The sequence below is a fragment of the Aliiglaciecola aliphaticivorans genome (assembly GCF_054782055.1).
In genome coordinates this window covers 57,672-115,342 of record NZ_BAAGTF010000001.1, presented here as the reverse complement: position 1 = coordinate 115,342, position 57,671 = coordinate 57,672, and the positions used below count along the sequence as shown (strand labels likewise).

The 57,671-nt window shown below is 42.2% G+C and carries 45 protein-coding genes and 1 pseudogene (2 of these 46 cut by a window edge); 12 read left to right on the top strand and 34 right to left on the bottom strand.

Going from position 1 to position 57,671, the window contains the following annotated elements; all coding sequences use genetic code 11:
• From ACYVIL_RS00435 to ACYVIL_RS00390, 10 genes and pseudogenes are all read right to left on the bottom strand, one after another.
• A protein-coding gene (locus ACYVIL_RS00435) for a hydantoinase B/oxoprolinase family protein (RefSeq protein WP_303470773.1) crosses the window boundary here: on the bottom strand, window positions 1–1,186 show its 5' portion. It extends 665 nt beyond the left edge of the window; the window shows 1,186 of its 1,851 coding nt (coding positions 1–1,186); it begins with the start codon at window positions 1,184–1,186; its stop codon lies off the left edge, out of view.
• Between the two features lie 12 nt (window positions 1,187–1,198).
• Window positions 1,199–3,271, bottom strand: coding sequence for a hydantoinase/oxoprolinase family protein (locus ACYVIL_RS00430; RefSeq protein WP_460311186.1), 2,073 nt, complete (start codon window positions 3,269–3,271; stop codon window positions 1,199–1,201).
• Window positions 3,272–3,337: 66 nt separating this feature from the next.
• Window positions 3,338–4,237: a hydroxymethylglutaryl-CoA lyase gene (locus ACYVIL_RS00425; RefSeq protein WP_460311185.1), complete on the bottom strand. Its 900-nt coding sequence runs from the start codon at window positions 4,235–4,237 to the stop codon at window positions 3,338–3,340.
• Entirely contained in the window at window positions 4,230–5,444 is a 1,215-nt protein-coding gene (locus tag ACYVIL_RS00420) for a CaiB/BaiF CoA transferase family protein (RefSeq protein ID WP_303470780.1), read from the bottom strand. The genes ACYVIL_RS00425 and ACYVIL_RS00420 overlap by 8 nt, the downstream gene beginning before the upstream one ends.
• Window positions 5,445–5,529: 85 nt before the next feature.
• Window positions 5,530–7,155, bottom strand: a complete 1,626-nt coding sequence (locus ACYVIL_RS00415; protein WP_460311184.1) for a TonB-dependent receptor — start codon at window positions 7,153–7,155, stop codon at window positions 5,530–5,532.
• A gap of 91 nt (window positions 7,156–7,246) precedes the next feature.
• A pseudogene (locus ACYVIL_RS00410) lies at window positions 7,247–7,456 on the bottom strand (IS3 family transposase); the annotation flags it as partial.
• Window positions 7,429–7,989 carry a TonB-dependent receptor plug domain-containing protein gene (locus ACYVIL_RS00405; RefSeq protein ID WP_460311183.1) on the bottom strand — a complete coding sequence of 187 codons (561 nt, stop codon included), beginning with the start codon at window positions 7,987–7,989 and terminating at the stop codon, window positions 7,429–7,431. The pseudogene ACYVIL_RS00410 and the gene ACYVIL_RS00405, both read right to left, overlap by 28 nt.
• Window positions 7,982–9,856, bottom strand: coding sequence for a sigma 54-interacting transcriptional regulator (locus ACYVIL_RS00400; protein WP_460311182.1), 1,875 nt, complete (start codon window positions 9,854–9,856; stop codon window positions 7,982–7,984). The genes ACYVIL_RS00405 and ACYVIL_RS00400 overlap by 8 nt, the downstream gene beginning before the upstream one ends.
• A 174-nt stretch (window positions 9,857–10,030) precedes the next feature.
• Window positions 10,031–10,432 (bottom strand): VOC family protein, encoded by a 402-nt coding sequence (locus ACYVIL_RS00395; RefSeq protein ID WP_303470785.1) that lies wholly within the window; start codon window positions 10,430–10,432, stop codon window positions 10,031–10,033.
• Between the two features lie 107 nt (window positions 10,433–10,539).
• Window positions 10,540–11,433 (bottom strand): LytTR family DNA-binding domain-containing protein, encoded by an 894-nt coding sequence (locus ACYVIL_RS00390; protein ID WP_303470787.1) that lies wholly within the window; start codon window positions 11,431–11,433, stop codon window positions 10,540–10,542.
• Between the two features lie 788 nt (window positions 11,434–12,221).
• On the opposite strand from ACYVIL_RS00390, the gene ACYVIL_RS00385 reads away from it, so the two are divergent.
• Window positions 12,222–14,723: a TonB-dependent receptor gene (locus ACYVIL_RS00385; protein WP_303470789.1), complete on the top strand. Its 2,502-nt coding sequence runs from the start codon at window positions 12,222–12,224 to the stop codon at window positions 14,721–14,723.
• 56 nt (window positions 14,724–14,779) lie between these two features.
• On the top strand, window positions 14,780–16,171 hold the full coding sequence (locus ACYVIL_RS00380) for a M24 family metallopeptidase (RefSeq protein WP_460311181.1): 1,392 nt from the start codon (window positions 14,780–14,782) through the stop codon (window positions 16,169–16,171).
• A 72-nt stretch (window positions 16,172–16,243) separates the two neighbouring features.
• Here ACYVIL_RS00380 and ACYVIL_RS00375 read toward each other — a convergent pair whose 3' ends face one another.
• The gene (locus ACYVIL_RS00375) at window positions 16,244–17,032 is read right to left on the bottom strand and encodes a hypothetical protein (RefSeq protein ID WP_460311180.1); all 789 of its coding nucleotides are present in this window, start codon (window positions 17,030–17,032) and stop codon (window positions 16,244–16,246) included.
• A 163-nt stretch (window positions 17,033–17,195) separates the two neighbouring features.
• On the opposite strand from ACYVIL_RS00375, the gene ACYVIL_RS00370 reads away from it, so the two are divergent.
• Window positions 17,196–17,654, top strand: a complete 459-nt coding sequence (locus ACYVIL_RS00370; RefSeq protein WP_460311179.1) for a phage tail protein — start codon at window positions 17,196–17,198, stop codon at window positions 17,652–17,654.
• Between the two features lie 133 nt (window positions 17,655–17,787).
• Window positions 17,788–18,894: a c-type cytochrome gene (locus tag ACYVIL_RS00365; RefSeq protein ID WP_460311191.1), complete on the top strand. Its 1,107-nt coding sequence runs from the start codon at window positions 17,788–17,790 to the stop codon at window positions 18,892–18,894.
• A gap of 79 nt (window positions 18,895–18,973) precedes the next feature.
• On the opposite strand, the gene ACYVIL_RS00360 is transcribed toward ACYVIL_RS00365, so the two are convergent.
• Together ACYVIL_RS00360 and ACYVIL_RS00355 are read right to left on the bottom strand one after the other, a co-directional pair.
• On the bottom strand, window positions 18,974–19,420 hold the full coding sequence (locus ACYVIL_RS00360; RefSeq protein WP_303470798.1) for a DUF2721 domain-containing protein: 447 nt from the start codon (window positions 19,418–19,420) through the stop codon (window positions 18,974–18,976).
• 122 nt (window positions 19,421–19,542) lie between these two features.
• Window positions 19,543–20,391, bottom strand: a complete 849-nt coding sequence (locus ACYVIL_RS00355) for a substrate-binding periplasmic protein (RefSeq protein WP_460311178.1) — start codon at window positions 20,389–20,391, stop codon at window positions 19,543–19,545.
• A 192-nt stretch (window positions 20,392–20,583) separates the two neighbouring features.
• On the opposite strand from ACYVIL_RS00355, the gene ACYVIL_RS00350 reads away from it, so the two are divergent.
• Entirely contained in the window at window positions 20,584–21,999 is a 1,416-nt protein-coding gene (locus ACYVIL_RS00350; RefSeq protein WP_303470800.1) for a TonB-dependent receptor, read from the top strand.
• A gap of 185 nt (window positions 22,000–22,184) precedes the next feature.
• On the top strand, window positions 22,185–23,552 hold the full coding sequence (hemN, locus tag ACYVIL_RS00345) for an oxygen-independent coproporphyrinogen III oxidase (RefSeq protein ID WP_460311177.1): 1,368 nt from the start codon (window positions 22,185–22,187) through the stop codon (window positions 23,550–23,552).
• Between the two features lie 24 nt (window positions 23,553–23,576).
• Here the strand turns inward: hemN and ACYVIL_RS00340 are convergent, their stop codons facing one another.
• The 8 genes from ACYVIL_RS00340 to ACYVIL_RS00305 all read right to left on the bottom strand — a co-directional run bounded on the left by ACYVIL_RS00340 (window position 23,577) and on the right by ACYVIL_RS00305 (window position 32,195).
• A complete protein-coding gene (locus ACYVIL_RS00340) occupies window positions 23,577–24,914 on the bottom strand; it encodes a DUF58 domain-containing protein (RefSeq protein WP_303470805.1) in 1,338 nt (445 codons plus the stop codon).
• Window positions 24,911–25,957, bottom strand: a complete 1,047-nt coding sequence (locus ACYVIL_RS00335; protein ID WP_460311176.1) for an AAA family ATPase — start codon at window positions 25,955–25,957, stop codon at window positions 24,911–24,913. The genes ACYVIL_RS00340 and ACYVIL_RS00335 overlap by 4 nt, the downstream gene beginning before the upstream one ends.
• Window positions 25,954–27,129, bottom strand: a complete 1,176-nt coding sequence (locus ACYVIL_RS00330) for a DUF4350 domain-containing protein (RefSeq protein ID WP_303470809.1) — start codon at window positions 27,127–27,129, stop codon at window positions 25,954–25,956. The genes ACYVIL_RS00335 and ACYVIL_RS00330 overlap by 4 nt, the downstream gene beginning before the upstream one ends.
• Window positions 27,126–28,685 (bottom strand): hypothetical protein, encoded by a 1,560-nt coding sequence (locus ACYVIL_RS00325; RefSeq protein WP_460311175.1) that lies wholly within the window; start codon window positions 28,683–28,685, stop codon window positions 27,126–27,128. Before ACYVIL_RS00325 ends, ACYVIL_RS00330 begins: the two co-directional genes overlap by 4 nt.
• Window positions 28,682–29,668 (bottom strand): stage II sporulation protein M, encoded by a 987-nt coding sequence (locus tag ACYVIL_RS00320; protein WP_460311174.1) that lies wholly within the window; start codon window positions 29,666–29,668, stop codon window positions 28,682–28,684. The genes ACYVIL_RS00325 and ACYVIL_RS00320 overlap by 4 nt, the downstream gene beginning before the upstream one ends.
• Window positions 29,665–30,348, bottom strand: a complete 684-nt coding sequence (locus tag ACYVIL_RS00315; RefSeq protein WP_303470814.1) for an RDD family protein — start codon at window positions 30,346–30,348, stop codon at window positions 29,665–29,667. Before ACYVIL_RS00315 ends, ACYVIL_RS00320 begins: the two co-directional genes overlap by 4 nt.
• Window positions 30,349–30,360: 12 nt before the next feature.
• Window positions 30,361–30,969, bottom strand: coding sequence for a hypothetical protein (locus ACYVIL_RS00310; RefSeq protein ID WP_460311173.1), 609 nt, complete (start codon window positions 30,967–30,969; stop codon window positions 30,361–30,363).
• A gap of 107 nt (window positions 30,970–31,076) precedes the next feature.
• The gene (locus tag ACYVIL_RS00305; protein WP_460311172.1) at window positions 31,077–32,195 is read right to left on the bottom strand and encodes a M14 family metallopeptidase; all 1,119 of its coding nucleotides are present in this window, start codon (window positions 32,193–32,195) and stop codon (window positions 31,077–31,079) included.
• A 151-nt stretch (window positions 32,196–32,346) separates the two neighbouring features.
• Here ACYVIL_RS00305 and ACYVIL_RS00300 point away from each other — a divergent pair, with 151 nt between their 5' ends.
• Window positions 32,347–33,777, top strand: coding sequence for a cryptochrome/photolyase family protein (locus tag ACYVIL_RS00300; protein WP_460311171.1), 1,431 nt, complete (start codon window positions 32,347–32,349; stop codon window positions 33,775–33,777).
• A 22-nt stretch (window positions 33,778–33,799) separates the two neighbouring features.
• On the top strand, window positions 33,800–35,341 hold the full coding sequence (locus tag ACYVIL_RS00295; RefSeq protein ID WP_460311170.1) for a cryptochrome/photolyase family protein: 1,542 nt from the start codon (window positions 33,800–33,802) through the stop codon (window positions 35,339–35,341).
• 346 nt (window positions 35,342–35,687) lie between these two features.
• Here the strand turns inward: ACYVIL_RS00295 and ACYVIL_RS00290 are convergent, their stop codons facing one another.
• A complete protein-coding gene (locus ACYVIL_RS00290) occupies window positions 35,688–37,937 on the bottom strand; it encodes a YgiQ family radical SAM protein (RefSeq protein WP_460311169.1) in 2,250 nt (749 codons plus the stop codon).
• A gap of 220 nt (window positions 37,938–38,157) precedes the next feature.
• Window positions 38,158–38,349 (bottom strand): CPXCG motif-containing cysteine-rich protein, encoded by a 192-nt coding sequence (locus tag ACYVIL_RS00285; protein WP_460311168.1) that lies wholly within the window; start codon window positions 38,347–38,349, stop codon window positions 38,158–38,160.
• A 143-nt stretch (window positions 38,350–38,492) separates the two neighbouring features.
• On the opposite strand from ACYVIL_RS00285, the gene ACYVIL_RS00280 reads away from it, so the two are divergent.
• Both ACYVIL_RS00280 and ACYVIL_RS00275 read left to right on the top strand, forming a co-directional pair.
• The gene (locus ACYVIL_RS00280; RefSeq protein ID WP_460311167.1) at window positions 38,493–40,649 is read left to right on the top strand and encodes an exonuclease domain-containing protein; all 2,157 of its coding nucleotides are present in this window, start codon (window positions 38,493–38,495) and stop codon (window positions 40,647–40,649) included.
• 160 nt (window positions 40,650–40,809) lie between these two features.
• Entirely contained in the window at window positions 40,810–41,535 is a 726-nt protein-coding gene (locus ACYVIL_RS00275; RefSeq protein ID WP_460311166.1) for a hypothetical protein, read from the top strand.
• 519 nt (window positions 41,536–42,054) lie between these two features.
• Here the strand turns inward: ACYVIL_RS00275 and yjjX are convergent.
• The 9 genes from yjjX to ACYVIL_RS00230 all read right to left on the bottom strand — a co-directional run bounded on the left by yjjX (window position 42,055) and on the right by ACYVIL_RS00230 (window position 51,994).
• On the bottom strand, window positions 42,055–42,600 hold the full coding sequence (yjjX, locus tag ACYVIL_RS00270; protein ID WP_460311165.1) for an inosine/xanthosine triphosphatase: 546 nt from the start codon (window positions 42,598–42,600) through the stop codon (window positions 42,055–42,057).
• 16 nt (window positions 42,601–42,616) lie between these two features.
• A complete protein-coding gene (locus ACYVIL_RS00265) occupies window positions 42,617–43,855 on the bottom strand; it encodes an ABC transporter permease (protein WP_460311164.1) in 1,239 nt (412 codons plus the stop codon).
• A complete protein-coding gene (locus tag ACYVIL_RS00260; protein WP_460311163.1) occupies window positions 43,852–45,042 on the bottom strand; it encodes an efflux RND transporter periplasmic adaptor subunit in 1,191 nt (396 codons plus the stop codon). Before ACYVIL_RS00260 ends, ACYVIL_RS00265 begins: the two co-directional genes overlap by 4 nt.
• On the bottom strand, window positions 45,039–46,043 hold the full coding sequence (locus ACYVIL_RS00255; RefSeq protein ID WP_460311162.1) for an HlyD family secretion protein: 1,005 nt from the start codon (window positions 46,041–46,043) through the stop codon (window positions 45,039–45,041). The genes ACYVIL_RS00260 and ACYVIL_RS00255 overlap by 4 nt, the downstream gene beginning before the upstream one ends.
• Window position 46,044: 1 nt before the next feature.
• Window positions 46,045–47,055 (bottom strand): HlyD family secretion protein, encoded by a 1,011-nt coding sequence (locus tag ACYVIL_RS00250; RefSeq protein ID WP_303476540.1) that lies wholly within the window; start codon window positions 47,053–47,055, stop codon window positions 46,045–46,047.
• Window positions 47,045–47,713 (bottom strand): ABC transporter ATP-binding protein, encoded by a 669-nt coding sequence (locus ACYVIL_RS00245; protein WP_303476542.1) that lies wholly within the window; start codon window positions 47,711–47,713, stop codon window positions 47,045–47,047. Before ACYVIL_RS00245 ends, ACYVIL_RS00250 begins: the two co-directional genes overlap by 11 nt.
• A gap of 122 nt (window positions 47,714–47,835) precedes the next feature.
• A complete protein-coding gene (locus ACYVIL_RS00240) occupies window positions 47,836–49,590 on the bottom strand; it encodes an ABC transporter transmembrane domain-containing protein (RefSeq protein WP_460311161.1) in 1,755 nt (584 codons plus the stop codon).
• A gap of 102 nt (window positions 49,591–49,692) precedes the next feature.
• On the bottom strand, window positions 49,693–50,505 hold the full coding sequence (locus ACYVIL_RS00235; RefSeq protein WP_303476548.1) for a substrate-binding periplasmic protein: 813 nt from the start codon (window positions 50,503–50,505) through the stop codon (window positions 49,693–49,695).
• Window positions 50,506–50,815: 310 nt separating this feature from the next.
• A complete protein-coding gene (locus tag ACYVIL_RS00230; protein WP_460311160.1) occupies window positions 50,816–51,994 on the bottom strand; it encodes a thiolase family protein in 1,179 nt (392 codons plus the stop codon).
• 264 nt (window positions 51,995–52,258) lie between these two features.
• Here ACYVIL_RS00230 and ACYVIL_RS00225 point away from each other — a divergent pair, with 264 nt between their 5' ends.
• Together ACYVIL_RS00225 and ACYVIL_RS00220 are read left to right on the top strand one after the other, a co-directional pair.
• Entirely contained in the window at window positions 52,259–52,933 is a 675-nt protein-coding gene (locus ACYVIL_RS00225; RefSeq protein ID WP_460311159.1) for a nitroreductase family protein, read from the top strand.
• Window positions 52,934–52,990: 57 nt separating this feature from the next.
• Window positions 52,991–53,458 (top strand): CreA family protein, encoded by a 468-nt coding sequence (locus ACYVIL_RS00220; protein WP_460311158.1) that lies wholly within the window; start codon window positions 52,991–52,993, stop codon window positions 53,456–53,458.
• A gap of 112 nt (window positions 53,459–53,570) precedes the next feature.
• On the opposite strand, the gene ACYVIL_RS00215 is transcribed toward ACYVIL_RS00220, so the two are convergent.
• Window positions 53,571–55,874, bottom strand: a complete 2,304-nt coding sequence (locus tag ACYVIL_RS00215; RefSeq protein WP_460311157.1) for a protein kinase domain-containing protein — start codon at window positions 55,872–55,874, stop codon at window positions 53,571–53,573.
• Window positions 55,875–56,229: 355 nt separating this feature from the next.
• Window positions 56,230–57,671, bottom strand: the 3' portion of a protein-coding gene (locus ACYVIL_RS00210) for a protein kinase domain-containing protein (protein WP_460311156.1). The gene runs 1,000 nt beyond the window's last position; the window shows 1,442 of its 2,442 coding nt (coding positions 1,001–2,442); its start codon lies beyond the right edge, outside the window; it ends in the stop codon at window positions 56,230–56,232.

Sequence of the window (57,671 nt, the reverse complement as noted above, 5' to 3'; positions counted from 1 at the left end):
CAATTTGGAATAACTGGAACCACTCGCCATTGTCATCGTAACCTGAATAGAACAAGTGTGGAGAATCAGAAAACCCTGCGGCATTCATTGCCTCTGGAGCACCTTGTCCTAATAGACCGCCCATCACATCGAAGATTCTGCCCAACGCATGGGTTCTGCCCGATAACGCGGCAGGATAATTCGGTTTCAATAAGCTTCCTTGAGGAATACGGACGTCAACCAAATCATAAAAACCGTCGTTGAACAGTATTTGTGGATCCACTAAGTTAATAGTGAAAGACCCAAAAAACATTTTGAACATATCTTCATTAAGATAGAAGTTAATGGAGCTTTTTGCTTGGGGATCGGTCCCCTCAAAATCAAAAATGGCTTTTTCACCTTCTCGCCACATTTTACAACGAATTTTGTACGGGCCTTTGCCTACACCATCATCACATAGGTAATCTTCAAACACGCGAGGCTCTTCAGGTACTAGCATATTGATAATTGCCGACATGGCCGTATGATTGCGCTCTAACATGACTTCCATGGTGGAATAAAACACATCATCGCCAAACCGATCCGCAATTTCAATGACGCGTTTGGATGCAGTATTACATGCTGCCACTAACGCATTGAGATCGAATCGGTTCCACTGAGGTGTGCGAACATTATGCAATATCAGTTCGAGTAACTCGGTTTGTAATACGCCTTTTTTATACAATTTAGTTGGCGGAATACGTATCCCTTCTTGGAATATAGACTCGGCTTTGATGGGAATTGAACCTGGTACCATGCCACCATTATCAGACATATGTCCGAACATTGCAGACCAAGCGATGTGACGACCTTCGCGGAAAATCGGCACCAAAACTAACCAGTCAGGCAAGTGAGATACGGCAGCATTACACATGTAAGGGTCGTTGGTGAGTAAAACATCGCCCTCTTCCATTTCTCCGGTAAATGCTTCCATAAACCCGTGGATAAACGAGCCAAACTGACCAACCACCATTTTACCGTCGCGATTGGCGATCATTGGGAAACAATCCCCTTGTTCACGAATACCTGGACTCATGGCGGTTCTGAATAACACGGCATCCATTTCTTCGCGGGCATTTTTCAATGCATTTTCAATAATATCGACGGTGACAGTATCTGCATCAACACGTTTAAGAGGAGTGCTATTAGTTTCAATAATTTTATTCATTCTATTCTCCTACTACTTATTGCTAGCGTTAACAGGATTGATTAATAAGTTGCCCACAGAATCTACTGTCGCTACGTAACCCGGTAAAATCACAGTTGTTGAATCCATTTCACCGACAATACATGGTCCTGGTACTTCCAAGCCAACCCCCATTTTGCCTCGCTCATAAATCGCAGCTTCATGGTATTTACCGTCGAAGTAAATTTTTGAATCGGCAATTTTACACTCCCCTAAACTAGATTTTTGGGCGATTTGTTTATTTTGAGGCAACGCTGTTGATGTAGCAGAAACAATTGCCCGTACCATTACAATTTCATGGCCTTCATCTAGGGCAAAGGTGAACAACTGGGTATGCTCTTCATCAAATCGGTCGATCAATAGATCCAAACCTTTGGCTTCAAAGTCTGCTTTTGAACATTCAATAGAAAGTTGGAAAGCTTGTCCGGTATAACGCACATCCGCTTGCAAGGTAACATCTAAGTCTTCTTTGCTAATGCCATCAGCAATTAATGTTGAAGCCGCTTTGTCGGTAAGCTCTGCAAACAATTCAGCAAGTGAATCTTTATCCGTGTCTTTAATCAGGGTTACGAAGGTTTTTGATGCTTCATCTTTTACCACTGTTGTGGCATCACCATAGGCACACAATACACCTGGTCCTGGTGGAATAATGGTTGGCCAAGCGTCCGTTAGAATACCCAGGGCGTTGGCGTGTAATGGGCCAGCGCCACCAAATCCGACTAAAGCAAAATCTCGTGGATCAAAACCTTGTTCAACCGAAACTAACCGTAGGGCTCCAAACATGGCTTCATTTGCAATACGGATAATCCCCTCTGCGGCTTCTTCAACGGAAATTTCCATGGCATCAGCGACTTTCTTGACGGCCGCTACCGCAGCAGCTTTATCGATAGCCATTTTACCGCCAAGTTGCACATCAGAAGGCAAATAACCCAGTACTACATTGGCATCACATACCGTTGGCTCAACACCGCCTTTCATATAAGCAGCAGGGCCTGGCTTAGCACCGGCAGACTCAGGGCCCACACGTAAGGCTTTAGTTAATTCAGGAACAAAAGCTAACGAACCGCCTCCTGCCCCCACAGTACGTACATCAACCGATGGGGCTCTTACCACTACGTCACCCACTCGGGTTTCTCGTCTGATCCGTGCTTTGGAATTTTGAATTAGGGCTACATCGGTGGAAGTTCCGCCCATATCGAAGGTAAGGATATTGTCGTAACCGGCTGCTGAGGAAAAGTGTATAGCACCAGAAACACCACCAGCAGGCCCACTCATTAATAGGTTAACCGGGTTATCGGCTGCCGCATTGGCTGACGCTAAACCACCGTCTGAACGCAATATTGATAAATGTAAGTCATCGCCCATAGTTTTATGCAATGAAGCTTGCAAGTTATCAACATATCGTGCCACTTCAGGTCTAACGTAAGAGTTCACTACTGTGGTTTCTGTGCGCTCATACTCTTGCATTTCAGGCACGATATCACTGGAGATACTGATGGGAATATCAGTAAATACCGATGCCGCTAATTCCTTCGCGCGTTTTTCATGCTCACCATTTACATAGGCATTGATGAAACAAATCGTTAACGCTTCCACTTCATCCGTTGCTTTTAATTTTTTTAAATCTTGCAGTAGTGCTTGTTCATCTAGCTCAGTGGCAATGCTGCCATCAGCATCCATACGTTCAGTGGCTTCAATGGTCAGTTCCAGTGGTGCCAACAACGGCTTTTTAACAAAACTAACCCAACCACCTAGTCCACCAGGACAAAATGAACGAGCCACTTGCAACACATGTTTGTAACCGCGGGTGGTCACCAACCCAACTTTTGCCCCTTTGCCGGTGAGTACGGCATTAGTGGCAACGGTAGTACCATGCATAACACGGTTAATTTGTTTGGGATCGATACCAGACTCATCGCAAATACGGGCAATACCATTTAACACTCCTATTGAAGAGTCTTCGGGCGTAGAGGGCACCTTTGCAGTGTGAGTTTCACCATTGCTTTCGTTAATCAATAGCAGGTCCGTAAAGGTACCTCCTACATCAACACCTAATCGATAACTCATAGCATTTTCCTTTTTTATATTCTTGTTGTAATTCGTTTTTATTTTTGGTCTTCGTATTTATTTCGGTTATGCAGGGTACGTTTTACGTAACCAGGTTTTCGCATTTCCGCCTTTTGCGGTCTTGGTTAATTCAATGGCAAGGTCTGAGGCCGCCAATAGGGTTGGCATATCAATACCGGTTTCATATCCCATTTGATGACACATCATTACCACGTCTTCAGTGGCCACATTACCACTGGCCCCAGGGGCAAAAGGACACCCCCCTAAACCGGCAATGGACGCATCAAATCGGCGCACACCCGCGGTTAGTGCGGCATAAACATTAGCTAGCCCCATGGCACGGGTATCGTGGAAATGACAGGCTATTTTGTCTGCACCGAATTTTTCAATCAAAGTCGTCATTAGGGCTTGAACGCTTTGTGGATTCGCCGCGCCAATGGTGTCAGCAATGACCAGGCGAGACGCGCCCATATTGATGAGCTTTTCAGCAAGATCCACAACTTGTTGAGCTGGAATAACGCCTTCGAAAGGACATTCCCAGGCAGTTGCTAAATACACCTGTAATTCAACATCTGTGCCCTTGCCTGCATCGATTACCTGCTCAATGACACTCAAGGTTTGTTGGTTATCCATACGAATGTTTTTTTCGTTCATGGTGTTAGATGCAGCCATCACTAAAGATGCCAATTTAACCTGATTTTTCTGAGCTAATTCAAAGCCTTTCATATTTGGGATCAGGGCTGAAAAATGGCAATCAGCTTTGGGCAGCTGTTGACATATTTCATCTGTTCCAGCCATTGCAGGAACCGCTTTAGGCGATACAAATGCGCCCACTTCAATACCATCTAACCTTGCATCGGTTAGCATCTGAATAAGTTGCAGGCGTTGTTGCGGGGTTAATATTTCTGCTTGGTTCTGCAAGCCATCACGGGGGCCTACATCATTAATGTATACATGATTACTCATTGCCAGTTCCTTTAATTGCGCCGTTTGCAACAAGGGAGTCGATGCGCTCTTGAGACATGTGTAACAACTCTGACAATACAGTTTGCGTATCTTGACCTAACACTGGTGCTGGAGAAAAAGATTCTTCATCGGTACGTGAGAATTTAATCGGATTACCAGGTCCTTTTGTGGTTTTTCCATCAGGATGTTTTAGATCAACAACCATATTCCGATACAAAACTTGCTCATCGCTCAGTGCTTGGGACAAGTTATTCACTGGCGCACAGGGAATGCGTTTAGCTTCCAGCTGTTCAATCCAGTAAGCAGAGGTATTTTGGCTCAAAATTTCATTTAATTTAGCGTTTATGAAATCTTTGTCGGCCCAGCGCCCAGGTTGACCATCATATTTGCTATCTGCAAACTCTGGACACTTAACCACTTCATTTAGATTTTTCCAGAAGTTGTCTGTGATCACCGCTATGACCACAAAACCATCTGAGGTTTGAAATGTATTGTAAGGAACATGCACAAAATGGGAATTACCTATTGGATAGGGATTTTCACCAGATAAAAAGTGCATTGTTGCCATGTAGTTCAGCATTGAAATTTGGCAATCGAGCATGGAAATATCCACATCTTGACCTTTACCACTGGTCGCTCGCTCAATAATAGCTGACTGAATGCCCATGACTGCAAACATACCGCCGCCCAGATCACCGATGGGAATACCGGCCCTTACTGGGTTTTCTTGATCGAGACCCGTAATTGACATACCGCCGCCCATAGCTTGGGCAACCTGATCAAATGCAGGGCGTTTAAATTTAGGTCCACTACTGCCAAAACCAGTAATACTGCAAGTGATAATACGCGGGTTAATTTTGCTCAAGGTGTTGTAGTCAATGCCGAGACGATCAGGCACACCGGCACCAAAATTATTTACCACCACATCTGATTCTTTCACTAAATCATAAAAAACTTGTTTACCTTCTTCACTTTTTAAATCGATACAAATACTTTGTTTATTGCGATTCAAGGTAATGTAATAAGCGCCCATTCCATCCAAGGAGTTCTTCGGATCACTGGCGAGCAACTTACGTGTTCCTTCGCCCTGCAAAGGTTCAACCTTAATTGTTTCTGCTCCTAAATCTGCGAGCAACATTGCGCAATACGGACCTGATAACATATGTGTTAGATCAATTACACGTATACCAGAAAGCGGCTTATTCATTCTTTATCTCCAATTATATTTTTGTGTCCTGAAAGTAAACGGGTTATGGCATTAGGTGTGCCATAACCTGTCACTAGAAGTGTGCTTAAAAGTTATAAGCGAATTCAACGCCGTACTCTGCAAGGGCTGAGGGGTGTATAAAAGACCCACCAAATTCAGGCGCAGGAATGACTTCTTGTAAATATTCTTCGTCTGTGATGTTTTTGCCATAAATGGCCAATGTCCAGTTTTCAGCTTCAAGGGCAATACGCGCATTAATAGTGAAAAAGGAATCACGTTTAGCATTATCAAAATTTTGCGAATGCGGGCCCGGTGGAACACCGCCTCCTAAGGTTCCAAAGTAATCCCAAATGGTTGGGGTTTCCTCACCTTGCAAGGTATGGAAGTAGGTCTCTCCGGTATATTGATAATCCAATCGTGTGGTCACCCAAAAGTCCTCATTCACTGGCTGCTCGTAACTAAAGCCTAAGGTATAAGTAGTATCAGGAGACTGCGGTGCTTTATTGCCAACGGTAATAGGACGACTGCGATTTTCTTTAATTTCTGAATCAAGAAGACCCAAGCCCGCAAAGACTTTAAAGCTCTCGGTAACATCGGCTGTGACATCAAGTTCGAAGCCTTGGATTTCGAGTTCATCAATGGTGCTTACCGCACGTAATAAACCGAAAGGCCCGGCAAAGAATTCGAAAAATTGGTTATCCTCGACTTTGGTTTTGAATACCGCTGCATTCAACTTAACCTTGTTGTCTAAGAATTTAGATTTGATCCCTAACTCAATATTCGTCGTCACTTCTTTATCGTATTCATCGCTTACCAACAGTTGAGCATCTACTGCATCACCAGGATTGCCCGTACCCGAACTGTTAAACCAATAATCTAAGGTTGCTTGCGTACCCAAAGAGTTAAAACCACCACTTCTAAAACCGACGCCATAGCTGGCATAGGAATTAACATTGTCGGATAACTCGTAACTTAAGGTGACTTTGGGTTGAAATTGAGCAAACGAGCGGCTGCGATCTGGAATACCGTCTGGATTGTCTACCAGACCTGGGTTAATAGGACCCACTTCGCCATCCACAATGGTATTAATATTTAGGCCTGAAGCACTGACATTAGGTACGTTGTTGGAAACGGTTCTATCTTCATAGTCGTAACGAAGGGCAACGGATAATTCCAGTTTTTCTGAAACATCGTATTCAATTTGACCAAATGCGGATAACACTGAGGTGTCGTAAGTATCATCAAACAACAGATCCGTGGGATTAGGTCCTGTAGGCGGCACATAAGCTTGTTGCAAAAAGCCTTGTCCTTGATCAGCACCATAGGCCACCACGACATCACGCTCGATTTCAGCGAAGTACACACCGGCGATCCAACGTAGATCAGCCGTATCGTCATCTGAGGTAATTCTTAGTTCACCACTAAAATCAGATTGGCTGCGTTCTTGATATTGATATCCATCACAAGAAGTCGGTGTGTAAGGACCGTATACACCAGTGAATTCCACTCCCGGCGGAAAAATACCGAAAGGCGCAAAAAACTCGCCAAATAAATCCGTTCGGTCTGCGCCTCCTAATGCTGTGGGTGTATTATTCAAGGTTTCACGGTCAGTTTGACACTGTGGCGTTAACTCATAACCATAGAAGGATGCACTGGTACCGTCAGATAACAATGTTTCTTCCAAATCGTTGTAAGACAACACGCCAGTCACATCATAACCTTCTAAATCCCAATCTGCTTTTACTGAGAGTTCAGTGCTGTCTTGTTTATTTTCACTGATTCTACCCCAAAAAAATGGACAGTTAATTAATACTTAGGACATGCTGTTCGTAGTCAACAGGACTTACAAAACCTAAGTACCCATGACGCCTTTTTCGATTATAAAAACACTCAATATAGTCGAAAATATCGAGCCGCGCCTCTTCGTGGCTTTGATACCGGTAACGACGTATTCTTTCTCGTTTCAATACGCCAAAAAAGCTCTCTACCACGGCATTATCATAGCAGTTCCCACCGCCACTTTGACACTGCCTTCTAGCTCGTCGCTGGGTAAAGTAGTGGTCACTAGAATTGCGCCAGCTACCGCGTTACGTCCGTACAGCGCTCCTTGCGGACCTTTAAGAATTTCGATTTGGGCAATATCCAACAACTCACCGTTGAAACCATTAGGATTGGTCATCAACACCCCATCAACCACATAAGCGAAGGTTGATTCAGCGTCTCGGGTTGACACTATGCCGCGAATATTAACCTGTGTGTCACCTACGTTAGCGGTGTCGACAATATTCACGTTAGGTACCAGGGAAATAAAGTCACCTGGGCGTTCAATACCAGCCGTTTCAATATCTCTGGCCGACAATGCACTTACCGCAATAGGGACTTGTTGCAGGCTTTCTGGACGCTTACGAGAGATACTAATTAATTCAATTGACTCTTCCTCGGCTTGTGCTTCTTGGGCAAGGGCAGCGCCGGCAAAGGTAGTTGAACTCGTTAACAAAGATATCGCGATAGCATTTCCCAATTTATTTCGGGTAAATCTAAGCATGGTGTTTTCCCTCTTGGTTGTTGTTATTATTGCGTTTTAATCTGCGCCACAAAGTGGTTTGGCTAATACCTAAATACTGTGCTACCAACTCTTTATTGCCGTTAAACTTTGTCATCGCTTGATTCAGCAACTCCTGTTCATTCTTGGCAATGGCGCCAGTTTGTTCTACTGCTTTGGTTTCAAATAACTCAGGAGCTAAGTCGGTCAATAACTGGGAAATTCTTTTACTCGAAACATCTTGAAAGGCAGAGCAATAAACCAGTAAACGTTCCACAATATTTTCCAGCTCTCTAATATTTCCGGGCCAATCATAAGCTTTGAAAACCGGGGTTAATTGTTGGGTTAAACGTTGAATTACGTCATCCCCTAAACTGCCGAAATTAAGGGCGGTTAATTTGTTCTGGGTGATATTTTCAATGTCTTCTCGACGCTCTTTTAAAGAGGGAACGTTAATGCTTAAAACATTCAGCCGATAGTACAAATCATCTCTGAATAAACCTTGTTTTACCTGGGTGGCCAATGGACGATTAGTGGCTGCAATCACCTTCAGATTAACTTTAAATTCTTTATGAGAGCCGATAGGTCGATAGGTTTTTTCTTGGATAACGCGGAGCAATTTTGCTTGTTGCGGTAGGGTCAACTCGCCTACTTCATCTAAGAACAACACGCCATTTTCTGCTTCGTATAATAGACCGTGTTTGCCTCCGCGCTTTGAGCCAGCAAATGCACCTTCCACGTAACCAAACAACTCCCCTTCAAATAACTCACTGGGCATAGCCGCACAGTTAATGGCCACAAACCGGCCTTCTGCAAACTGACTTTTTTGATGAATACGTTTGGCTATCATTTCTTTGCCCGTACCCGACTCGCCAATGATCAATACATGACTTGGTGAGTTCGCGTACAAATCTGTACGTTCAATCAAGTCTGTCATCAATTTGGATTTGTAAATTAGTGGTTGGTCTATGGTGGGCGCTTTCTTGGATGGAAATATTTGCGGTGTTTGCGCATAAAATTGGTACACATCAAACTGACTGTTAATCATCATGATGGTGTCTTTATGGAACCACCAGTCGGTCTCATTTAACCGACACTTGCCATCAGACACATCGGCAAACTGACTACTGTGTAACAAATCCAAAATTTCTTGTTTGTTATTCGAGTCAATGACAAATTCTGTTTTTGCCGCCCTATTCGAAGTTAGAACATCAGTATAGTTGTCGACCACTAGAATTGGCGTTTTAGAGTCTTCATCTAGCCATTTATGAATGGCTTTTGTGTGAATTGAATCCCGCTGTTTGCGACCTAAAACAACGGCTTCTTTCAACACTGTTCGACATGACTCTTTAGAATAAATTAGAAAGGATTTGATGTTGTCCTGAAACGCTAAACCGCACACCAGACTGGCCCCAACCACCACATTGCTCGATGACAAATGAGCCAACTGATACATTTGCTTTGCATCTTCGGCAGTTTCGTATTGATGAAAAGTAATATTTACTGAAGAGCTCTGATTCAATAATTTAACTAAACTACTGTAATCATCGTAGGTAATAAGGTGGATATCTTGACTCACCTTAGACGCTTTTAATATGGCGCTAACAATATCTGATTCTGTCACAGGAATAGACATAACAGGTACATCTAACGTGGTTTTTAAGTACGCCGAATTACTGCCTGCACTTATGACTAGGTCTGGTTTGAAAATGTGAATGTGGGTATTGGCTTCATGAATTGTGCCAATGATTGCATCCACCACCTTACATTCGGCGTGGTCTTCAAATTCTTCTAATACACTACTAACCAATTGGCTAAACTCTTTGTGACCAAAGATTAGAATGCGAATTTTTTGGCTTTGCTTGATCAATTTGTTGCAACCTGAAATTAAAAATTGTTAGCAAGTTAACATAGCACGGTTCATGCCAAAAACAATGAAATTTAAAAACACTTAAATTTCAAATATTTAGATTAATTTAAAATTTCAGTTTCACGACAACTATTTCAAAATGAAATAATAAACTCCAATTTGAAATAAAATCATTCATTTTGAAATTTTGTTTTTTGATACCTCAGTCAATTGTAAAATAGCGCCAAATTGCTCATAAGGAGTGAGATCACAAATTGCCCAGTCTTGTAAACCCGTTCTTTTATCTGGGTTATACAGTTCAAGTTTTTGCAAAGTTTCATCAATGGATTCAGTAGCAAAAGAAAGCAAAAAAATCCCTTCACCTTTTTTCTGCAAAATCTCTGCAACCACTCCCTCTTTACTTACAGGTTGTACTAAAACCAAAAAACTCTCACCGATACTAAAGCGCGCGGTTTTAACCAGTCGTTGAGGCAACGCTTCAATTACAGGTGATTGAGATAGCAAAGATTGGAAGTAGCTAACGGATTCATCTAAATTTGCCACTACAAAATTGATATGGTGAATATGAGTGAGCAATTGTCCCTCCTAACTAACAATTCGAAAAGAATTGCGAACTGATAAAGTGGATCTTGCTTGAGTTAAAGGAAAAGTATGATTCTAAAACAATTTTTCGTTTATCTAAGCTATGCAAAACTTAATGAGCCAAGTTGTCTTTTTATTGCTTGTCTGAAAGAACGGCTCACTGGAATATCACGATCGTTTAATAGCTTAATGGATGCACTATGCCCTTGTTCTGAATATCCTACTGCCGCCTCTTCACTTACCCAGTAGGAACGATGGGTTTGAAAACCATTCTGACCTTGCATTTCAGCAATAGCATCTTTGAAACGAATGTAAATAAGCTCTTCTCTGTTTTGGAGTATTACTCGGGTGTAATGATCTTCAGCAATCAGTGCTAAAATATCACCAGGCTTAGACAAACGGTTGTGCAAACGAGGGCTTCGACTTTGTTTGAAATCGGAATGTTCGTCACTTAACTCAGTAGACAAGAGCCAGCTACGAAAACGTTGTACTTTTTTGCTGTCAGCAGAGTAGTTAAATCGACTCACTCCCAGCACAAATAGATAAAAATAATTAACAGATACCCATATACCAATACCCAGTGTCCAATTACTGATTGTCACAACGATATCTGTATAGCGCGAGGTACTCTTTAAAACTTGTCCTTCTTGAACATAGCCATCCACCAGAATATCTCTAACAATACTAACGGGTACCCAAAGCACAATTCCAAGGGCAAAGCCTGCTATTAGAATGGCAATAAAAGGGGCTTTAAACGGCTTTAAAACCAATGCAACTAACTTGCTACCAATGGCCAAAAACTGCCAAGACAATAGTGTGGAAATCAACCAATAAACTAAGTGACCTTCAATACCTACTAAGGGTTCAGTGCCTGATTGTGAGAGTGCAAAAAACATCCCAAGGGCTAGTGGCACACCGAGATAAAAAGAAAGTACGGTTCTATCTCGTAAAGCTAAGGAAAAGGATTGCCAAGCTCGTTTTAATATAATTATCACTGAGTTCCCCTATTCTAGTGAGGCAAATTGCATCGTATTGGCAATTGCAGTCACTTATTTAACACCAATCTAAAGGGTAAAACACGCTTAAATTTCGCGGAGCGCGAATAGCATTCGCGAAATAAAGTATGTTCCTGAGGCTTGTTAATCAAGCAGAGGGTTACAAACGATTTCCTTATAAAACAACACAGATTTCTGTAATTCCATGACTTGTATAGCTGTCTATCTACTGTTAAACCTAAATACCCACCTTTTTATTTGGTCATTTAATTTTAGGTGTTATTTTTCTAGCAAATTCTACTAGTAATGAATGTAAGACAGTTTGCAGACTTCGTGCCAGAAGTAAAAAAATAAAATTCCTATATAAAACAAACAAATGCGATAACTAGCTTTGTTGAGCTCCACTAAATTTTTTCATATTGAACAATTTAATTTCACTTTGAATTTAAATAATCGGTTCATTTTTCCCATATATACACTAAGTCTATTAACTGAAAATAAATTTAATCGACCTATTTTAGCTATCACAAGCGAACAGAAAGTGGTGACTATTGCAATCCTCTTATCACCCACTTACAATGATATATTGTTATATTTAAAATACTTAAATGGTAATTATTCGCGCCAAGATATTAAAATTTAACTGTCAACTCACGAAGCGCCAATGGTATTCACGAAAAAACCAGTCCTTTTACGAAAACTTAGTAGACCTGATCTTTTGGTATCCACATATTAGGTGTTCCAACATAACTGCCTAACACAACAATAAGAACATCAAGGGATAAACCATGAATAAAAAACTATTGAGTGTCTTAGTTTTGATGAATATGAGCGGGACAAGCGTATCAGATAATAACTTTTTTTCTGCTGCGTATGCCCAAGACAAAACTGATGCAAACGAAAATGCAGATATAGAACGGATTGACGTTGTATCTTCTCGAAAACGCGATGAGTGGATCCTCGACGTACCATTAGCAGTTCAATCTTTTTCTGCAGAAGATATTGAAAAAGCCGGTATTGGTAACTTAGAAGATTTAACCTTGTTTGCGCCAGGGTTAGATTTCAAAGATCAAGGCGGAAACTTTGCTGGACGATTATTACCGGCAATACGCTTTCGAGGCCTTACCTCAGAAAGTTCGTTACCATCAAACCAAGTTGGTTCATTGTTTGTAGACGGTGTTTATGTACTTGGTGGCGCACAATCCATAGGCTTTGAAGATATTGAGCGAGTGGAAGTTATTCGTGGTCCGCAATCAGCTCACTTTGGCCGCTCAACATTTGGTGGTGCAATAAACTATATTACAAAAGATCCGTCAGGCGAGTTTGGCGGCAAGTTTAATGCTGCCTATAGTCCAAACTTCGGTAGTAGTAATATATCATTTTCAGTACACGGTTCGATAATTGAAGATGTATTGGCCGCAAGCCTAACAGGTTCAGGATTTAAAAACGGTTCTGCTTACACCGCAAATGATGGCGGTACGTTAGGGGAACAAACCACTAACGCCGCGCATTTATCTCTTCTATATACTCCCACCGAAGATTTAAAAGTTAAATTTCGTGCCTCCTATGTTGAAGATGAAGATACCGCCCCCGCCGCGACAGCTATTCAATTTAGTGAATTTAGCAACTGTGAAGCCGGCACGCCTGTAACTGTTCTAAACGGAGACGGTGTTGCCACTGAAACTACTTTAGGTGGAAACTTGTGGTGTGGTGCTTTACCTGAGATTTCTGACGGTGTAGTTGTTTCTCGTAACACCACCTTTCCGATATTCGAAGATGGTGGCGCTTTTTTACCAGAGGTAGACGTTCGAGACTTAATGGTAGGGAATAGTCGTGGTGTACAAGACATCGAAGATGCCCCTTACCTAGACCATTTTGGACTACGTCGCCAAATGACAAGACTTGCGGCAAGCTTCGAATATGTCATTAATGACGAATTTGATCTAGATGGTAATATTTCTTATAACGATCAAGATTTAATGGGTATTCGAGACGGTGACAATTCTGACGGAGAATCAGTGTATGTTGGTACACCATCATTCTTTGAAGACTTTTCAAGTGAAATACGCTTAAGTTACGATGCTGGCGGCAAGATTAGAGCCTTGTTGGGTGTTAATTATTATAAACAAGAAATCCACGCCGCTTTTTCAAATGGTGTAGAAGCAACCAATTCAATTCTGTTCGATACTGCAGCAACGCCATTTGAGGTACGAATAGTTGGTGCACAAAACTCAACTCCTAACGATGATGAAATAAAGACCCTAGGTATTTTTGGTTCGTTGGATTACTACTTTACAGAAAACTTAGGTTTAACCCTTGAAGGACGTTGGCAGAACGATGAAGTCACTCGCTTCGGTGGCACATTTGGCGAACCAATAGCAACCGGAAAACTAGAATCCAAAGAATTCCTGCCTCGCGCAATTTTAAAGTGGAATCCTACGGATACTATGATGACCTATGCAAGTTATTCAAAAGGTACTTTACCGGGTCAATTCAACAGTTCATTTGTAGCCTTAGATCCTGAAGATAAAGCCATAGTGCAAGCTGAAAATCCTGGTTTACAAGACGAGGTACCACCTGAATATCTAGATAGTTACGAAATTGGGGTCAAACAAGCGTTAATGGATGGCAAACTAAGCTATTCAACCGCTCTGTATTCGATGACCTGGGAAAACATGAAATCAAGTATCTCATTTTTGCCTCCTGGCGCTACTGGCTTTCAAAGTGGATTTGTATCTGGCGAATCAAAAATTAAAGGGGTGGAGTTTGAAGGTGGCTATGTAGTCAGCAACAACCTAGATATCTCGCTAACAGCGAACTATACCGATGCTAAGTATGAAGACTATTCACTAACCGGTCTTACACCTTTATTTAATTTAACCACAGCAGATGGATTTAAAGTGGATGGTAATACCCTTCCTCGCTTTCCAAAATGGAGTGGTAGCCTATCTGGTACTTATACCAATACTTTAGAGTTAGCAACAGACTGGGATTGGTATACACGTGTAGATATTTTATATAACGGTAAAACTTATACTGATTCTTATAACCTAACCTGGGTTGACGCATATCAAAAAGTAAACCTAAAAGTTGGTTTCACACGTGATGATCTTTCAATTGAGCTATATGCCGATAATTTACTCGACGAAGATGGTTGGGTAACAGGTGCAGGTTTAGCATTCTTCGGTGAAGTACCGGTTAAAATTTCCACATTAAACACCCTACGAGCTGTACACGTTTCTGCTATGCAGCCTAGAGAACTCGGCGTTAGGTTATCACTAGCGTTTTAAACATTAACTTTGAATGAGGCTAAACAATGTTCAAAAACTCTAAATCAGAGAGTAAAATGAAGTTAAATAGACGTGAGTTTATGGCCGGTGTCGGTATGGCTACCGCCCTACCATTAGTTGGATGTGCTGCTAGCTCTGCTAGCAGCGCGGACAACGCAAAAAGCAGTTCATTTACTGATGACTTTATTGTTGCTCCACCGCTATCAGGCCCTCGCATCAATATGAGCAAAGCCTATGAAGTGATGGATCTGCTTAAGATTGATGCACTTGTACTTGGGCAAGGCGTCAACTTTTATTATTCAACAGGTCATTGGCCAATTACATTAACAATGGGACATGGCCCGAATTCATTTTCGATTATTACTCGCCAACAGAATATCCCAAATGGTTTAGTATTGCCTTCGTTTACATACTACTACCAATTGGCTGATGTCATTGCATCTAATGATTTCGCCACTTATATGTATAGTGGTCACAGAGGACTAAGTGACGAAGCTAATTCTGCTGAGCAAACACCTTCTTTAATGATATTTAACGATATGCATCTGACGAGTTTAGATAAAATTGAAGCTAATAGAGCCGATAGAACTCGACAGACGGCAAATAAATATGGTGCATACGTTGGTGCAAAAGCGGCCATCAGTAAAGCGTTAAGTGACCTTGGATTGAGTAATGCTAGAGTTGCAACCGATAATAGTATGGCCCAGCAGTTGATTAATTCTGCACTACCAAATGTTGATGTTGTAGATGCAGATGATGCGTTACGCCGTATTCGCCCTTATAAATCGGATATTGAAATTGAATTGATGCGTCGCGCAGCCCCCGCTAACGCAGAGGCAGCCATTGCAGCCGTTAAGTCAATTCGCTCTGGCGCGACTTATCGTGATTTAAGACGTATTTATTATGCGGAAGCAGCTAAACGCGGCAACACTGGTGTTTTTATGGTGGTGGATCGAATCAGTGCAGATATGTTTGATGCACCGTTTCGTGATGGACAGTCGTTTTTAATCGATGCAGTGAGTCATGCTGATGGTTACCATGGCGATTATGGCCGCACTGTATTTATTGGCGAACCGGAAAAAGAGCTGGCGAAAATCACTCAAACGATTGGTAAAGTGTGGGATGAAGTCCGTCATGCAATGAAACCTGGGATGAAGTTTTCGGATATCACAAAACTAGGTCAATCAACCCTCAAAAAAATGGGCGGAAATTATGCTGTGTCGTTTTCTCCTCACAGCGTAGGTCTTTATCACACTGATCATGTTGGGAAAAATCCTGATTTTCAACGTGAAGATTTAGTGTTGGAAAAAGGCATGATTTTAAGTGTCGATTGTCCATTACTAGAATCAGGGATTGGCGGATCAGCACATTTAGAAGATCTAACGCTGATTACTGCCGATGGGAGTGAAGCGATCAATGATGTAGGCGATCAAACCATCATTATTTGATCTATTTCACTACTCTAAATCTGCTATTCTAAATGCCTCTTTTGAGGCATTTTTTTTGAGCGTTAACTTGGCTTATTGATTGGCTTTCTTGATAGCTTTGGCTCGAGCGTATTTGTTAAACAATACTCTTTGTTCATCCATACTTTCACCTAATTTCAGTTTCACATGACTACTCGAGTGCTGATGATAGTAAACATACTCCATGACAGCGACTAGCCCTCGATAACTTTCAAATATGAGGGGCATTTTTTCTTTTTCTTCTTCATCGCTTGAATCGTTTTCACTTACGCCAAACCAAAAGCGCTGCACAATATTTAATCCATTATACCAATCCCAAGTGAGCTTTTTTCTTGCTTTGTCTGAAAACGTAAAAAACGTCGCTATATCACCTTCTAAAATCACAGGAATATAAGTGAAATTGGTCAAACCGCTTTGGCTCGAAGAGCAAGACTCGAGTAAATTGACTATATATAAGTTGCTTACGCTTGTATTACTGATTTTAATAAAATAGTTTTCTTCTTTGCCAGAGCTCTGATTACTGTTGTCAGATGGAGAATAGACAATTTGGTAGCAATCAATTTGTTTCGCAATCGTTAACGGCGCATCAAAGATCGTTACTCCATCATTCTTCACAATCTCTATGGCTGTTGCACTATCAATATATCGACTATTATTATCGGAGAATTCACTCAGCGCATTTTTAGCTGAAGCGATTAAATAAGCTTTCTTATAATCCCCAAGCAACATTAACTCGTCACCTTTGTCGACAAGTTGCTCAGTGGTGGTAACGGTGTAAGGTGACGCACAAGCGCCTATTAATAAGCAAGTCAGTACCGCGAATATTTGTGCTGATTTCCACATCTCTTTATCCCTATGACGGATGGTTTATAGTTTTTATTGTACGTTCATTGTCGCTTATCATTAAAGATTGAGTCAAACAGTAACGTAAAAGAAAAAGTTGCACTGCACTGAAATAAACAATCGTTGGGGATAAACTGTAAAAACGATTTAAGGAGAACGGACAATGGCTGATGACGGAAGCGCACAATCACAGATAGTTTGGCCAATTTCCAAGTTTTACTTTCAAGTAAAATGGGGGGCTGAAATCATGTTATTTCAAGAAATATCAGGCCTCGATGGTGAAGCACAGGTAATTGAATTTAGCGCTGGTGACAGTAAAACTTTTTCTACTCAGAAAATGCCAGAGATGCAAAAGTTTGGCAATATCACCTTGAAAAAAGGTGTATTCAAGTCGGATACCAGGTTTGGGGATTGGTTTAGTCAAATTAAAATGGATACGATTAAACGCCTTCCCGTTACCATAAGTTTGTTAGACGAAACAGGCACTCCGACTATGGTTTGGACATTGGCAAATGCATGGCCAAGTAAAATCACTGGCACCGAATTAGAATCGGACAACGATGAAATCGCAATCGAATCAATGGAAATTTCACATCAAGGTTTAACCATTACTAATGGTTAAACCTTGAGTTTTATTTTAACGTTCCCTTCCTTTAACTGGGTGCCAGAATAAGCGACATTTGTTTGCTAAAACTACAGTAAAAGTGTTTAATAATTTTCCTATCTCATACACAGGGACGCTATCAGTGAAAACAATGAATGGAATATTATGGTTGCTACTTTTCAGTATCGGCGGCTCTTCAACCGCTTTCGCTGAACGTGTTTATGAAAAACAAAACCCTCCCCGTGAACTTACAGCCGAACAAGCAACAGTTGCAGCGAGTAATTACCAAAAGTATTGTTCTTTGTGCCATGGCGATGATCGGGAAGGCCATAAAAACGATCATGCGCCTTCTCTGCGCAGTAAGAGTTTATTTGAATCCGGTGTTCCTCACTCAATATTACGCCCTATGTCTTATGGTCGCCATGGCACCGCTATGGGTGGCTATTTAGATGAAGTCGGTGGCCCTATGACCTTGGATGAAACCTGGGATTTAACCTATTGGTTGTTTTGGCAGTCAGGGGCACAACGAGTCAAGTTAAGTGAAGAGCCCGTTTATGGTGATATTGCAAAAGGTGAAGCCTTGTATCAACAAAACTGCACCACTTGTCATGGTGAGAATGGTGAAGGAGTGACTGCGCCTGCGCTTTTTAATCCGTCATTTTTAGCCCATAACAAAGACGAATTTATCCGTTATGCCATTGAAAAAGGTCGTGAGGATACGCCTATGCAAGGGTTTTCTGACAGATTATCAGAAACAGATATTGATAATGTCACGGCGTTTATACGCAGTAAAGCCAGTGAAGCCGAAATTAACAAAGTGCCCCTCAAGGCTATTCCGACACCCGACCAATATGTGATTAACCCAGATGGTGAAGATCCTCGTTTGCAACTAGATCAAGGAAAGTATGTCTCCTCAAAAGACTTACATGCTGCCATGCTGGCGAAAAAACGCATGGTGCTGATTGATACGCGAGTCACATCTGTGTGGCAACGGGCTCATTTAGCCGGCTCAGTGCCCTTTCCATACTATACCGACGTGCAAGAACGGGTTGGTGACATGCCAAAGGATGTATTAATTGTGGGATATTGCTCTTGCCCTCGCGCGGCGGCAGAACACGTTATGGATCAATTTAACCAAGCCGGCTACAACAACACGGCGGTATTGTACGAAGGTATATTTGGTTGGATGAATTTAGGTTATCCGGTAGTACGAGCAGAAGGTTTAGAACAGCCTGAAGAAATATCAGCAAGTCATTAACGTGTTATCAAGAGCTTTGTATTCGAGTGCCTAATTTAATAGCACTACCGCCCTGTTAAGTGATATTAACAGGGCTTGATTAATAATCTTTGTATGACGGAATTTTAAGGGATGCATTGGCCACACTGACTTCCAAGAAAAATGATATCAAACCTCCGGTAATCAGTATCATGCCTAAAATAAACATGGAAATAATGGTGGTATCTAAATTAACCACAGTCAGCCCATTTATCAGCAACAAAATAACATCCATACACACAGTTACCGCTGCGGCTGTTAAAAACGTCACCGCCCAATTAGCAAAACGCATTCTACGACGTAGCGCTTTTAATTCATTTCTAGCTTTGTCAGTTATTTTGGATGGGTCAACATCACCAATTCGTTCAAAATAACGAGCCCGATCAATGATTCTGGCTAAACGGCCCGTCATCACATTCATCATTTGCCCCATACCGACGATTAAGAATACAGGCGCTAACGACAATTGAATAAGCTCAACAGCAGATTCATTTAAATTTAATTCCATTACTTTTTCCACAACTCACTTTCAATGGCTCTTATACCAAAACAATAGTGGAAATGTAAAGAACTCTTGACAATGACCGTTAAAAAAATCACTGAGCTTACACATTTTAAAAATTATTAGTCTTATCGGCTATATTTATGTAACGTCTGTTTATAGCTATCCATTTGCGTATAGTCAGCTAAGGCGGAATTGAACTTTTCAACATCTGCCTCAGGCACGCTGGATTGACTGAACATAACGTAAATGTCTCCCGTGGTCACCGTAAAGCCATGTTCAACAATGTAGTTGTCTAACCCTTTTCTACGCAGCATTGACGCTCCGACGAAGCTATCTTCTATGAACCCATCAATATCCATATCCAGTAATCGAGCAATATTGAGTTCCCCCATAATACCGCTTACAAAGTTCTTTGCTGTCGCTTTACTGTCTTGCAAAATAGTTATCTGGGGGCCGTAATAGTAGTCCCCAACCACGCCAATTTTACTGCCATTGGCGATAAATTCGTCTATATCAGCGTAGGCGGCACGTTTTTTATCATCATTGCGAATATACAAGGAAAACTGTTCGGTTCGATAAGGATCACTAAAAAATGCGAATGCTTCTCTGGCGGGGGTTTTAGACGCACCAATAAGTATATCAACATTCCCCATTCGTAAATCTTCTAAAAGTGATACCCAGGTACCTTGCACATAGGAAACTGAGCATCCCATTTCATTTAATACGCCGGATACAATTTGAATGTCGACGCCACTTACTTCACCATCTACATTAACATATTGGTAAGGTTCCCAGACATCAAAGCCCAAACTATATGAGCAAGTGGGAAGTTCACTTGCGATATCAATTAATTGTTCTGTGTCCTTCAAAGGTTGTTCTTCAGATGTTTGACTTGACAACTTTGCCTGTTGTGGACTGCATGCTATTAAGGCAAAAGACAAACTCATTACTAGTAGCATTTTAAGCGTTTTCATAATGGTGTCCTCCATAAATAAATCACCCTAAGTTTAAGCGAGATTTCCAAATTTGCTATTTTCCAACTCCTTTTCCCAACACTTAATCTAAACTATTGATGTAAGTTTCAGTTATTTAATACAAATTTTCTCTGTAACTCTTTTTGTGGATATTCTACTATTCCAATGTGGCACATCAGTTAGGCAAAATTAATGGATAAACAAGTCAGTTCTAGATCAACTAGTCAAAAAGCACTACGAATTAACCTCGATGAAAAAAAGTACGGGACTATTGTTGAAATAGGCGCAGGGCAAGAGGTTGCCAGACAATTTTTCATTGCGGGCGCTGCAGCCGGCACCATAGCAAAAACGATGTCGGCCTATGACATGGTATTTTCAGATGCGATTTATGGTGTGCAGCAAGATGGGCGATACGTGAGTCAAGCACGTGTTCAAGCGATGATGGAGCAAGAGTTTGACTTAGTAGTAGACCGGGTCGGAAATATTCGTTCTAAAAGCTCTCGTTATTTTGCGTATGCAGCGACAGTGGCCGCTAAAAGCTTTGGCCGCAAAAATGAGTGTCATGCGTGGTTAGGGATCCGTATTCAAATGTACCCTGGCGCTGAACCTTCTGATATTAAAGTGCATGTTCGCATGTTTGATGATAATGCAGAAGCCCAGCAACAAGCCCTTGGTGTAATAGGCGTAAACTTAATATACGCGGCATACTTCTATTTTGAAGATCCTAAGATGATTATCGATTCTCTAACCGATAGCATGAAACCCAACCGTGTTGAAATTGACTTTATTGATTTTAAAGGTCCGTATTTCCTTGATGTCGATAATCGAGCTAAAAATTTACACCTTATCCGCAGTTGGAAAACACGTGCGGTTATGTTCAAACCAGATGGCAGTGTCGCCATCCCTGCTGAGCTCCTATACAAAAAAAATATTCTCACCATTCGTGGCTCATTTAGACCTGTTACTAAATTAAATGTAGATATGATTGAGCAAGGGCAGACCTCATTTTATGAGTTAAAGGGGGTCGACAAATCTAATACAGCGGTGATTGCCGAAATATCATTAAATGATATGAAAGGTAATGACGCACAAATGCCCGAAAAAGATATTGTTGCCCGGGTACAGTTACTTAACTCTTTGGGTTATAACGTGATGGTGTCTGACTATACTCGTTATTTCTCGTTACGTGCTTATTTCCGTCAATATACCAAGATGCAAATTGGTATTGTGGTAGGCATGGTCAACATCAAACAGATTTTTGATGAAGCCAGTTATAAAGGGGTTGAAGGCGGCATAATGGAGGGGTTCGGTAAGCTATTTCCAGACAATACCCGCATGTTCATTTACCCTGAGATAGATGAAAATGGTGAACTCAATGACTTCACTTTGGTAAAAGTACCAGAACACTTACGTTTCTTATATCGACATTTATTGGAAAATGGCTTCCTAGCCGGAATTGAATGCAGTGATAGTGCGTTATTTTCAATTTACTCCCGAGACCTATTAAAGCAACTGCCCTCAGGTCGAGGAGAATGGGAAAACGCGGTCCCCGAAAGTGTCGCCGAAGAAATCATCGAAAATAAATTTTTTGGATATCGTGAGCGTTAATTTACCTGTAAATTCCCCCCTAGAAAGGCAGTTTCATGAGGTTACTTCATCACTGCCTTTTTTTACATCTGTGTTTATCTGATTTGGCCACTATTTTGAAGTTGGCAAAATATTGCGCAAGATCAATAAAGGGGATATGTAAAAAAACTAAACTGCAATGACTAAACGATTATTGCGAAAACACTATGAACTCAAAACGCTTTTTCGACCCTCAATTACTTGAAAAGTATAATACCAATGGGCCGCGCTATACTTCTTATCCAACCGCTTTATCCTTTTGTGACTCTTTTTACAATGATGATTTGATCAAAGCAGTAAAAACCTCGCCCAACACTGATTTGTCTCTTTATATCCACATTCCCTTCTGTCACAGCCTTTGTTATTACTGTGGATGTAACAAAGTGGTTACCCGCCACCCAGAAAAAGCAGATGATTATATGTTCCATCTAATAGGCGAAATAACCCAGCGTAAAGCGCTGTTTAAAAAGCATATTGTTCGACAGATTCACTTAGGAGGAGGTACGCCTAGCTTCTTAAGCAAACAGCAGTTATCAAATTTAATGGCCGTACTAAAAAGCCATTTTAATCTCAGTGAAAACATCGAGATTGGCATAGAGATAGACCCCAGAAACTTAACTTTAGATTACATTGACCACCTTGCCAATATCGGTTTTAACCGACTTAGCATTGGCGTTCAAGATATGGATCCTCAGGTACAAAAAGCCATCAATAGAGTGCAATCTACTGAGTTAATCGAACAACTTGTTGAGCGCGCGAACAAATTTGGCTTCAATTCAGTTAATTTGGATCTTATCTATGGCCTCCCCCATCAAACGCCTGAGCGTTTTGCACGCACAGTAGATAAAGTTATTGAGATGGGTGTGCAACGAATTTCCCTGTTTAGCTATGCTCATTTGCCGCAACGCTTCCCAGCACAACGAAAGCTGCGTGATGAATGGCTGCCTAACGCAAATCAAAAGCTAGCATTGATGAAACTGGCAATTGAACGCTTCCTAGATGCTGGATATATCATGATCGGGATGGATCATTTTGCTAAACCCAATGACGAACTGGCTAAGGCACAAAGACAACACAAGTTACACCGCAACTTTCAGGGGTACACCACCCATGCAGATTGCGACTTACTCGGATTTGGCGTTTCTGCAATCAGCAATATTGGCGATTGTTTCAGCCAAAACTATAAGCAGTTAAACGAATACTACCAAGGGTTAAATGAAACCCATAGTGCGGTCCATAAAGGGGTTAAATTAAACCTTGATGACCAAATTAGAGGCTTTGTCATTAGTCAGTTAATGTGTAATTTCAAACTGGACAAAGCACAAGTAGAGAACCTATATGATATCCAGTTTGACCATTACTTCCGACAAAGTTTGCAAGCTTTGCAGCCGTTCGAGCAAGATAATCTGGTTGAAAATAGCCCTAAGCAAATTATAGTCAAAGACAAAGCTCGTTTACTGATCCGTAATATTTGTATGAGCTTTGATGCCTATATTAAAAATCAACAAATAGGCCGCTATTCAAGGGTGATATAGCATTCGCGTTATTGCCGATGAAGCCTAGAGTAAACCGGCCTTTTTAATACTCAAGTAAGTATTCAATACATTCGGGGTGAGGTGAGAAGCGGGTGCATTGATACAAATTACGCCCTTTTGTTTTAACCTTTGTACATTGCGATCTATGGACTTTTTAATTTTATGGGCTGACGCGTATACAATAGCGTCGTCAAAGGTTTCCACTGGCTGGTCATCAATATTTTTGTAGATAGGCTCTTCGATACTGATCACCGCGACTAAATGTTTGCCTTTGAGTAACTCGATTGCTTTGAGCAAATCATCAAAATCTTCATCACGCAAACAAGTAACTAATAAGATCAACGCTCTTTTGGGCTGTTTAACTAGTAATTCTTGGGCTGCACTCAAATAATCACTGGCGATTTTTTGAGGGTATAGATCATAGAAGTGTTGCATGACTTTACTGACATTTTGTGCGCCACGGACATGGCTTAACCATCGAGATTCACTACCAAAACTTTGCAAACTCAGGTTGTCACCATTTTTCAATGCCGTATAAGACAACATGATCAGAGAATTGAGGGCATGATCAAAATAACTCAGATCGTCGTCCTGCACACGCATACGTCGACCTGAGTCGAGCATTATAATGACGTGCTGATTTTTCTCTTCCTGGTATTCCCGTGAAATCAGTTTGTTAAACCGACTCGTAGCACGCCAGTCAATTTGTTTGATGCTTTCCCCTTCCCGATAATCACGCAGTTGTAGGAAATCCATACCACTTCCACGTTTATTAAACTTTTTTAGCCCTGCTTGGGTAAGGTTCACACTGCCTTGTAAACCCGCCAAATCAGAGATGGCAGTAAAATTCGGAAATACTTTATGTTCGCTAACATGCTCAATCCAATACACACAATCCCAAAACCCAAGCCTCGATTCAACTTTAATCTCAGTGGCGCTAATTTGTGCAGGGCCTCTTCTGCTAGGTGTGATCTGATAAGCAAACTCGGCGATTTGTCCTGGCTCTAAGTGGCAACGGTGAAAATTATTCGAACAATGCCAATGCTCAGGAACAATTTCACTACATTGCAGATTCAAATTTCGATACCCGCGGTTGGCCATCGCAATGCTCACGTTCTGCTGCACGTGCACCGACAAATTGTTAGGGACTTCTCGTTTCACCGCAACCTGGGGAGGATAACGACTGATAATTAAATCGTACCCCGCCAGTGCAATTGTCACGAATGCCAAGGCCATGGGTATACCAGCAAAGAACCCTAAGCCATTAAAATAAATGACAATAGGCAACACTAACCCTATCACGGACAAGGTAGCGACCCATTTGAGTAATCGCTTTGAAGGAGCTAACCGTATTCGTTTCATTGCCTTGGAGAAGCCGCCTGCTGAATAATTTCCGACAGCACTTGTTCCGCTGAAGAGCCCGATATTTCGCGTTCCGCAGAGAGGATGATTCGATGCCGTAAAACCGGTAACAACATGGCTTTAATGTGATCGGGCGTGACAAAACCTTGACCTTCACACAACGCCTTCACCTTAGCAGCCTGCACTAACGCAATGCTCGCGCGAATTCCGGCACCGTGCACTATCCCATCCCACTCGCGAGTGGCGCGCACTAATCCCACCGCATAATCTACGACTTTGTCGTCAATCAAAACTCGACTAACCAATGCTTTTAGGCCTAAGGCATCCTCTTTGCTCAACACGCTTTGAATTGAGGCATTAACCACACCGGTTTGGTTTTCGGTATTGAGTTTGGTTAAGGTAATTTCATCTTGATGTTCAGGATAGCTAACCAGAACTTTCAGCATGAAGCGATCCAGTTCAGCTTCCGGTAACGGATAAGTGCCTTCATTGTCGATGGGGTTTTGAGTCGCCAGCACCATAAAAGGCGTTTCTAAGGGCATGCTCTGACCATCAATGGTTATTTGGTATTCTTGCATCACTTCCAATAAGGCTGCCTGAGTTTTCGCCGGTGCACGGTTAATCTCATCTGCGAGCAGTAAGTGGGTGAATGCGGGTCCTTTACGAAGTGCAAACTTACCTGTGGCCATGTCTAACATTGAATGACCAGTCACATCTGCAGGCATCAAATCAGGGGTAAATTGCACCCGTTTATAATCAAGGTCGATGCTCTTTGCCAACGCTCTTATCAACAAGGTTTTACCTAAACCCGGCACACCTTCAAGTAACACGTGTCCGCCAGCTAAAAATGCAATAATAACTTGTTCTACCACATCATTTTGACCAATCAGAAGCCGCTGTACATTGTTTTTCAACGCATCAATTTGCCCATAGGCTTGATTCAGCGTTTGCTGATCAATGAGCGATTCAGTTTGGCCATCAACAATCGTTTCTTCGGCGGTGATATCTGGTGATGGATTGGATTCTAATTCAGCGTCATTCATAACATTTTCCTGAGAGTCTGTAGACTCGCTATTCTTTGGGTAAATTGCATTTCATTCATTTGCGTTTGGCTAAACATAAGGGCATCGATAATCTCTGTTGACCATCCGCTTAACCCAGACAACTGTTCAAGCAATTGTTGTCTTTCAGCACTTTTGGTTGAAGGCCGTTTTTTATGTAAAGCCACAATAATTGAGTGGCGAATTTCTTCGACTAATAGGTTCTGTCGCTTATGCCGCCAATAAAATTCGCCAGCGGCTTTAATATGCATGGAAAATGGCGTGTTGTTATCTTCATGAGTCCGAAAAATGGGTCCAAATCGCATAGACCAATGCCACATACTCAAGGCAAGTAATACCGCAGAAAACCAAATAAAATAAGGAGCAAAGTCATATAGCAAGCTGAACCAATGGGGTAATTCACGGCTTGAAAATAAGTACACTTTGGATGAATTACCCGCCAATTGAGCTAACAACTCCACATTATCTTCATTGGCAATTTGATAGTTATTCCAAATATACACCTCAGTTAACAGGGTAATAAGGCCATCGCCCATTTCCATCTGCGCAAATGTTGGGCCGTTTAAATCCCCTGCGGTATAAAATATATTGGGATCTTCTGGCAATACCAATCGATAACGACGTTCAAGATTGACCATTAACGGTTGCTCTTGGGGGTTAATTATCTCAGTTGGCATAAACTCATTTTGGCTGTCTTCAGGCAACCAACTTACAGCCAGGTTGAGTCTTTGAATAAGCTCGTTGGCTCGAAACACATCTGCATCCTGACTCGCGTTGAGGGCCATAACTAAATGGCCACCAGCGTTTACCCAGTCAATTAATTGATTGGCGAGATTGTTAGACAAGGCTATTTCACCTTCAGATAACACAATAGTGTCTTCACCGTCGGGGAAAATAGCGGCCTCACTGCTGGCATACAATAACCGATAATCTTCGAGCAATTGCACTTGGGTGCCTTCTTGTTCAAGGAACAATTTAGCCGCTAAAAATGGTTGTTTGCGTGCCTCTTCATTAAAGCCAATATCCGTGACTTTTTGGTAAGATTCGATTCCAGTGTATAAAAACCCTCCGGCAATCAATATGATCAGTACCGATAAAATCCTTACTGTCCAAGTTTGTTTGTTCTGTACTGGCTGCAAATTGACATTGTTCATGGGCTAACCTCAGATTCTGCAAACAAGGTTTTCCACTGGGCACATAACCATTGCATGGTGGGTTTTTCAGGCCACTCATGTGCCCAGGCTAGATGCACCCACGTATCTACAAGTCGCTGCATAAACTCACTACGCTCACCAACAACAGAGGCTTTAATCACCTCAAGACATTCCCGTTCGGTCATCGATTTTGTTAAAGGTAATGCCTGTTTTTTACTGATTTCCAACAAACTGGTGATTAACATCAACGACATCAATTTGCGATAAGCCTGAGCGTCAAACAAGAGATCAATTTCTGATGCTACATCATCGGGTAAGGTATCTCCCTGATAAGCTTGACTAAATAAAGGCATATCTAATTCTTCTACTGCGGGCTGTTTGGAAGCTTGATTGAAAAACCCTTTAATATTGTCTTTGCTCAGGTAAACCAATAATAACAGTGCAATTCCAAATACTAACCACATTAACACTTCAGAAAAGTTCGCAAAGAATAACAATGCAGCAGTCAACCAAGGGGGTAAATTACTGTCGGATTTTTCTTCCTCTTCTTCATCATCATCTGAGCCCCACCCTACCCAACGGTAGGCAGTTTCGGTTTTTTGCCCATTAAAAGGCGGCGCATCAAGTATGGCTCGTATCTTAACTTCACTTTCAAATTCAATATTCTGCTGGTTTGCAGGATCGGTATCGTTGAGCTCTGATGTTTTCTCGTTGTCAAACTGCGGTACTTCGATTTTCTGTGCGTCATCTTCCGCCCAGGTTTCCGACACCGGTGAAACACATAATACTAAGGCAAAGAGACAACTTAAGGTGGCTCCCATTGAAGGTTTAACCACTTTCTTCAGAGCCCGTTTAAAACCAATTTCAATATCCCAACCTTCCAAAATAACTCTGCGATTTAAATAAGCGGCAAAACTACCTGCAATATAAATGGGCCCCATAATCAAATACGCAAAGTAAGTAAATATGTTAAAGGTTAGCTCTACCCCCCAGGCATCACTCGAGATAGCTTGCCAATAGTCAAAATTAACGCCAGCAGGTACAACGTAACTAATCAGCGCCACTAAACCGAAAATAATCACCAACTCCCATCCCATGCAGATCAAAGTCCACCAACCGGTATTATCATCTGTGGTGCGGTGCAATATAGATAAGCGACGGCTTCGCGCCACGCCCTCCAATCCTTCTAGTTGTTGAATGGCTAAATCAAACCCTCGAGTGGGAGACAAACGCCGCCATGTAATACTGGCAAACCATTGGTTTTTCAATAATTTAGGCCAAGCTTTTATGGCATCTTTTGCGGTGACTGTCTCGCCAAATACTTGGCGACTCAATATATGCAGCAAACCTCTTTCGTAGAGCGGCTTTAACCACCAAAAAGCCACTACACCCCAAACAATATCAATGGCGCAAGCCAACACAAAAACAGGTAAGGTAACGACTAGCCAAAAACTGACTAATGATGAATACCAACGTAACGCCATGCGACAGCCTAAATCGAAGGCTCGCCAACTGTTGCGAGGGCGAATTTCTAGGGTCAAGTTATCAATATTCACGGTACTTTCTCGTGCTTACGAGGGGTTCGAGGAAAAACATAGAGTAACACCCATATCCAACAAGCCGCTCCCACCGTGTATTTCACCGCATTGGGCAACAGAGTACTACTTGACCAAAATGCTTCAATAAATGCAGCTACCACCAACATTAGAAAAGCACCAAAAATGATCGGAAAGGTTATTTTCCCCGCGCGTTTAAGCGCCGCGCTGCGTGACAATTGGCCAGGACGAATAATATGCATACCGATTACGCCACCCGCAGCTGCAGACAGCACTATGGCCGTTAATTCAAAGGAACCATGGGTGATCACAAATGAGAAAAAAGTACTTGAGAAACCTACATTCACAATGTGTGCGCTCACGGCACCAAAAAATATTGCGTTGAATAATAAGTAATAAAGGGTTCCAAAACCCAATAAAAAGCCCCCAACAAAACACTGAAACGCGATGGAAATATTATTTTTTATATAAAAGCCGAACATTAAAAAGTCGCTATCAGAGTCCCTTTCGTTTCGATAATTTCCCGTGTTTTCATCAATTCTTGAGGCGGGATCGTACATCTGCTCTAACTGGGTTACCTGAGCATTTGGCATCACATTACGCACAAAATCCGGTTCGATCATAGTGGCGGTAAAGGTAATTAACGCCAAACCGTAGAATAATATATGAGCCCAAATCACATAGGGTCGAATTAGCAATAGTTGGGCGGGAAAATCATACTTTATAAATTGCCAAAAAGGTGCCCAAACTCGGTTGCTGGGTTTATATAAACACTGTTGACCTTGCAGGAGAAGATCATTTAAGCGAGAAATTAAAGCCGGGCTGTAAAGACGACTTTTTGCCACCGCCAAATCATGGGTGAGTTGCCTAAATGCATGGGGCAGATCAATATCGTATTCATGCAGTTTATTAGGATCTTTTACTGCTTCGGCAAATTCCGTCCATTGTTGTTGACGTAATTGTATAAAGTCATGTTGCTTCATGCTTTCCCCACCAAACTAGCAGCGATGGATTTAAGTTGACTGACAGCGTCAGGCCCTTGCAAATTGAGAATAGGAGATAAAATGTTGGCTAGTTCTTGCTGCCGCTGGGCGCTTAAGGTTTTGCTACGTTCGGCAAATGCAATAATGGATTTCTGCATATCAGCATCAAAGGTCAGTTCTATATGTTTTTGTTTTTCGAAACTAAAGTAACTCATTCGCTGAGGGGCTTCTTGATATATCACCATAGTCCCGCCAATATAATCCCCTACCCGTTTATTGCGTTTAGAGAGCAGTAAACATATGCCCCCCAACAAATAAAAAGAGGGCAGAAAATCTGCGGCTCTGAATAGATTTCGCAGCAGTGAGCCAGCAAAATTCACTGGTAAACCATTGTCATATACCACCGTTAATCCAAAAGATTTCTTACCTGGAGTTTGTCCTTTTGTCACCTCAAATATTACGGGGTAAAACCATTCAACTAAGAACATCACGATAAGCATTATTCCCATTCCAAAGTTACCCGCAAACGCTAACGGAATGATGGCTGCAAGAATAATGACAATACGAATAAGCAGATCATAAACAAAGGCTAAAGTGCGCACCCCAAGGCCCGCTGGCGTGAGTTGGATATCAATACCTTCTGGGGTTTCTAAATTAATTTGATTATCTATTTTCAACACTTGAACTCTTGTTTACAGCCAAAGAAAAGTCATAAAAACACTCATGAATAGACTCCCCCAGTAAAGTACTCCCGGCAAAATCAGCAACCCATTAAACCAACTTAGTCTGTTATTTTGCTCTGCTTGTGGGTCGTCACAAACTAGATTGATGCGCTTCTGAATATATAAAATAGGCAGCAATTGTAAGCCAAGGGTGACCATAAAAAGCAATACAAAGGGTGCGAGTTGATCAGTGGTAGGCTCCCACTGATTGGTTACCACAGACACGACAATGGATATCACATAAAGAGTAGCCATCAAACCTGAAGCTTTGTCTGGGAGATGTTTTGACTGTAAGGCATCATTGACTTGGGTAAACAGTGAATGAATAAAAAACAGATTAAAAATAGCACGCAATATGGGGATACACGAAAAATCACTGTTATCTCTGTATAATTTCCAATTGCGATAAAACCAAAATAAAAGGTAAAGATTAAGGGTACAAAAGGACAAAATAACTAATTTACTGCGAGACACCACGTAAAAGGCATTATTCTCAATCAAGTTATGCAAGCTTGCGCTAGCTAGCTCCGCTTTGGGGGCGGTATACGGGCTCTCATCTTTAATATTAGTTAACGACATGAACTTCCTTGTACTAACGGCATTACAAACTGAGCACAGGCTCGCCTTCCATTGAGTATGCCATAAACATCTTGCAAATCCAGTAATTTAAAACGGCTAACCTAGCCTTAAGTTAAGCGAACATATTGGGTAAAACACTTGTACAATTGGGTACCACTTAACACTGACGCAGAAGGAAAGTGCAATATTGGAATCAAGTCACATGGCGCACAAATGGTTTCAGTTCCCCGTTCATTTTCTAATTCGTCCACATTCAGTACTTTAGCCAAAGGTTGCCCTTTCTTTACTTCCAATCCAGGTTTAGCTAAATACTCCACCATTCCCCCCTGGTGAGTATATAAGATTTTGTAATTGTTCAAGGTAACTGCCACTCGTTGCATGTTTTTGGGTGTGTATTGCGCATCCACCAAACACCCTTTGGCATTCAAATAAGACAGAATACTTTGTGCATCATACAGACCCTCGTCAAAACTAATGACTTCTTGAGATCCCATCTCTAAGGTAAATGCCTCAACGTCAAACTGAATTGGGCTGGTTCTTTTTTCAGTTAATAAATCTTGTAAGCTCCACCAATGGCAAAAGGTTGCTTCATCCAGGGCACCAGCAAATTTATTGGGAATGAGAATGACATGTGGAATATTAAACAAGGCGGCAGAAGCCTTAGCATACTCTGGCACATAAATATGCCTTGTGGAGACAGGACCATTGTGCAAATCAATTACAATATCGGCATCAAAGGCAAGTTGTTGTAACTTCAAATTGAGTTGTTGGGCCAATCCTAATCCCCAAGTATCCGTCAACTTTTCATCAATTTTCTGTTTAATCGCCTGACGAAAACGAGATTTAATGGACCCTATGGATTCGCCTTCATCAACAGTATCAACAAACTCAGTAACCAAGTCTTGATCATAATAATACCCTCTGTTCCAATTTGTACCATTAATGGGATCAAATCGCCCTAAAGTATATTCCCCCGCTTTAATATTTGTTCCAACAGGATTACAGTTAGGCACTAGGGTAATCTCACCACAAATATCGAGGCTTTTAAGGGTTTGGATTAAATGATAGATCACGACATTACCCTGAACTTCAGCGCCATGAATTGAGCTTTGCACATATACTTTAGGGCCAGGTTGATTACCCTTAAAACGATACAAGGGCACATTCATATTCCTACCCGAGGCATTTTGAGCAACAACAAGATATTCTTTGGAAAACTGATTCATTTACAGACTCAAACTATCTATACAACATTTATGATTACGGTAAATGAATCACAACAGTTGTACAAATTAATATGTGTTTTTGTGAGATCCGTTTTTGTTTAAAACAGGTATTTATTCATTATATTTTTGATTAACCATAAGGATTTTAGCTTTGAGTAACCCTGTTACCATAATGTGGTTTCGTCAAGACCTTCGCCTGCGCGACAACCCGGCACTGCGCGAGGCCTGTAACAATGGCGATGTTATTCCTGTTTATATTTATGACGATTGCAATGCCGAAAGTTTCAGTCCAGGCGCTGCCAGTAAATGGTGGCTACATCATTCATTGCACAGCCTTAATAAGTCGTTGAATGGAAAATTACACATAGCTCGCGGCAATCCCATTGATGCATTGCAAAAAATGATTGCGCAAACCGGGGCTCACCAAGTGGTATGGAATCGCTGTTACGAACCTTGGCAAATTCATCGTGATAAAGCGATTAAACAGCAATTGAAAGAGCAAGAGGTTGAAGTTAACAGCTTTAACGGATCCTTATTGTGGGAGCCATGGACGATAATGAATCAAAGTGGTACGCCTTATAAAGTTTTTACCCCTTTCTACCGCAAAGGGTGTTTAAAAGCCCCCTCTCCTCGTTCAGTTGAAGCTTCACCCAAGCAGCCTAATTTTATGTATCAAAAAAACCTTGATGCAGGCATAGATAGCCTTGAATTGTTGCCTAAAATTAGCTGGTATAAACAGATGCAACAACAGTGGCAACCAGGCGAGGAAGGAGCTGGCGTTGCATTAAGTGAGTTTTTACATGATCCTGTAAATGATTATAAACAAGCCCGCGATGTGCCTAGCCTGAGTGGCACTTCGCACCTGTCACCGCATTTACATTTTGGTGAAATTTCCCCTAACCAAGTTTGGTATGCCACCTTGCATAAGTTTAACGGCAGTATGGATAACGCCGATATGGATTGCTTTTTAAGTGAAATAGGTTGGCGTGAATTTAGTTATTATTTGCTGTATCACTTCCCTACTTTACCCAGTGAAAACTACAACGCTAAATTTAACCAATACCAGTGGCGTGGCCGCAACAATGACTTGGAAGCGTGGCAACAAGGTCAGACGGGCGTGCCCATTGTGGATGCGGGCATGCGCGAGCTTTGGCAAACGGGTTACATGCATAATCGAGTGCGTATGATAGTTGGCTCCTATTTAGTCAAAAACTTGCGAACACACTGGCATCATGGCGAAAGTTGGTTTTGGGACTGTTTATTAGATGCGGATCTAGCGGCAAATAGTGCGAGTTGGCAATGGGTAGCCGGTTCTGGTGCTGATGCCTCACCTTTTTTCAGAATATTTAACCCTGTGACCCAAGGCGAAAAATTCGATACTCAAGGGGATTACGTCCGTCATTATTGCCCTGAATTGAAACATCTTCCCAATAAATATATCCACAAACCTTGGGATGCGCCTCAGGATGTATTACGTGAAGCGGGGATCTGTCTTGGAAAAGACTACCCTCATCCTTTAGTGGATTTAAAAGCGTCCCGCCAACAAGCTTTAGATGCCTATGAAGCTGTTAAAAACGCCTAAATGACAGGATTAAATTAACGCCATGGCTAACACCTTAAGACTCATTCTCGCAGATCAGCTAAGTATGTCATTAGCCAGCTTACAAGACTGCGACAAAAACAACGATTTGATTCTACTGGCGGAAGTGAAAGCGGAGGCCAATTACGTAAAACATCATAAAAAGAAAATCGCGTTTTTGTTTTCTGCTATGCGTCATTTTGCTGAAGCACTAACCAATTCAGGTTATCAAGTTCGCTACATCAAATATGATGATCCTGACAACCAAGGCAGCTTATTCAAAGAAGTGGCACGAGCTACTCAAAACGCAAACATTGAACAAATCGCGCTGACTTTTCCAGGCGAATATCGTGTTTTGGAAGATTTTAAGAGTTGGCAACAAAAGTTAGATATTCCCGTCACAATCATGGACGATGACCGATTTTTAAGTCATATCGATGATTTTGCCAAGTGGGCAAAAGACAAAAAACAGCTGCGAATGGAGTTTTTTTATAGGCAAATGCGGCAAACAACTATGACGTTAATGGAGGCCGATCAACCCAGCGGGGGAAAATGGAATTACGATAGCGCTAACCGCAATGCCATGGATAAAGATGTTGAAATTCCTACTCATACCCAATTTAAACCCGACCAAATCACCGAAGACGTATTACAACTAGTGGAAACTGAATTTGCAGACCATTTTGGCAATTTGCAGAATTTTCATTTTGCCACCACGCGTAAACAGGCTCTGGGGGTTTTACAGGACTTTGTAACAGAAAGACTGGTCAACTTTGGCCAATACCAAGATGCCATGGTGCAAGTTAAACCCTGGTTATTCCACTCGCATATCAGTTTTTATTTAAATTGCGGCTTGCTGCTACCAAGAGAAGTTATCGAACTTGCAGAGAATGCCTATCATAATGGCGATGCGCCGCTGAATTCTGTTGAGGGATTTATTCGTCAAGTGCTTGGTTGGCGTGAGTATGTAAGAGGAATTTACTGGCTGAAAATGCCCGATTACAAAAAACAAAATGCCCTTCATGCCCAGCGTACGTTACCAGAGTTTTTCTGGAGTGCAGAAACGGATATGAACTGTTTGCAACAATGTATCAGTGAAACACGCGATAATGCCTATGCTCATCATATACAGCGACTGATGATTCTAGGAAACTTTTTGTTATTGTCTGGCGTGCATCCTGACGATGTCAATGAGTGGTATTTAATTGTCTATGCCGATGCCTATGAATGGGTGGAAATGCCCAATGTAAGCGGCATGATTTTATACGCTGATGGCGGACAGCTCGCCAGTAAACCCTATGCAGCCAGTGGTAGCTATATCAATAAAATGTCGAATTACTGCCAGCATTGCCATTACAACGTTAAACAGAAAAACGGTCCTCAGGCCTGCCCCTTCAATTATCTTTATTGGGATTTTCTAGATCGTAACCGCGAAAAACTTGCCACAAACCCAAGGTTAGGCATGCCATACGCCACGTTGAATAAGATGAAAGACGATAAATTAAGGCATATTCGCCAAGACAGCGAAATATTTTTTAAGGCGTTAGATAATAACGAACGCGTGTAGGCGGTGGCTTTAGCCCCGAGGATTGTTTTCTTTCCTCCATGTCACCCCCATGGCCTAAAGACCATGCTACAGGGTGATTGATTCATCCATGGGGTGATTCTGTTGTAGACGGGTGCTTTAGCCCCGAGGATTGTTTTCTTTCCTCCATGTCATTCCATGGCCTAAAGACCATGCTACAGGGTGATTGATTCATCCATGGGGTGATTCTGTTGTAGGCGGGTGCTTTAGCCCCGCACCATTCATTGCCGTGAAAAATCCATGGCCTGTAGTCGGCGGCTTTAGCCCCGAGGATTGTTTTCATTCCTCCATGTCCCCCCCCCATGGCCTAAAGACCATGCTACAGTGATTAACGTTTTTTGTTGGATTTGCCTGCCGCTTTGTTGTGGGGCTGATTATCACTGAATCGTGTCAAACCTTGCTGGGCCTTAGGGTTTCCTTTACCTTTGCCTTTAGCATAAGCCTTATTTCGAGACCGTTTTGCATAGGCATTGTGGGCCTTGCCACTTAACTCTTCTTTGCTTTCTGCTGGCACCAGATGTTTAGCACCACTGCCAATTAAATGAGCTTTACCCATTTCTTTTAACGCTTTGCGGATCACCAGCCAGTTGGCTGGATCGTGATAACGTAAAAAGGCACGATGCAGGCGACGATGTATCTCACCTTTTGGCACAGTAACTTGTTCACTTTTGTGATTGACCTTATGTATGGGATTTTTGCCCGTATGATACATAGTTGTTGCGTTGGCCATGGGCGAAGGATAGAAATTTTGCACCTGATCTAGCTTAAAATTATGCTCTTTTAACCACATAGCTAAACTCACCATATCCATATCTTCGGTACCCGGGTGGGCAGAGATAAAATACGGAATGAGATACTGAATTTTGCCCGCTTCCTTGGTGTATTTGTCGAACATTTCTTTAAAGCGCTCGTAAGTTCCCATACCAGGCTTCATCATCTTGTCCAATGGCGCTTTTTCAGTATGCTCAGGAGCAATTTTTAAGTAGCCTCCCACATGATGAGTCACTAACTCCTTGACGTAGTTTGGATCTTCAATGGCCAAGTCATAACGCACACCAGAGGCAATTAACACTTTCTTAACCCCTTCCACTTTGCGCGCTTTTTTATATAACTCAACAGTAGGTGTTTGGTCGGTGTCTAAATGCCCACATATATCTGGCCACACACAAGAAAGGCGACGACACGTTTGTTCCGCTTTGGCGCTTTTGCAACGCAATTTATACATATTGGCAGTAGGACCGCCTAAATCGGAGATCACCCCAGTAAAACCTGGAACTTTGTCGCGAATTTGCTCAATTTCACGAATTATTGATTCTTCAGATCGACTTTGAATAACCCGACCTTCATGTTCAGTAATAGAACAAAATGTACAACCACCAAAACAACCACGCATGATATTCACCGAGGTTTTAATCATGTCGTAGGCTGGAATTTTGGCTTTGCCGTAGCTTGGGTGGGGAACACGAGCATAAGGTAAATCAAATACCGCATCCATCTCTTCGGTTTCTAATGGAAAAGCAGGCGGGTTAATCCAAATAATACGATCGCCATGCCGCTGAGCCAGTGCGCGGGCACAACCTGGGTTGGTCTCTTGATGTAAAATCCGCGATGTATGGGCATAGTGTGTTTTTTCAGCTCGCACCACATCATACGGGGGGAGCATAACGTAAGTCTTTTCCCACGGCTTTCTGCGCTGAGTTTTAGAAGTAAATGGCTGAACGACTACAGGTTTGGCTTTTTGTGCGTCATCAATAACTTTATTTTGCTCATCTTCAGCCACCGCGCATTTATCTTCAATGTACTCATAAGGGCTGGGAATAGGATCAATTTTTCCAATCACATCAACATGTGTAGAATCAACCCCTTGCCATTCAGGTAACGGCTCTTTACGGATCACCGCAGTACCACGAATATCCTGCATATCAGCAATGGTCTCTCCCGCGGCAAATCGATGGGCCATTTCTAACAACGGGCGTTCAGCATTACCAAACATCAACATATCTGCTTTTGAATCGAACAATACGGAACGTTTTACTTTATCTGACCAATAGTCGTAGTGGGCGATGCGTCTTAAACTAGCTTCAATTCCGCCAATTACCACTGGTTTTTTGTAAGCTTCTTTACAGCGTTGTGTGTAAACTGTCACTGCTCTGTCTGGTCGCTTTCCCCCTTCATTGTTTGGGGTATACGCGTCGTCATGGCGTAATTTACGATCAGCCGTATAACGATTGATCATCGAGTCCATATTGCCTGCGGTAACCCCAAAAAATAAGTTAGGCTCACCTAGTTGCATGAAGTCTTTTTTGCTGGTCCAGTCTGGTTGAGAAATGATCCCAACCCTAAAACCTTGAGATTCGAGAACACGGCCTATTACGGCCATGCCGAAACTCGGATGATCCACGTAGGCATCCCCGGTCACAATAATTATGTCACAGCTATCCCAGCCTAACTGATCCATTTCCTTTCTAGACATAGGTAGAAACGGGGCAGGACCAAAACATTCGGCCCAATATTTAGGATAGGAAAATAGCCCTCTTTCAGCTTTCATTCGCTGAACAGGCTGTCGCATAACAGTCATGTATTGTACCAAGAAGTTAAGGGTTCAAAATTTTGCGGAGTATACCAGAAAAGCCTTTCAACAAGAACATTATCACCGAATAGAGATTCACAGTGATAATACAAAGTGTCAACTTAACTGCTCACGCTTTGTACACTCTCGTCTTTAGAATGCTCTTCTGACAACCCGTACAATTTAACACCTCCCTTCAACACTCCCTAGCTGTCATCTCCCTGGCTCTTTATTCATCGTCTCGCTTTGCAATAATTTCAATACCAAAGCCATTATCAATAATTTGTATTTCTATGGGTTGGCAACATATTTGGCAGTCGACGATTTGTTGTTGATTGATATCGTTAGCTTCATCTATTTCTAAATCGTTGTACGTCATACAATAGGGACATTCAAATTTACTGGCGACTGTGAGACTCATAGCGGCTCCTTGAATTGAAGAAGTTATAATTGTTTACGGAAAAATACTGAAAAAGTTTGAAAAACAAACCAATACTGACTGGATATACAGTAGTTTTTAAAATACACTGGGTGCGTGTCCAATCGATATTTTAATATGCTTTGATGAAAGAACTCCCGAGCAAATATTATTTAACCCATTTTCATGAGTTTCTGGCATTCGTTTCTGGTCCTTGTGCACACTTACTCTCTATTGAAGATAGTGCCTTTATTGATAAATTCCACACTCTTTGTGAAGATGCGCAATGTTTATATGTTCGTGGACTCAATAGAAAATCTCCCATTATTAAGCGTAATTCTTTGTTTTACGAAGAGATTAACCATCACGAACTGCATTTAGATACACTTATAACAGAAGGGTTTTACACTCAGGTAAAAGAATCCCACATTGCAGAGTTAAGCAATAACCTGACTAAGCCGGAATTAGCACAAGTATTACGCAATGCTGAGGTCAGTTTCAGATCCTCGCAAAGTAAAGCCGACTATTTACAATTGGTGAAAGAGTCTTGTCAATTCGAAGACTATTCCTCATTGCTTGAACACCACTGTGTGCTGCGCCGAGGAAAAGACCAACATATAAACTATTTCTTGTTCTTATTTTTTGGTGATCTCAACAGCAACTTATCAAAATTTTCTATGCGCGACCTCGGTATTATGAAGACTCAACGCGGAGTGAGTACCGACAATGCACGATTCGACTTCATCGATGAAGCGAAAAGTGCGTTTTTCTATGCTCACCAGCGCCGAGAAGTGGCTTCCCTAACCCCTAGCCAACTGGTGTCACTTGCCAAGGATTTTGCTTCTTTTCCCGTCCCCCAAGGCACCGTTGCCAACAAATATTGCGACCGCTTTTTATTAAAATTAGGTAAAGCCATTCTTCCCCATGACTTACAACTTGGTATCAAGATATTGGCAGAGTCTGCAGAGCCGTTGGCCCAAGAGAAAGTTATTCGCGAGCAATTCAAACTAGGTAACAAAGATTGGGTAAAAAGCCGTTTAGAGAAGATTATTGAAGAGCCAGAGTCAGAAGCGTTACTCACCTTTTCCGAAGATTTTTTGGCTCGTAAATATCAACAAAAACGCACCAGTAGTCTTACCGATATGCTAAGGGAACAACGGACTAAAGTGTTTATTGATGAGATGTATATGGACTCGGTGGAGCAAGGAGTGAAGCTACACTACCAAAAGCAAAACAAACAGGCTTTTCGTACTGAAAATAGGCTGTGGCGAGCATTGTTTGGTTTAGTGTTTTGGCATGAACTTTTTGAAATGGATAGCAATGCACTAGTCACGGAATTCGATTACAAACCTCAGGCGATTAATCAAAATACTTTTTATCACCTTTACGAACAAGATATTGAGACACGACTATATCGCATGACCAGTGCGCAAATCACCTTTAAACAAGTTTCCAAGGTTATGCTCGAAAAATACGGTCGCCCTAACGGTATCTTTCGATGGCACAAATCCTTGCTCGAAGTTTTAGCCGTATTTTTTGATCATGTCGACATTGACGGTTTTAAAGCGCATTTGAGAATGATGGCAAAAGATTTTAAAAACTATGCAGACGGCTATCCGGATATCATGGTGGTAGACGATAACGGGCTGCGGTTTGAGGAAATAAAGGCTCCGGGAGATCAATTACGGAAAAACCAATTGTTAACCATAAAACAGTTGAGAAAATCAGGGTTTCAAGTAGCAGTCACCCAAGTTGAATGGTTTTTAGATCCCCAACAGCCCTATGCGGTCGTCGATATTGAAACCACTGGCGGTCGTGCAAACCTGCATCGCATAACCGAAATAGGCATTGCCAAAGTTATCAACGGCAAAGTGATTGACACTTGGCAAACCTTAATCAACCCACAACGCCATATTCCTCATAAAATCACACAATTAACCGGCATTGATGATGAAATGGTCAGTGATGCGCCCTTATTTGTGGAAATAGCAGAGAGCCTTCGCAATTACCTGTCTGATTGTGTATTTGTTGCCCACAATGTCAATTTTGATTATGGGTTTATCCGCGCGGAATTTGAACGTCTCGAACAAAACTTTCGCATGCCTAAGTTATGTACAGTAAGAGAGATGCGCAAAGCTGTACCAGGATTGCCTTCCTATTCATTGGCTAACTTGACCCGACATTTTGGCATAGATATGGCCCGCCATCACAGAGCCCTTTCCGATGCACAAGCCGCCGCAGAATTGCTGTTCATCATCAACGATGTCCGCCATCAAAAAGCCGATGAGCGCCAGTTACAATAACTAACGCCCTGTAGCATGGTCTTTAGGCCATGGGCGTTCCATGGGTTATTGGCATCCTTTGCTCGGGGCTAAAGCCGCCGACTACAGAAACCTGCAGAATTGACAGCCAACTTTATCCATGCGTAAATCTAATGATAGATCATCAATTTAACCTAAAACTATGATTAAAAAGCTTTTTCGTGTTTCACGGTTTCTACATAAATGGGCAGGATTATTCCTTGCCGTACAGATTTTATTGTGGATTTTAGGTGGTGTGGTGATGAGCGTAATACCTTTAGAAAAGGTACACGGAGATCATCTAGCTATCAAAAATCTCAACTATGAAATTGATAGCTCACAATATGCTTTTTCCCTAGACACACTTCGCCTTAAAGTGTCAGAGCCTATTCACAGTATTTCCTTAACCGAATTTTTAGGTGAGCCTTATTATGCTTTTCAAACAGCCTCAGGTGCTCAATTGTTTCATGCTATTACGGGCGACATAAAAGGCAGGATCAATGCAGATGAAGCCGCTTTAATAGCAAATCAACATTATCTTGGCGATGGTAATTTAGTTGAACGAAAGTTACTAGATAAAGCTCCTATGGAAGCTTCACGAAATAAAGGGCAAGTTTGGCAATTAAGGTTTGACGATACTTGGAATACGACCCTTTATGTATCACCAACAAGTGGAAAGCTGACCACAATTAGAAGTGATTTATGGCGTATTTTTGATTTCTTCTGGATGTTACATATTATGGATTATGATGAACGAGAAGATTTTAATAACCCATTATTAATCACCTTTTCGATTTCCGCTCTTATGTTTACTCTCACAGGTATTATTTTACTATTTAAAAGTTTTAACATTACCGGTAATAAAAAACACAAACGTACAAATAAGTAGTACCAATGCTCGCAGCGTGGGGGGGTGAAACTCGGGGCTAAAGCACCCGACTACAGCGGCGGAATGTGCCCCTGTAGCATGGTCTTTAGGCCATAGGCGTTCCATGGGTTATTGGCATCCTTCGCTCGGGGCTGAAGCCGCCGACTACAGGCCAAGCACCCTGTAGCATGGTCTTTAGGCCATGTGCGTTCCATGGGTTATTGGCATCCTTCGCTCGGGGCTAAAGCACCCGACTGCAGGCCAAGCACCCTGTAGCATGGTCTTTAGGCCATAAGCGTTCCTTGGGTTATTGATATCCTTCGCTCGGGGCTAAAGCCGCCGACTACAGGCCAAGCACCTTGTAGCATGGTCTTTAGGCCATGGGCGTTCTATGGGTTATGGGCATCCCTCGCTCGGGGCTAAAGCCACCGACTACAGGCCAAGCACCCTTTAGCATGGTCTTTAGGCCATGGGCGTTCCATGGGTTATTGGCATCCTTCGCTCGGGGCTGAAGCCGCCGACTACAGGCCAAGCACCTGCCTACGAAAACCTATCTGCGTGGAGAAAGGGTGCCATTGCCAAGGTTAAGGCTTGGGTATAATTACCACCACGAGTCTCAAGCCCATTGGTTAACAACCCTATTGCACCGCCTTTTTGTTTGATGTTACTGGTACCGAACAACTGGTCCATTAAGGGCCCAAGCTCTTCGCCTTGCTGCAGTCGATTATACACGGATTCAGGGATGGGTAAGTTGGCGCTTCTGCCCACTTGCATTTTAGTTCCTGCCGAAATCACCACATAAGCAAAGGTAGCGGGACCATATTCAAAATGGTCTACACCGCCCTCCATAGCGGCGTAAAAATCCGCCTCAAAATGAGACTGGCAGTAATTAACTCGATTAACTGCGCCTTGATAGGTTTCTTTTTCTGACAGAGGCTGTTCAGAAACCAAAGAAGGTGCATCTACCCCTCGGCAATCAATTAGTTTGTCTGGATAAATTCTCGCTAAGGTATCTTTAAATGCGTTAACTTTTACCGGATTTTTTGAGCCAACGAGGGCAACGATTGTATTGTTTTCAAATTCCATTCAATGGGCCTTAAGGTTAGTCTGAATGCAAGGCTTCAATGGGGTTAAGTCTCGATGCTTTAATCGCTGGAAACACACCAAATCCAACACCTACAATCATACAAATCGACAAGGATAAAACAATTGCTGTCATAGACCAACTCACCGCCCAACCAGAATAGAAACCGATAATCTCAGATAACACTAAACCAAAGAACACCCCCAAAAGTCCGCCTAATACAGAAATAGTAAAGCTCTCAGCAAGAAATTGTTGCTTAATGTCGATCTGGCGTGCGCCGACAGCCCGCAAAAGGCCAATTTCAGTGGTCCTTTCCATCACGTTGGCCAACATAATATTCATAATACCGATACCACCGACTAGTAAAGAAATACCCGCCACACAGGCCATGACAATATTAAAAATTTCTTGGGTTTGTTTTTGTTGTTCCAACAGCGCGGCCGGAATAATTAACTCATAATCTTGAACACCACCATGGCGCATTTTCATCAACTCAGCAACGGCTTTAGAAGCGACAATTGGATCTGTGGATTGTTCAATGCTCAGCTTAATACTGTCTAATTCACTGGCTAACTTTTCGCTTTTTAGTTTTTGCTCGGCAGTAGAGATAGGAATAAAAATGCGATAGCGATCGCCGCCTATCTTTACGCCTTGAAACTCATTTTTGTTTCCTTCCGGCGGGGCTAGCACCCCCACAACATGCAACCAGATATGGTTCACTTTAACGTACTTCCCAAGGGCTTCCTGGTTGGGAAACAACTCATTGGCAACATCAATGCCCAAAACCGCCACTTGTGCTAAGCTGTCATTATCATCTTGGTTCGTAAACCGTCCCGAAGTGAGGCGCATATTGGCATGTTGGTAATAACTGCTAGAGACGCCTATTAACTGGGCATCAGATTTTCCGTAGTCACTATAAATATCGTGTACTTTAATGCCTTTACTGGCGCTGTAATCTGCAACGAAGGGCAAGGTTCTCAGGGCTGCACGCACATCTCCCATGGTCAACCCCATGCTTTCTTCGCGGATTTCTACTAACTCGTCTTTATCATAATTAACACCTTGCACAATGATATTGTTAACTCCCATGGAATCGATCAGCTTAAGTGCTTCGTTTTCTGCTCCTTTGCCGATGTTCAGCATGGCAATCACCGCACCGACACCAAAGATCATACCCAACAATGTCAAAAAGGTACGTAATTTTTGCGCCGACAATTCAGCTATGGCATCAGCAATTAAACTCCAGTAACGCTTCATGATGACGGCTCCGGTAAGCTCAGGGCAATAGCATCACCTTCCTGTAATCCACTTTCAACTTCTACAAAATACAAATTCTTTTTCACTGTGGTAACAAGACGTTGTTCGAAGTTCAAACCTGTTTTCAAGTAAACATAACTTTGACCATGTTGATGATGTATCGCTTGCAAAGGTACCAATAAAGCAGGTTTCGCATCCTGCACTAATATTTCAGCTTTGAGCTTCCGACCTGGCTGCATTAGGCGAATATCTTGCTGGGTTAAGGCAACAACGAGCTCATAATACGTGACAGGATTACCTCTTTCGATTGAACGAGGGTAACCCGAAACAGTCGATACTTTGCCATTAAAGGTTTTATCGGGGTATGCATCAAGTGTGACTTTCACCTCAATGCCTGGCTTTAAACTAATGGCATCTTTAGCCAATACAAAAACGCGGGCTTGCATGTTATTCAAATTAGGAATTTTAGCAATGGCACGACCAGGAAAAACAGTTTGCCCCACAGAGGGTTTTTCTCCCATACGGTCTTTTTCATAGGTAAGCAGTCCATCATTAGGAGCAAATACCTGAAGTTGCGACAGAGCTTGCTGATGACGTAAATATTTGAGTTCATGGCCTCTGCGCTTTATTTCCAACACCCCTACGTTACTGTTATTTTGCTGTTCAACACTGTCTCGCTTCCAATCCAAAAACTTGTCCTTGGCTCCCAAAAAATCGCGATTTTGAAAGGAATCGATAATTTCCAACTTGGAGTACACCCGCAAGTCATCAATGGCAAATTTATCGGCAAAATCGAACTCGTAATCAACGAATTCTTGTTCAGAGAGAATATCATTTTGTTGTTGATATCGTTCAGCTTCGCTTTGAATAATATCTTGGCTGAACAGTGCCATTCGTAATTCTTCTTCTTTGCTATCAACTAATAATTGTTCGGCATCAAAACGGGCTATGATATCGCCTTTTTTAACTAGGCTATTTTCATTTGCCAACCAGGAGATAACCATAGGACGCCTGCCAGGAGAGACTATTTTTTGAGCTTGGACTGCTTCAATCTCACCGAATCCATCGAGGCTGATAGCAAAGGGCTTGGTATTCACCTCAAAGGTCGGTATTTGGCTCACTTCCTCTTCACAGCCAGTTAAAAGCACTAAGCACAGTACGCTGAAATAGTATTTTATTGGGCTCATGTACGGTCCTCTGTCAGCAATTCCACCTTCGCCTTCATGCCCGGACGCATCATTTCCAAGTCTAGCTTGTCAAGCTTTACCCATGCATCAAATACCACCTTCAGGTTATGCTGAGATCGATTTCGATAGGCTTGGCCAAGGGATGTGATAGTGCCAGCAAAAGGCTTTTCAGGATGAGCATCTAATATTACTTTTACTTGCTGACCAACCTTGACCACTGAAGAATCTGATTCATCAAATTCCACTTTCACAGCAAGTTTATCTAACGATGGTAGGGTCACAATAGGACGCCCCATATAGACAGTTTCACCTACTGCGGGTTTGTTGTCATTGTTATCCACTTGATACACAACTAAACCGTCTTTGGGGGCTTTAACAACTAACCTGTCTAAGCTGTCTTGAATTGTTTTCACCCTTAGCTGTAATTTTTTAATTCGACCATTTTGAACTTCTCCATTAATCACCATTCGCTCTTTATGTTGTGCCAATTTCTGTATGGACTGTTCATATATAACGCGGTTTATTGCTGATTCTGACACTTGTTTTAAGCGTTCTACCTCTGAACGTGAAGCATCAGTAATCGCCACTTTACGCTGGGAGATTTCCATGTTCATTTTTGCTTCAGCCATGGCTAATTCAAGGTCTTTTTCCGTTGCTTGCTCTTTGAGTTTTCGTTTCTCAGATTCTTTAATTGCGGCCTCTAAGTCACTTTGCTTACTAACTAAATCCTCCATCAGCTTGTCACCATCAAATTTAACCACTAAATCGCCCTTTTTTATCAAAGCGTTTTCTGGTGCTAAATATTCAATTTTAAACTGCCACATGCGGCGAATAGAGGGGGGTCCGATAGGCGCGTCTTGCAGTGAAACCAATTCAGCCGGAGCTATAATAGAGTCTTTGCTGTTGTCCTTTTCATCCGTGGCAGTAACAATTTCAGAACACCCCCACAAAGCACAAAGACTTAGCCAGATGACAAACAGTAATAAACAAAAATTTTTCATGTTATTGCTCTTGGTTAGCTGATTGCTGGATATCCACACGCACACTCATACCTGGTAGCAGGGTCAAATCAGGCATATCTACAAATTGAAAGATCACCGGGTAATAAACGCTATTGCTCCACTGTACTTTTTTCTCTGTTTGAGTAGATAAAAAGGTGAGCTTGCCTTTAAACTTTTTGCTGGGGTAAGCATCTAACACTAGCTCAACCCTATTACTAGCCTTAACTCGTTCAACATCAATTTCATGAACCCAGCTTTCAATTTGAAAGTCATCTGTGGCTTGCACATCGATAATATTCCACGCTGAACGGGCGGTCATCCCAGCTGCCATTTTTTCTCCCGTCCAAGGGTGAATTGCGTAGCTAATTGGCCCTTTGAAATTAGCAGTAACACTCATTTTTTCCATTTGACTGCGTTGATAACTTATTTCGTCTTCAATTAAACGGATCTGAATTCGTTGTTTTTCAACTCCCGTTTGCATGGCTTGCTCTGCCAATTTAAGGTTTTCCCTGGCTTTGACCAGCTCCATTTGGGTACGCTGTAGGGTTAACTCAAATTTGCCTTTATCTAACTGACTAACCTGTGAATCAGGTACATTGGCTTCAATTTTAGCTTGTTCAACCTGCATTTGAGCAAGTGTTAAAGCGCCTTTTGCCTCTAAATAAGCTTGCTCTAAGTCCATGGTAATTTGAGTTAATTCTAACTGTTCTGTCTCGAGTATCTCTTCGTTGGCTTCCAACTGGCTTTGGATTAAGGAACCATCAAAAACCGCTATCAAATCACCGGCTTCAACTACTTTGCCTTCCTCTTCTAACCATTGAACTTGAATATTCCAACTGCGTCCACGTGGGGCTGTCACCACTTGCTTCTTGGCCGAGCTAATTTTTCCTGTTAACAATAATGACTCACCCGCGGCAACAACAGGATGGCTGAAAAGCAGCATAACTAAGATGCAACCCAGTCGCTGAAAAACGCTTAATTTAGAGGCAACCCCAGGCTTATTAATGTTCATCAATGATCTGGCCATCCTTCATTCTAATCACCCGTTGTGCGTAAGCGGCAATATCTTCTTCGTGGGTCACCATGACAATGGTTTGCCCAGCTTGATGTAATTCGGTTAGTAGCGCCATAATTTCAACTGAGGTTTTACTATCTAGATTTCCAGTGGGCTCATCCGCCAGTATAACTTTAGGCTGATTTATGAGTGCTCGGGCAATAGCCACACGCTGCCGCTGTCCTCCAGACATTTCGAATGGTTTGTGATGTTTACGCTGACTTAATCCCACCCTATCAATAAGTGTTAACGCCCGCTGCATTGCCTCTTCCTCACTGGTTTGGGCATAGCGCAGGGGTAAAAGTACATTTCCCAATGCATCGAGTTTGGGTAATAAATGGAATGTTTGAAAAATAAAACCGATATGACTATTACGGATGGATGATAAGGTGTCATCGTCTAATTTGGCGACGTCTTGACCGGCAAGTAAATATTGACCATGGTTTGGGGTATCCAAACAACCTAGCACATTCATCAGGGTAGACTTGCCCGAACCTGAACTGCCCATCACGGCAACAAATTCATTTTCTTTTATGCTCAGCGAGACACCGTCCAGAGCAGTGACGATTTCCTCACCATTCTGAAACTGTTTTTTAACATCAATAAGTTGCAACATGTTAGATCTGGGTTCCTAGTAATGTGCCTGTGACGAAATCACTTAGGCTAAGTCAAAATGAAAATTGGCGTATTTTCATTTTGAGTACATTCATGTCTGACTATTTTTATCAGTAATGGCCGTTAACTGACAAGTTGTAATTCCGCAAACTGACGATAAACACTGTTACCTTGCATCAATTCCTGATGACTACCTATGGCTACCACTTCACCTTTATCCATCACCACGATTCTGTCAGCATTGACCACAGTAGATAATCGATGGGCAATAATCAACGTAGTTTTACCTTCCATTAATTTATCGAGAGCAAGTTTGACTAATTGTTCGTTGCTGGCGTCCAATGCACTCGTCGCTTCGTCGAGCAGTAAAATAGGACGATCAGCAAGAATGGCTCTGGCTATGGCGATACGCTGTTTTTGCCCACCTGATAATCTAACTCCGCGCTCACCTAAATCCGTAAAATAACCATCTTTTAATTCACTAATAAACTGATCTGCCCTTGCCGCTTTTGCGGCTTCAATCACCTCATCCATACTAGCATCTGGCCTTCCATAGCGAATATTTTCAAAGGCATTGGTAGCAAATATGACAGATTCTTGCGGTACCAATGCAAATTGTTTGCGCAGTGTCTCTGGTGATAACATCTGACTTTGAATACCGTCAATCTGAATACTGCCACTGCTTAAATCGTAAAACCTGAGCAGTAGTTGAAATAAGGTGGATTTCCCAGCACCGCTAGGCCCGACTAAGGCAACTCGTTCTCCCGCTTGAATGTGTAAATTCAGATGTTTGAGAACGGGTACTTGTTTTGCGCTTGGATAGGCGAAATTGACATCTAACATGTCTAAGCGTCCACAAATCACCTCAGGCAACGCTGCTGGCTTCGCAGGCGCTTCAACCAGAGGACGTGTTTTCAGTAATTCTAACAAACGTTCACTGGCCCCGGCTGCTTTTTGTATTTCACCAATCACTTCACTAATAGTGGCAACAGCGCCACCGGCCATTACGGCATAAAACATAAATGCAGTCAGTTCACCCGCACTAATGCCTGCACTGAGCACTTCTTTAGCCCCTAACCAAGCAACAATGGTAATAGCGGTAATACTAATCCCCATCACCAAAGCAATCATTAATGCACGGTATTTAATTCGATGGCTAGCCGCTAACATCACCGCCTCAATGCGTTCGCCAAACAAATTCCGGTCGATATCTTCATGGGTATAGGCTTGTACGGTTTGAATTTCATGTAAACTTTCGTCCACATAGGCCCCCATATCAGCCACTCTGTCTTGACTATTTTTAGCATAAGTCCTTACCCGTTCGCCTAAGAATTTGATTGGCAGCAACACCAAGGGGACGGCAATAAAAACATATAAGGTCAATAGAGGACTGGTGATCAGCATCAGCAACATTGAACCAATAAAGGTAATAGAGGCGCGTAGTGCCATGGAGAGCCCCATTCCCACTACGGTTTGTAAAACTGTGGTATCTGCAGTAAATCGCGAAATGACTTCACCGGTGCGGGTAGATTCAAAAAATCCTGGGGACAAATCCAGCAGATGAAAATAGACTTGTTTGCGAATATCAGCACTAACCCGTTCACCGAGCCAAATCATTAAATAAAATCTAAAAAATGCAGCGACACTTCCCACCAAAGCAATGCCTAAAACCGCGAACATCATTTGATTTAATCTATTACTGTTATCGGCGAGGAAACCTTCATCGACAACCACTTTCACCCCTTGCCCTAGCATTAACCAAGATACAGCACCAATGACAAGGGCAAGAATTGCCAACACCACTTTTCGACGATAGGGTTTAAGTTGACTAAAAATCCATTTAATTAATTGGCGAGTTTCGATTCTTTCTGATGACATGGGCTCTCATTCACTTAACGTTTTGGCTATCCTACGCAAACTAACCCAAGTTGTAATGATAATTCGGCTCAAATACCTTTAAATCCAGAGGAATAAACTTTTTCAATACTCCAAGCCAATTAGCGACTCTGGCGCATTCAGAAATGACTCAAACTTTTCATCTATTTCACGCCTTTTACCTGACTGTTCAAGTTGTGCTAACCCTTGATTAAATTGGTCGATTTGCTGTTGTGCATTCTTTAACTGACGAGAAACAATATAAAACAAGGGGACATTGGCAACGGGGATTTTCAATATGTTGACTTTTGACAAGCTATCAAAGAGTTTAGCGTTGTTTTCACTTTGCAGATAACCATTGATAAAGCCTAAATCACTCCACCCTTTAGCGACTTGTAATAAACATCCCCCTGCATTTGCGGCTTTTTGAATAACCAACTGATGTTTATTAATTAATTCTAGTTGTTCACGACTTAGGCTGTAACCGTAGGGTAAACACAAACGAGCGTTGTGTAATTCCGCCAAAGACTTCACAACCTTGTTTTTGTTTGTATATATTCGAACAGGGATTAAATTAATGGGCTTTGAATAGATAAACGACTTTGCTCGTTGTTCAGTATACACATATGGAAAAGTGCCTTCATAGAGTCCTTCAGCTGTCCACTTATAACCTCGCTGCCAAGGTAATATTTCAATATCAATTTGTTTACCCATTTGCTGATATACGGCTTCGACTATGGATACCGACCAGCCGTTATCCATCGCTTTAGGATCCACATACGGATAGTAATTAGAGCCAGTAGTTAATGCTACTTTAGTATTCAGATGAGACGATGAACTATGTTGTTGCCCCATTCCATATTGTGAATAGGCTGATAAACAAATAGTGATTAAAATAACGACAATGTATCTACCCATTCGCACATTCCCTGCGGTTCACTCTATTTATAACGTTTTTCTAATCAAAGGTGATTGTTCAGTAGAATATAATATTATTCTTAATAAATGAATTAGTAGACAGTAAAGACACCCATTTTGTCAGTATGTCATGGGGGAAGTGTGTTGTAGCACGGGATTTATCCCGTGGGAATAGCCATTGAATTAAACCCTGTAGCACGGGATTTATCCCGTGGAAATAGCCATTGAATTAAACCTGTAGCACGGGATTTATCCCGTGGGAATAGCAAATTGCTTCAAACGGGGCAACAGCCCCGCCTACTCAGTAACGTTACGAGTACATTTCAACGGCAACAGCAGTCGCTTCTCCACCACCGATACACAATGAGGCAATCCCTTTCTTCAAACCTTTATTTTGCAATGCATAAAGAAGGGTCACAATAACGCGAGCTCCTGAGGCTCCAATGGGATGACCAAGGGCACAGGCACCGCCATTGATATTCACTTTATCGCTGTCTAAGCCTAATTTATCAATGGCTAGCATGGTCACCATGGCAAAGGCTTCATTGATTTCAAATAAATCGACATCCTCTTTAGCCCAGCCTGTTTTAACCAATAATTTTTCCATCGCACCAACGGGAGCAACGGTAAAATCTTCCGGCTTAATAGAGTTGGTAGCATGTCCTACAATCTTAGCCAATGGTGTCAGGCCAAGGGATTGAGCTTTCGCTTCAGTCATTATCATCAGCGCAGCCGCGCCATCTGATATTGAGCTAGAATTGGCAGCCGTAACAGTGCCGTCTTTTTTAAATGCTGGACGTAGTTTCGGGATTTTATCTGGCATTGCATTGCCTGGTCCTTCATCGGTATCCACGACAACTTCACCTTTACGGGTTTTTACCGTAACCCCGGTAATTTCATTTTTGAAGGCACCGGTTTCAATGGCATTTGATGCTTTCGTTAACGAAGATAAGGCAAACTCATCCATTTGTTCACGGGTGATGGATTCAGCATCCGCAGTATCTTGTGCAAAGCAACCCATGGCTTTTCCATCATAGGCATTTTCAAGACCATCCAACATCATGTGGTCAAGTACTTGGCCGTGGCCCATGCGATAACCGGCTCGGGCTTTAGGTAAAATGTAAGGAGCATTACTCATGCTTTCCATGCCACCAGCAATAACCACTTGTGCTGAACCTGAGGCGACTAAATCGTTGGCTAACATAACGGCTTTCATACCCGAACCACAGACTTTGTTGATGGTTAATGCACCTGTGCTTAACGGTAACCCCGCTTTTATTGTTGCTTGTCTAGCGGGAGCCTGGCCTAAACCTGCCGGTAATACACAGCCCATAATAACTTCATCAATGATATTTTTATCAACATCACCTAATGCAGCTTTAACCGCAGTTGCGCCTAGGTCTGTTGAATCGACAGCGGATAAGCTCCCCATAAAACCACCCATGGCGGTACGTTTAGCAGACACAATAACTATAGTATCGTTACTCATTTATATAACCCCTTATACTGAATTAGCAGCATAAAATGCCCCGAAAACAAGACGTCTAATAGCTGCCAACGGTTTTCCTTTGAAAAATTGTAGAAGCAAACTAGAGCATTAAGAAGCAGAGATCAATGATCTTTATCATATTAGTGGTTATAACTTTGGTACTATTTCACTCTTTGCAACAGAGCTTAAATTTGCTGTCTAATTAGATAACTCGATATACTCATTGTGAATAAATCAACAGGTTAAACTAAAAATTGGAATTCGATGAAACAACATGATGCGACACCACTGTGTGATTATATTGAATATTGTGTAGAGGATATGCAAAAGCGTTCCCAAGACTTCTACCAAAACCTTAAACGGCGACACAGTATCCGCCAATTTAGTGATCGTTCCGTGCCTCAGTCAATTATTGAAAACTGTATTAAAGCTGCGGGAACAGCACCTAGTGGCGCCAATCATCAGCCTTGGCATTTTGTTGCGATTCATTCAACTGAGGTAAAAAAACAAGTTAGAGAACAAGCCGAACAACATGAACAAGGATTTTATGCCGGCCGAGCTGGAGAAGAGTGGCTTGATGCCCTTAAACCCTTAGGCACAGATGCACAAAAACCTTATTTAGAGCATGCTCCTTGGTTAATTGCCATATTTAGCCAAAAAAAAGGCGGTGTAAGCCCAGGCGAAAAACACACTAACTACTATGTGCATGAATCTGTAGGCATAGCTACAGGCATGTTAATTACCGCATTGCATCATGCAGGCTTAGTTACCCTAACCCACACACCAAAACCCATGTCTTTTTTATCGAAAATTTGTAACCGGCCCGATGATGAGCGCCCGTACATGTTGCTAATAACAGGGTATCCTGCTGATAATGCCAGCATCCCTAAACACGCGCAAAATAAAAAAGCACTTTCCGAAATCTGCAGCTTTTTATAACACGTTATGAAAAGTGGTTTTTAAATAGGTAGTAAAATACCAAAGAGGACGAACAGCATGAAAAAATTGATTACCATTTTACTCGTATCACTGAGTATGTCTGCATGCAGTGACAATGAGGTGGGTGATGTGTCTTTGGGTGTATTCACAACCAAAGATATTAAGTTAGATGCGTTGCAAGATCCCATAGTAACGGGCGTCACTTGTCACATCTCAAGTATCGAAGCTAATTTAGATTTATCCGACCCTTCCGATAGTTCCATTGCATGCCGACAAACCGGTGAAATTACTGCCGAAATGATTAATCAAATAGATAAGTCTGATTCAGGTGAAGTGGTCTTTAAAAAGTCGAAGAGTATCTTTTTTAAAAACATGAAAGTAAGACGTATTTTTGATCCGCAATCGCAAACTCTGATGTACCTTTCATACTCCACTAAAGAAACGTCCGGCAGTTACAAACACAGTTTATCAACGGTACCTTTATGGGGCACAGCAGCCTTTCCCAAACAACTACCTGCCAATTAAACCAATAAATTGCTAAGCAAAACCACATTTAATTTTGCTAGCTTAGTTCCCAGTAATTGATGACAACAATTACTGGGGTTTGACAGGGTATTTTTCTTTAACCACCTAGCAGCTAGTTCATGGCAACGGAAATGAATGTTTTTGCTATCAGAACAAACACCACCCAAATTAAAACCCGCCAAAAAATTCCCCACTTGGTGAACTTTTTGTCATCAGCCTCATTTCCTGTGGCTTCGGGAGGCGCTTGATGAGTCGCTGACTTTGCGCTTTGGGACTTAATCGTTTGCGCACTTACCGGATTTTCACTGGTTAAACGCAGTTTATCGCCATCTAAACTTTTCACCTTCAGTAAGACATCGTTGTTTTCACAAAACACAGATACTTCAATTTTAGGAATGCCTTTTTTCGTGGGTGAAATATCGCTGATATCAAAGGTACCTAAAAAGATCCCTTTGCTCAGTGTTGTGCTATTTCCTCGATACATATTGAGGGAAACCACAGTTTGATTGTCTTCAGATGTTGAGAAGGTTTGTGCCACTGGGTTCATCAGGTTTGTACCTTTGGATACCAAAGGTGTCAGGGTACTGCCTAATGTTTCAATGCCAATATTTTCTTGCAAGACACCACTCTTAATAGCAGGGCAGTTCCTTTCCAACACTATAACGATAGCCCCATCATTCGTGGTTTTGCTTTTGTTTTTATTCGCTTTCTTAGGTTCGAGGGTGAGGAAAAGACTACCTCGCAAGTGGGTTTCACCACCAAAGGGTAAGCCTATGCCATTTAAGCGTATGGCTTGGCCTTTTTTATAACCTTCAGGGACTTTCAACTTGAATTGTCTATCTATAGCATTGAAGGGTATCTGATTTCCTGAGAACAAATCTTTCTCGTCCACCGCTATGGAGGCATGTAAATCTTGCCCCTGAATGGTAAAGACTGGATGGGGCTCAATAGCTATTACGATATACAAATCACCCGAACTTTGCCCAAATTCAGTAACATTTCCTTCGCCACGTAAGCGAATTCGGTCGGCGGTCATCACGCCTTGGGGAATTTTAACCCTTAAGGTTTGATTCTTTTCTTGCAACCCTTTACCAGCGCATGTAGCACAGCTGGAATTAACTGCACTGGCAGCAAGACAAGTTTCACAAGACACGATTTTGCTAAAATTGATATCTACCACATTTTCGCTAGCGGAATTTTCTAAAGAATAAGCCAGGGAATGATTGATATCTTTTGATACGGTATCTGCGGACACATCTTCAGTTGGGTCAGTCTGCACAGTTGAACCACCCTTTTTACCGCCACTGCCTTCTAATTCTAGTCGCCAACCGTTGCGTGTTGCCTCCTCCACAACATATTGACGGACGGTAGATTCGTCCGCACCAAAACTGATGCCTTTACTGATGAGTAAGGCCATTTCGGTTTCACTTATGACCCCATCAGAGCCAGCTAATTCAAGCATATCCTCTAGCCGTGACAAAGGATTGTCTTGGCCCTTTACATCACTGCCATCCACTTCCACGCTGGCTAATAAACGGGCCTTAACTTCTTGCATTGTCTGTGGACGTTCGAGAGGTTTAAACTTCAAACAATCATCAATTAAGCTAAGCAACTTAGCGGAATACCCTAAATCAGTAAAACTCGTAGCCGCTTTAAGGGGATCCTCACGGCCACTGACAATGGCCAAAATGCGACTTTCCGCTTTGATGCCACCAGTGCCCGTAACAATTCGGTACATAAGCGCACCAAAAGCATGAATATCCACTGTTGGTTTGGCTTCTCCTGTGCCTTCAATTTGCTCCATAGGCGCATAGAAATCAGAATAAGGGGCTTGGGATTGAGACGCCAAAGCAAAATTCTGTTTGGCCGCACCAAAATCGATTAATACAGGGGAGCCATCTGAACGACGAATAAATACGTTTGCCGGTTTAATATCGCGATGCAATACCCCTTGCTGATGGACATAGGCCAAGCCATCGGCCATGGGGATTAGAAAATGGAGTAATTGCTCTTGTGAATATCGTTGGCCTTGTGCTTCTATACTTGAAATCAATTCATCAAGTGCTAAACCGTCTTCAAAATCCATCACCAAATAAGCCGTACCATTGGCAGTAAACAGATCACGACAACGCACCACATTCTGGTGGCGTAACTTAACTAGTGTGCGACCTTCTTCCATAAATCGGCGCAAACAATCACTGTAAACATCTTGTTTAGATGAACCGTGAGGAATAACAGTAGTTCCCTGTCGACTGGCAAGTTCCACCGGTAAAAACTCTTTGATCACCACCTGTTCTTTCAAATGAGCATGATGGGCCTTATACACCACGCCAAAGCCACCTTGTCCTAAAACAGACTCGATAACATAGTGATTTAACGGGGTGCCTTGAGGCAGGGCTAAAATATTTTCATCCATTTATCACGTCCCCTAACGTTGCCGCTTGTATCATTTATTATTCCTCTTCGCACAATACCCTTAACCATGAAATTCCGTTGCCGCTTAATGCATCTTTTGCGGGGAATGGCCAGTTTGTGCTGTTTTTTTATACCACTACACGGCGTTCTCGTCAGATTGTATTATTCCACTACCAATTGGCGAAATAAAGCATGCTGTACTTTGTACAGCACACCAAATTGCCTCATTTCTAATACAGATTCCATCACCAAATGATTAAGCTCTACACCTGCAGGGAAAGTAACTGCATGTTCTGCTATCTAGCGATAATCGGCCTTCAAAATTATGCTTATAGTTAGTATTCAAAGTACCCGCCTTACCAGCTATAACCTTTGTCTGTTAACCTACCCTGAGAGTCCTGGTGACCTTGTTTAGCGGCTTTTTTATACCACTCAACAGCTGTCGATAGGGACTGTTCAACCCCTCGACCAAATTCGTAACACAGGCCTAAATCATATTGCCCCCATGGATTGCCCAGCTCTGCTGCTTTACGATACCAATAGGCCGCATCTTTTTTAGAGACTGATACGCCGTGTCCCCGCTCATATTGCAAGCCTAAACTCACTTGAGCACTCGCATTATCTTGTTCAGCTGCTTGGCGATATAGCTCAATGGCTTTTGTATGTGACTGAGTAACGCCATTACCATCCCGATACAAGTTACCTAGGTTATGCTGGGCACTTGCATGATTTTGTTCGGCAGATTTTCGAAACCAATAAAATGCTTTGGAATAGGATTGCTCAACCCCATCGCCATCTCGGTATAATATTCCAATATTATTTTGACCGTATTCACTGCCCAATTCAGCAGCTTTTAAATACCATTTTGCTGCCTCCGTATAGGATTCATCCACGCCAAAACCATTTTCATACATGTAACCTAAATTATTTGCTGAATCAGCATATCCCTGATCAGCGGAACGTCTGTACCAATACACTGATTGTTCATAAGACTTAGCAATATCTGCATTATCTCCGGTGCGAAAATCGTTACCTAATTCAAACTGCTCCTTAGCATCTGACGGGTTCAAGCCCTCTTCAGTTAGGCGTCGCAGTGCGGCCTCAGCTTGGGAACGATAGGTTCCAGATGGGTATCGGTCCAAAAAGTTATCATAAGCCATAGCCGTATTCGCCGCTTTCACTTTATCCCAGGCTTTCTTTTCTGCAGACTCTTTTTGGCGTTGTTTCGCGAGCCGTTCAAACTGGTCAATTCGGTTTTGCGCAGAGGTGCGGTAACGCCCTTCAGTTTGCACATCAAGATAATGTTGGTAAGAGGAACGTGAATTGAGTTTTGCCGCAGCCTGCCATGCTCGGTCATCCTCTTCTTTTTTGTTTTGTTCAGCTTGTTGCTGAGCAAGTAATTCAGCTTGTTGTTGTTTTTGTTTGTCTAACTCTCGTTGTTTTTGCGCTAGATAACGTTCATGTCTCGCCAGCTCGTCTTGCTTTTTTTCATACTCTGAGTAACCGTAGAAACCGCCACCGGATACCAGTATTAACACAATCACGATTGCCAACCATTTCCCCCCTCCCGAGGATTCAACTTTTTCATTGGCAGGCCAAACCGGCTCTCCTGTTGGCTCAGGTTTAGGCGGCTCAGGTGTCGGAGGAGGAGGCGGAGGGGGCGGAGGATCAGTAACCACGGGGCCAGGCTCGATGGCTGTGTCTAAGCGCCAGCCATGCTCAATCGCTTTAGACACAACATATCGTTGGGCTTCCACTGGATCAATCGTCAACATAACGGCTTTGTCTAAAATCAGTT

What these genes read in the sequence shown, in the direction of transcription:
- ACYVIL_RS00430 (WP_460311186.1), bottom strand. Translation starts at nt 3,271, where the DNA reads ATGAGTTATCGATTAGGTGTTGATGTAGGAGGTACCTTTACGGACCTG.
- ACYVIL_RS00425 (WP_460311185.1), bottom strand. Translation starts at nt 4,237, where the DNA reads ATGAGTAATCATGTATACATTAATGATGTAGGCCCCCGTGATGGCTTG.
- ACYVIL_RS00420 (WP_303470780.1), bottom strand. Translation starts at nt 5,444, where the DNA reads ATGAATAAGCCGCTTTCTGGTATACGTGTAATTGATCTAACACATATG.
- ACYVIL_RS00405 (WP_460311183.1), bottom strand. Translation starts at nt 7,989, where the DNA reads ATGCTTAGATTTACCCGAAATAAATTGGGAAATGCTATCGCGATATCT.
- ACYVIL_RS00385 (WP_303470789.1), top strand. Translation starts at nt 12,222, where the DNA reads ATGAATAAAAAACTATTGAGTGTCTTAGTTTTGATGAATATGAGCGGG.
- ACYVIL_RS00380 (WP_460311181.1), top strand. Translation starts at nt 14,780, where the DNA reads ATGAAGTTAAATAGACGTGAGTTTATGGCCGGTGTCGGTATGGCTACC.
- ACYVIL_RS00375 (WP_460311180.1), bottom strand. Translation starts at nt 17,032, where the DNA reads ATGTGGAAATCAGCACAAATATTCGCGGTACTGACTTGCTTATTAATA.
- ACYVIL_RS00370 (WP_460311179.1), top strand. Translation starts at nt 17,196, where the DNA reads ATGGCTGATGACGGAAGCGCACAATCACAGATAGTTTGGCCAATTTCC.
- ACYVIL_RS00365 (WP_460311191.1), top strand. Translation starts at nt 17,788, where the DNA reads ATGAATGGAATATTATGGTTGCTACTTTTCAGTATCGGCGGCTCTTCA.
- ACYVIL_RS00360 (WP_303470798.1), bottom strand. Translation starts at nt 19,420, where the DNA reads ATGGAATTAAATTTAAATGAATCTGCTGTTGAGCTTATTCAATTGTCG.
- ACYVIL_RS00355 (WP_460311178.1), bottom strand. Translation starts at nt 20,391, where the DNA reads ATGAAAACGCTTAAAATGCTACTAGTAATGAGTTTGTCTTTTGCCTTA.
- ACYVIL_RS00350 (WP_303470800.1), top strand. Translation starts at nt 20,584, where the DNA reads ATGGATAAACAAGTCAGTTCTAGATCAACTAGTCAAAAAGCACTACGA.
- hemN (WP_460311177.1), top strand. Translation starts at nt 22,185, where the DNA reads ATGAACTCAAAACGCTTTTTCGACCCTCAATTACTTGAAAAGTATAAT.
- ACYVIL_RS00340 (WP_303470805.1), bottom strand. Translation starts at nt 24,914, where the DNA reads ATGAAACGAATACGGTTAGCTCCTTCAAAGCGATTACTCAAATGGGTC.
- ACYVIL_RS00335 (WP_460311176.1), bottom strand. Translation starts at nt 25,957, where the DNA reads ATGAATGACGCTGAATTAGAATCCAATCCATCACCAGATATCACCGCC.
- ACYVIL_RS00330 (WP_303470809.1), bottom strand. Translation starts at nt 27,129, where the DNA reads ATGAACAATGTCAATTTGCAGCCAGTACAGAACAAACAAACTTGGACA.
- ACYVIL_RS00320 (WP_460311174.1), bottom strand. Translation starts at nt 29,668, where the DNA reads ATGAAGCAACATGACTTTATACAATTACGTCAACAACAATGGACGGAA.
- ACYVIL_RS00310 (WP_460311173.1), bottom strand. Translation starts at nt 30,969, where the DNA reads ATGTCGTTAACTAATATTAAAGATGAGAGCCCGTATACCGCCCCCAAA.
- ACYVIL_RS00305 (WP_460311172.1), bottom strand. Translation starts at nt 32,195, where the DNA reads ATGAATCAGTTTTCCAAAGAATATCTTGTTGTTGCTCAAAATGCCTCG.
- ACYVIL_RS00295 (WP_460311170.1), top strand. Translation starts at nt 33,800, where the DNA reads ATGGCTAACACCTTAAGACTCATTCTCGCAGATCAGCTAAGTATGTCA.
- ACYVIL_RS00290 (WP_460311169.1), bottom strand. Translation starts at nt 37,937, where the DNA reads ATGACTGTTATGCGACAGCCTGTTCAGCGAATGAAAGCTGAAAGAGGG.
- ACYVIL_RS00285 (WP_460311168.1), bottom strand. Translation starts at nt 38,349, where the DNA reads ATGAGTCTCACAGTCGCCAGTAAATTTGAATGTCCCTATTGTATGACG.
- ACYVIL_RS00280 (WP_460311167.1), top strand. Translation starts at nt 38,493, where the DNA reads ATGAAAGAACTCCCGAGCAAATATTATTTAACCCATTTTCATGAGTTT.
- ACYVIL_RS00275 (WP_460311166.1), top strand. Translation starts at nt 40,810, where the DNA reads ATGATTAAAAAGCTTTTTCGTGTTTCACGGTTTCTACATAAATGGGCA.
- yjjX (WP_460311165.1), bottom strand. Translation starts at nt 42,600, where the DNA reads ATGGAATTTGAAAACAATACAATCGTTGCCCTCGTTGGCTCAAAAAAT.
- ACYVIL_RS00265 (WP_460311164.1), bottom strand. Translation starts at nt 43,855, where the DNA reads ATGAAGCGTTACTGGAGTTTAATTGCTGATGCCATAGCTGAATTGTCG.
- ACYVIL_RS00260 (WP_460311163.1), bottom strand. Translation starts at nt 45,042, where the DNA reads ATGAGCCCAATAAAATACTATTTCAGCGTACTGTGCTTAGTGCTTTTA.
- ACYVIL_RS00255 (WP_460311162.1), bottom strand. Translation starts at nt 46,043, where the DNA reads ATGAAAAATTTTTGTTTATTACTGTTTGTCATCTGGCTAAGTCTTTGT.
- ACYVIL_RS00250 (WP_303476540.1), bottom strand. Translation starts at nt 47,055, where the DNA reads ATGAACATTAATAAGCCTGGGGTTGCCTCTAAATTAAGCGTTTTTCAG.
- ACYVIL_RS00245 (WP_303476542.1), bottom strand. Translation starts at nt 47,713, where the DNA reads ATGTTGCAACTTATTGATGTTAAAAAACAGTTTCAGAATGGTGAGGAA.
- ACYVIL_RS00240 (WP_460311161.1), bottom strand. Translation starts at nt 49,590, where the DNA reads ATGTCATCAGAAAGAATCGAAACTCGCCAATTAATTAAATGGATTTTT.
- ACYVIL_RS00235 (WP_303476548.1), bottom strand. Translation starts at nt 50,505, where the DNA reads ATGGGTAGATACATTGTCGTTATTTTAATCACTATTTGTTTATCAGCC.
- ACYVIL_RS00230 (WP_460311160.1), bottom strand. Translation starts at nt 51,994, where the DNA reads ATGAGTAACGATACTATAGTTATTGTGTCTGCTAAACGTACCGCCATG.
- ACYVIL_RS00225 (WP_460311159.1), top strand. Translation starts at nt 52,259, where the DNA reads ATGAAACAACATGATGCGACACCACTGTGTGATTATATTGAATATTGT.
- ACYVIL_RS00220 (WP_460311158.1), top strand. Translation starts at nt 52,991, where the DNA reads ATGAAAAAATTGATTACCATTTTACTCGTATCACTGAGTATGTCTGCA.
- ACYVIL_RS00215 (WP_460311157.1), bottom strand. Translation starts at nt 55,874, where the DNA reads ATGGATGAAAATATTTTAGCCCTGCCTCAAGGCACCCCGTTAAATCAC.